Raw genomic sequence first — 57,479 nt, forward strand, 5'->3', positions numbered from 1 at the left:
GCCCAGGCTTGCTGGAAGCGCGCTTGCGCCTGCACGGCGGCTGGCTGCGCGAACATGCCGGATGTCTTCAGGGAAAAGGGCGGGTTGGCTTTCATCGTGGGCCTACTTTAACCGAGGCCACCTGATGCCCTTTCCCTGCGAATCCCCCGGTCTGCGGGTCAGAACTTGCGCACTTCGATGTCGTATTTCTGCAGGGCGTACCCCATCTGTCGAGGGGTGATGTTGAGCAGGCGCGCTGCCTTGGCCTGCACCCAGCCGCACTTCTCCATGGCCCAGATGAGCCGGTCGCGTTCGCCCTCGGGCTTGTCGTCGGTGGCCACGGCGGCACCGCCACCCTGAGGCTGCCCGTATTCCGCCCCCCCATAGCCTGCAGATGCCTCCCTGGGCGGGGCTTCCGTCACGGGGATGGCGATGGGGCGGCCGGGTTTGACCGCGTCTTCACGGTCGATGTAGTGCAGCACCTGGGTCAGGCAGCGGTTGTCATGGCAGGGGAAGCTCAGGTCGGTCAGGTCTTCGTTCAGCGCCATGGTGGCGGTGCGCTCGACGCAGTTCTCCAGCTCGCGCACATTGCCCGGCCAGTAGCAGCTGGTCAGCACCTTCAGGGCGCGTGGCGTGACCTTGACCTTGCGGCTGTTCTCGCGGTTGAAGCGTGCCAGGAAGTGCTCGACCATCAAGGGGATGTCTTCGCGGCGCTCACGCAGCGGTGGCAGGAAGATGCTGACCACGTTGATGCGGTAGTACAGGTCGGCGCGGAACTCGCCGGCCGCCACCATCTTTTCCAGATTGCGGTTGGTGGCCATCACCAGGCGCACGTCCACCTTGATGGGGTGGCTGCCACCGACGCGCTCGAACTCCTTTTCCTGCAGGACGCGCAGCAGCTTGGCCTGGAAAGAGGCCGAGATGTCGCCGATTTCATCGAGGAACAGCGTGCCGCCGTGGGCCATCTCGAAGCGTCCCTTGCGCGAGCCAACCGCCCCGGTGAACGCACCTTTTTCATGGCCGAACAGTTCGGACTCCAGCAGCGATTCGGTCAGCGCCGCACAGTTCACACGCACGAAGGCCGCATCCTTGCGGGGCGACAGGTTGTGCACGGCCCGCGCGATCACTTCCTTGCCGGTGCCGCTTTCGCCCCGCAGCAAGACCGTGGTCTTGGTGGGCGCCACCTGGTGCACCTCGGCAAACACCTCCTGCATGCGCGGCGAGCTGCCAATGGCCATGTCCAGCTGGAACACCGGCTTGAGCGCCTTGGACAGGCGGCGAGCCTCTTCATACAGGCGGCCTTGTTCGGCGCTCACGCCGCGGTGCAGCAGCAGGTTCTGCCCCATGAGGCTGGCCACCATGGACAGCAGGCGCAGGTCTTCGTCGAACACGCCGGAGCGGGTGGTGACGCTACGGTCCATGGTCAGCACGCCCAGCGTGCGGCGGTCGGCCTTGATGGGCGTGGCGATGTAGGCGATGGTCTCATCCGGTGATTGATCGGCCGCGCCCGTGCGGTTGAGGAACATGGGCTCGGCAGAGATGTCAGGCACCACCATGGGCACGCCCGTGCTGAAGACCCGACCGACGATGCCTTCTCCCACTGAAAAGCTCAGCTTCGCAGACTCGTCGCGTGACAAGCCCACCGAGCACATGCCGCACAGCGGGCCCTCTTCGGTCTGCAAGATGACGGCGCCCCGCCGCCAACCCATCATGGACACCAGCACATTGAGCGCTTCACGGAAGGTTTTGTGAATGTCGAGCGAGGCGCCCAGGATCTTGCTGACCTGGTAGACGGTCAACAGTTCAATGCTTGCGCGTTCGTGGTGCATGCTGACCATGGCGGTTCTTCCTCGCAGTGTGATGGTGCAGACCCACCGACGCATTCACCGACATGGGTCGACTTTTGATCGACAAACGGGAACGCAACCCTGCATGGGGCCTGATGCTGGCATGATCTGCAAAAAGCAGGCCTGATAAAGTCGCAGGCATGCCTGCAGCACCGTTTCAACCCATGGTCTTTGTGGACCTGGAGACCACCGGGTCCACCGGCACCGTGGACCGCATCACCGAGATCGGCATCGTCGAACTCAACGAAGAGGGCGAAGCCCGCGAGTGGTCCAGCCTGGTGAACCCCCAGACCACCATCCCCAGCTTCATCCAGTCCCTCACCGGCATCACCAACGACATGGTGGCGGGTGCCCCCACCTTCGCCGAGCTGGCCGACGAGGTGCTGTCGCGCCTGCATGGGCGCTTGTTCGTCGCCCATAACGCACGGTTTGACTATGGCTTTCTGAAAAGCGAGTTCAAGCGCCTGGGCCTGGATTTCAAGGCGCCGGTGCTGTGCACCGTCAAGCTCTCGCGCAAGCTGTTTCCGCAATACAGCAAACACAATCTGGACGCCCTGGTCGAACGCCACGGCCTGCACATGCCGGCGCGCCACCGCGCCCTGGCCGACGCCGACGTGCTGCGCCAGTTCTGGCAGGTGCTGCAAGCCCAGTTGCCCGCCGAGACCTTGCAGGAAGCCGTGGACAGCCTGACGGGCCGCAGCAGCTGGCCCACGCACCTGGACCCGGCCTTGCTCGATGCGCTGCCCGAGCGCCATGGTGTCTACCTTTTTTACGGTGACAACGATCTGCCGCTGTACATCGGCAAGGCCAACAACCTGCGCCAGCGCGTGCTGTCGCACTTCAGTGCGGACCACCGCATCGCCAAGGAGATGAGCCTGTCACAACAGGTGCGTCGCCTGGAGTGGGTCGAGACCACTGGCGAGATGGGCGCTTTGCTCAAGGAGGCGCAGCTCATCAAGCAATGGCAGCCCACGCACAACCGGCGCCTGCGCCGCAACAACGAGCTGTGCACGTGGCGGCTGGTGCCAATGTCTGATGCGGCTGGTGATGAGGGCGACGCCGAAGCCCCCGTCAGGCCCGAGCTGGCCTGGGCGCGCGACCTGGACTGGGGCCGCCAGGACCAGGTGTACGGCCTGTTTGGCAGCCAGAAGGACGCACTCAAGACCCTGCGCGAGATCGCCGAGTCAGCGCAACTCTGCCTGGTGACGCTGGGGCTGGAGAAGGTGGCAGCAGGCCGCCCGTGCTTTGGCTACCAGTTGCACCAGTGCAGCGGCGTGTGCATCGGCGAAGAGAGCCTGTCCGACCACAGCAAGCGCTTGCGCACTGTGATGGCTGACTGGCGTGTGCAGACCTGGCCTTATGGCGGGCCGGTCGCGGTGCAGGAAGGTCAGGGCTGGCACGTGCTGGATGCCTGGTGCTACCTGGGCACAGCCACCAGCGAAGCGGGCGTGAACGAACTGCTGCAACAGGGGCGCCCGACTTTCGACAAGGACACCTACAAGATCCTGGTCAGCTGGTTGCCCAGGCAGCGGGTGGAGCCGCTCAGTGGCAGACGGCGTGATCCGTCGTGAGGAAGGCCGTCTGGTTGCCGTCGCGGGCCTGAGCCGAAGCGCAGCGGATGTTGCGCCCTTCGATGACGTTCTGGTCATTCATGCGGCAGTTGTCCGTCTGCAGGCACTGGCGGTTGGTCTGGGTGTCGTACCAGTCGTTGCGCCAGCTCAGGCGCAGGGATTCGACCGGGCGGCGCGCGCCACCCGTGCTGCTGCACAGGCCATCGGTGATCCAGGCTTCGGTGCGTGAATCGCTGTAGGCGACGTAGAACTCGTTGCTGTAGCGCAGGTGCAGGCAAAAGGGCTTGCCTGTCACGCCCTGCGCCAGATCGGGCGTCAGGGTGACGCTGTCGACCATCATCTCCTCGCTGCTCGCTGGCGGCCGCAAGGTGCACGCGGTGATGGACAGCAAGGCCGGGGCGGCCAGCATACACAGTGCGAGGGCAGGGCGGAGCTTCATGCGCAACATGCTGCCACCTTGTCGACCTGGGCGATAGGCTTTGAAGCACAGGCGCCCAGCCCTTGTTCACGGGATTGGCCAGGGTGGCTCGCCGCGGCGGGATCAGCCTGGCAGCAAAAAGGCGCGCACATGCCGTGCCGCCATCTCGGGCTGCTCCTGCATGAAGCAGTGGCCACCTGGCACCTGCAAAGCCTGCACAGCCTCGTTGACCCCCTGCCAGCGGGCCACGGACTCGGTGACGAAGGGAAAGGTCTTTTCGGCGTGCAGCACCATCGTGGGCGTGCGCACCTTGCCCAGCAGGCCCCACAGGCGATCCGGCGCAGAGCTGAAGATGTCGGCTTCGCGGCTGGGGCGGCATTTGAGTTCCACACCACCATCCTCCGCATCCTTCAGCGCGTGGGTCACGAAGGCCATCAAGGCGTCGTCCGCCCAGCCTTTGTAGACGCCCTTGCTGTGCAGCAGGCGGAAGGCCTCCTCGCGGCTGGGCCAGTGTTTGCGGCGCGCGCGAGCCTGTCGCGCCAGCGGCGTGTGTTTCGTGACCCCGGTCAACTCCCCCACCGACATGCCCATGATCATGGCGGGCGTGAACAGCACCGGGTCCAGCAGCACGGCCCTGGCAAAGCGCTTGCGCTGCTCGCCCAGGATCAAGGCCGTCAGCACGCCACCAAAGCTGTGGCCGGCCGCGTAGTGCGGCGCCTGGGTAAACGCGCTGCCTTGGGCGTCCAGCGCCTCCATGGCCAGCTCGGCATTGCGGTTCCAGCCCAGAAAGCGGCCGCCGTGGTCGCTGTCACCATGGCCTTGCTCGTCGCACAGCCAGAGGTCGAAGTCGTTGGACAAATGGGCCAGCATGGGCTCGTACATGCGCCCGCAAAAGCCATTGCCATGGAGGAAGTGCAGCAGGGGCTTGCCGCTGGGCGGCGTGTGCCAGCCTCGGAGCGTGAAGCCTTCGCGTGTGGTGTGGTGCCAGGGGAACAACTGCATGAGATCGAGGGGCGCCAGAACGCGCGTGGTTTGACTTTAGGGGTGTGCCATCCAAAGCCATTGTGCCAACATCAATTCAATACATGCCGTGACTGAGGAGGAAACCGTCATGCCAAGAAGCCGCAACCCCATCGTGATTGTCCATGGTTGGTCGGACACGTCCGACTCCTTCAAGCCTTTGGCCCAATGGCTGAAAGGGCAAGGGTTCAAGACCCTGAACCTCTTCCTGGGTGACTACATCTCGATGGAGGATGACGTCACCATCGATGACGCCGCCAAGGCCATGGAAGCCGCGGTGGCCGCGCAGATCAAGGCCGGCAAGCTCAAGCTGCCGTTTGACCTGATCGTGCATTCAACCGGTGGCCTGGTGTGCCGGACATGGCTGTCTGCCTACTACACGGGCGTGCAGCCCCAGAGCATGCCGGTGCAACGCCTCGTGATGCTGGCGCCCGCCAACTTTGGCTCGGCACTGGCCACCGTGGGCCAGACCGTGCTGGGTCGTGTGGTCAAGGGCTGGGGGCATGGCTTTCATACCGGCAAGCAGATGCTCAATGGGCTGGAGCTGGGCTCGCCCTTCCAGTGGGATCTGGCCTTGCGTGACCTGTTCCAGTTGGACCACGCCGGCGCAGGCACGATCTACGGGCAGGACCTGGTGTGGCCCTTTGTGCTGGTGGGCTCCATGCCGTACCAGCATGGTTTGCGACAGATGGTCAACGAGCACGGCTGCGACGGCACGGTGCGCGTGGCCGCGGCCAACCTGAACGCCTATGGCGCCACGCTGGACTTCACCAACCCCACCGCACCCACGGTGCTGGGCATGACGGCGTCCAACAACCAGGCAGCAGTGCAGACAGGCGCTTTCACGCCCTGGCCCTATCGGTATGACGAGGCCATGGCCTTCCCGCTGGGGGTGATGAACCGGCGCGATCACGCCAGCATCACCGACCCATCCATCAAGGGTGACGACGAGTCGGACGCCGACCAGAAACTGTTCCAGGACTACCTGCTGCAAGCCCTGAACTGCCCCACCTACGCCGACTACCAGGCCATGGAGCAGGCCTGGCGGGCCCACTCGGACCAAGTCCAGGCCCCTGGAACGGCCGATGACGATCACCACATGCACCTGCAGCTCAATGTGTTCGTGGTGGACGAGTACCAGAAGCCCGTGACCGACTACCTCATCGAGTTCCTGGCGCCGAACTACGAGCAGACCACCGACCTGACGGGCCTCTTCCATGACAAGGTGATCCAGGACGTTCACGCGTGCACGCAGAACGCGGCCCTGAAGACCATCTTCATCAACCGGCAGCACCTGTTTGACCTGTTCTACGACCGGATTCCCGATGGGAAGCCCAAGGAATTACGCTTGAGCCTCAGTGCCTCGGCCCCCGGCGACAACGTGCACTACTTCAGCGAGGCCTACGGTGCGGAGGGCGAGTTCGTCGTGCATTCGGTGGACGAGGCCTCGCGCTGGTTGCGGCGCAATGCCACCCATTTCCTGAAGATCGTCATCCCTCGTCAACCCAGCAGCGAGGTTTTCAAGCTCAAGCCGGCATGAGCGCCTGAGGTGTAAAAACCACCCCCCTCCCTGAAAGTGGTGCGTCGCTTCTGGTAGAAACCTGCAGTGCCTCATCGGGCACCAGGTTGATACACACAGACAGACAGGAGGGGCGTGATGCCCGCACGGATCGTTCGTCAAGGTCGCTGGCTTGCGCTGGCGGTGGTTGCGCTGGCAGGCGCAGGCTGGCTGCATTCCCGGGCTGATGGTGGCAAGAGCAAGCCCGTCATGGTGGCGGCGGCCGAGCCCGTGTCCTCTGCGGCCAAGGCGGCCTTGAGCGTGCAGATCGTGCGCCCGCAGACCGGGCAGTGGCCCATGACCCTGACAGCCAATGGTGCGATCGCGGCCTGGCAGGAGGCGGTCATCGGGGCCGAGTTGTCCGGCTTGCGTCTGTTGACCGTGGCGGCCAATGTGGGTGACAAGGTGTCGCGCGGGCAGGTGCTGGCCACTTTGCAGGCTGATTCGGTTGCCGCGGACGCGAACAACGCTCGCGCCGCCCTGCAAGAGGCCGAGGCCCTGATGACCGAGGCGCGCGCCAATGCCGACCGTGCCCGCACCCTGCATGGCAGCGGCGCTTTGAGCCTGCAGGATTCTCAGCGCGCCCTGACCGCCGAGCAGACGGCCAAGGCTCGTGTGGACTCTGCCAAGGCGATGCTGGCCGCGCAGGAGTTGCGCCTGCGCCAGACGCGCATCCTGGCTTCTGACGATGGCGTGATTTCGGCCAGGCTCGCCACAGTGGGTGCCGTGGTGCAACCGGGGCAGGAGCTGTTTCGCCTGATCCGCCAGAGCCGCCTGGAGTGGCGTGCCGAAGTACCTTCAGCCGACATGCAACGCATCAAGCCGGGCATGGTGGCCGTGGCCACGGTGCCTGGCGGCAGCGCGGTGCAAGGCCGCGTGCGCATGGTGGCGCCCACGGTGGACGCCACCACCCGCAATGGCCTGGTCTATGTGGACTTGCCTGCCTCGGCTCTGGGTGCGGGCGTGCGTGCCGGCATGTTCGCCTCCGGCCGGATCGAGCTGGGGCAATCCCAAGGCTTGACCTTGCCCCAGACCGCCGTGTTGCTGCGCGATGGCTTCAGTTATGTGTTCAAGGTGAGCCCGCAAGGCGTGGTCACGCAAGTGAAGGTGAGCGTGGGCCGTCGTGTGGGTGACCGCGTCGAGATCCTGCAGGGGCTGGACGCTCAAGCTGATGTAGTGGCTTCCGGCGTGGGCTTCCTCACCGATGGCGACAGCGTGCGCATCGTGAAGGGCCAGTCATGAACGTCTCGGCCTGGTCGATCAAGAACCCGATCCCTGCCGTCCTGTTGTTCATCATGCTCACGCTGTGGGGCCTGATGGGCTTCAGCGGCATGAAGATCCAGAACTTTCCGGACATCGATCTGCCCACCGTGACGGTGACGGCCAGCCTGCCGGGTGCCTCACCGGCGCAGCTGGAAACCGAGGTCGCGCGCAAGCTGGAAAACTCGATCGCCACCTTGCAGGGCATCAAGCACATCTACACCAAGGTGCAGGACGGCAGCGTGCTGGTGTCGGTGGAGTTCCGCCTGGAAAAGCCCACGCAGGAAGCGGTGGACGACGTGCGTGATGCGGTGTCGCGCGTGCGGGCCGACCTGCCGGGCGATCTGCGTGACCCGGTCATCTCCAAGATGAACCTGTCGGGTGCGCCCATCCTGACGTACACGGTGGCGTCCAGGCGCATGGACGATGAAGCCTTGTCCTGGTTTGTGGACAACACGGTCACCAAGACCATGCTGGCCGTCAAGGGCGTGGGCGCGGTGGCGCGTGTGGGCGGTGTGAGCCGCGAGGTCCGCATCGAGCTGGACCCGGCGCGCCTGCTGGCGCTCAACGCGTCGGCGGCCGATGTGTCGCGCCAGTTGCGCAGCCTGCAGCAGGAAGCTTCGGGTGGGCGCATGGACCTGGGTGGCGCCGAGCAATCGGTGCGCACGGTGGCCACGGTGCAGTCGGCCGATGAACTCGCCGCCATGGACGTGACCTTGTCGGACGGCCGCCATGTGCGGCTCGACCAGATCGCGCAGGTGAGCGACACCGTGGCCGAGCGCCGCAGCGCCGCCTTGCTCAATGGCAAGCCGGTGGTGGGCTTCGAGATCACGCGATCGCGTGGGGCCGGTGAGGTCGAGGTGGCGCAGGGCGTGCGCGCCAAGCTGGAAGAACTCAAGGCCAGGCACCCGGACATCGAGATCACCGAGGCCTTCAACTTCGTGGACCCGGTGGAAGAGAACTACCACGGCTCCATGTACCTGCTGTACGAGGGCGCCATCCTGGCCGTGATCGTGGTGTTCTTCTTCCTGCGGGACTGGCGTGCCACGCTGGTGTCGGCAGCCGCCTTGCCCTTGTCGGTGATCCCGGCCTTCGGCTTCATGCACCTGCTGGGCTTCACAGTCAACGTGGTGACGCTGCTGTCGCTGTCGCTGGTGGTGGGCATCCTGGTGGACGATGCCATCGTCGAGATCGAGAACATCATGCGCCACCTGGCCATGGGCAAGACGCCCATGCAGGCGGCCATGGAAGCGGCCGACGAGATCGGGCTGGCCGTGATCGCCACGACCTTCACGCTGATCGCGGTGTTCCTGCCCACAGCCTTCATGGGTGGGGTGCCGGGCAAGTTCTTCGTGCAGTTCGGCTGGACGGCCGCCATCGCCGTGTTCTTCTCGCTGGTCGTGGCCCGCATGCTGACGCCCATGATGGCGGCCTACATCCTCAAGCCGCCCAAGGGCGAGCATGGCGAGCCGGGCTGGATGCGCATCTACCTGGGCTGGGCGCGCTGGTGCCTCAAGCACCGGGTCTGGACCTTCCTGATCGTGGTGGGCTTCCTGGGCGGCTCCTTCTTCCTGGCCGGGCGCCTGCCCACGGGCTTCATCCCGCCGGATGACCTGTCGCAAACGCAGGTGTTCCTGTCCCTGCCGCCTGGCAGCACCTTGCAGCAGACCTACAAGGTCGCGGAGCAGGCGCGCGAGCTGGTGCAGCGCAACCCGCATGTCAAGCTGGTCTACACGGCCATTGGCGGCGGTGCCGCGGGCAGCGACCCCTTCATGCCGCAGGGCTCGGCCGAGGTCCGCAAGGCCACGCTGACCATCAACATGACGCACCGCAAGGACCGCCCTGGCATCAGCAAGCAGGCCATCGAAGGCCAGTTGCGCCATGCGCTGGAGGCCTTGCCGGGCGTGCGCGTGAACGTGGGCTTTGGCGGTTCGGCCGAGAAGTACATCCTGGTGCTGTCCGGCGAAGACGGGCAGGCGCTGTCGGCGCATGCGGAGGTGGTGGCGCGTGAGTTGCGGACCATCCCGGGCATCGGCAACGTGATGTCGACGTCCAGCCTGGTGCGGCCTGAGCTGATCATCCGGCCTGACACGGCCCGCGCGGCCGACCTGGGCGTGAACACGGCCACGATTGCCGACACGCTGCGCATTGCCACGGTGGGTGACTACGAGCAAGGCCTGCCCAAGCTGAACCTGTCGCAGCGCCAGGTGCCGGTGGTGGTGCGCCTGCCGGATGCGGCCCGTACCGATCTGGAGCTGCTGGCGCGTTTGCCGGTGCCGGGTGCGCGCGGGCCTGTGTCCTTGGGCAATGTGGCTTCGCTTTCGCTGGACAGCGGCCCGGCGCAGATCGACCGTTATGACCGCCAGCGCAATATCAACTTCGAGATCGAGCTGAACCAGCAGCCGCTGGGCGAGGTGCAGAAGCAGGCCCTGGCCTTGCCGAGCTTGCGCAACCTGCCGCCGGGTATTTCGCAGTCAACGGTGGGGGATGCGGAAGCCATGGCCGAGCTGTTTGCCAGCTTCGGCCTGGCGATGCTGACGGGTGTGCTGTGTATCTACATCGTGCTGGTGCTGCTGTTCAAGGGCTTCGTGCAACCGATGACGATCCTGGTGGCACTGGTGCTGTCGATCCCCGGGGCGTTCGTGGCCTTGTATGTGACGCAGACGGCCTTGTCGATGCCATCGATGATCGGCTTGATCATGCTGATGGGCATTGCGACCAAGAACTCGATCCTGCTGGTGGACTATGTGCTGATCGCGCGCAACGAGCATGGCTTGTCGCGCTGGGAGGCCGTGGTGGACGGCTGCCGCAAGCGGGCACGGCCGATCATCATGACGACGATTGCGATGGGGGCGGGCATGATGCCGATTGCTTTGGGCATTGGCGTGGACCCGAGCTTCCGGGCGCCGATGGCGATCGTGGTGATCGGTGGCTTGATCACGTCGACGTTCCTGAGTTTGCTGGTGATCCCGGTGGTGTTTACTTTTGTGGATGATCTGATCGGGTTCCTGGGTGGGCAGTTCAGGAGGCTGCGGCCGCATCATCAGGTGGCGGTGGTACCTGAGGATGATGAGCCTGTGCGGCCTGTGGCTTGATGGCTCTTGTTGGTTGGGTTGGTTGGGTTGGTTGTGCGCTGAAGGTGGTGCGCTTTGTCGGGGGACCGCGGGGTGGGGGCTGAGTCGGTTGGCGGCTGGGCTCATATGTTGACGGTCCCGCTGCGCGGGACTGCACTGCGGTGCTCGCGGCAAGCTTGCGCTGGAAAACTCCCTGCGCGGCCTGCAGCCGCTACGGTCAAACAGTTCCAGCGAGTCAGTTAACGATGCGTGCTGCGCACGCCAAGCTTGCCGCTGCGCTCCTCGTCGCCAACAAAATCGCCCATCCGCCAACCGACTCAGCCTTGTCCCACCCCGCTCGCCGTACGCCATCGCCCATTTCTGGCGTGCCTCGGGCTTTGCCCATTGGTGGGAGGGGCTGGGACGGCGCGCTATCGAGTGTGCGGGTGCGGGTGCGAGTGCTGGCACCAGCGCCAATGCCAATGCCAATGCCAATGCCAATGCCAATGCCAATGCCAATGCCAGTGCCAGTGCCAGTGCCAGTGCCGCGCTGATTGAACGCGAGCCTTCCTGTGCACGGCGCAATGCCGACGAAGTAAGGCGAGCGAGGCGGATGAGGGATGAGGTTGTGGCCGGCTGGGCGATTTTGGTGGCGTCGCAGGCGCGCAGGGAGGCTCGGGTCTGCCCCTTGTCGCAGACAAGGGGATGGCGAGGATGTTTGAGCTGCCGAAGGCAGCGAGTTCCGCAGCCACCTGAGCTGGACGAGCCCCGGAGAGCAGTCCCGCGCAGCGGGACCGCCAACATATGAGCCCAGCGGCCACCACCTCGTCCCCCGCCTCGCGGTGTACCGGTAAAGCGCTCAAACCATCGACCGCCAAGACCAGTCAAAGAGCGCCCAAAGACAGCAAGCGCCCAAAGACAGCAGCACAGCCCACAAAAAAAAGGGCCCCATCACTGGAGCCCCTCTTCGTTCATCACCGGCCCAAGCCGGCAACGCAAAAGATCAAGCGATCAAACTCACGTGATCAAACGCGCTCGATGATCATGGCAATACCCTGGCCGCCACCGATACACATCGTGATCAGCGCATAACGGCCGCCCGTGCGTTGCAGCTCATAGATGGCCTTGGTCACCAGGATGGCGCCCGTGCCGCCCACAGGGTGGCCCAGCGAAATGCCCGAGCCATTGGGGTTGACCTTCTCGTTGTCCAGGCCAAGTTCCTTGGCCACGGCGCAGGCTTGTGCAGCAAATGCTTCGTTGGCTTCGATCAGGTCCATGTCGGCGACCGTCAGGCCGGCCTTGGCCAGCGCATTGCGCGAGGCAGGCACAGGGCCGATGCCCATGTACTCGGGCTCCACGCCAGCGTGGCCGTAAGACACCAGGCGGGCCAGCGGCTTGAGGCCCAGGGCCTTGGCCTTCTCGGCCGAAGCCATCACCACGGCGCCTGCGCCATCATTCAGCGTCGAAGCATTGCCAGCGGTGACCGTGCCTTCTTCCTTCTTGAAAGCAGGCTTCATCTTGCCCAGGGCATCCACCGTCGTGTCGGCCTTGACGCCTTCGTCGGTGTCAAACAGCACCACGCCCTTGCGGGTCTTGATCTCCACGGGGACGATCTGGTCCTTGAAGATGCCGGCGGCGATGGCCTTGGCAGCGCGCTGTTGCGACTGCACGGCGTAAGCATCTTGCTGCGCGCGGGTGATGTCGTAGCGGTTGGCCACGTTCTCGGCGGTGATGCCCATGTGGATGTTCAGGCGCGGGTCGTGCAGAGCACCCAGCATGAAGTCCAGCATCTTGACGTCACCCATGCGGGCACCCCAGCGGTTGCTGGTGACCAGGTAGGCGCCACGGCTCATGGACTCGGCACCGGCACCCACGGCGACTTCGCAGTCACCCAGCTGGATGGCCTGGGCAGCGGAGACGATGGCCTGCAGACCCGAACCGCACAGGCGGTTCACGTTGAAGGCGGGGGTCTCTTGCGGCACGCCGGCGTTCAGGGCAGCCACGCGGCTGATGTAGGCGTCCTGCGGCACGGAAGGGATCACGTTGCCCAGCACCACATGGCCGACTTCCTTGGGGGCGACACCAGCGCGCTCCAGCGCCGTTTTGATCACAAGGGCGCCCAGATCGGCAGGGGGGATGTCCTTGAGCGAGCCACCGAAGCTGCCAATGGCGGTACGGGCTGCGCCCACGAAGACGACTTCACGAGTCATGTTGTGTCCTTCCAGAAAGGGGATCAAACAAAAGGAATCTGATGGGTTCAATTGTCAGATTATGACGCGTCGCAGCATCGATGTCCGACAGCGGGCAACATTGTGGGCGCTTTGTCAAAAGTTTGGCTAAGTACGTCCGTTCCATTGAGCCGCAGCCAGGCGTGCGGCGCTGCCCAGCATCAGCGTGTCGAAAAGCGCCTTGGCCGTGGCCAGGCGCTCGGCACGCGCTTGTGGTGCCTCGATGTGCTCGAAGCACAGCTTGAAGGTGTGGTCGATGAGGATGGCCAGCACCGGTCGCAAGACCGGTTCGGGCAGAGGTGGCAAGGCCTGGCGAGCCTGGAGTTCGGACAGCATGTCGTCTTGCAGTTGCCTGAGCATGTGTTCCACCGCCTCGCGAATGGGGCCTGGCGGGCCGTAGCGTTCCCGCATGGCGAGCAGGAAGATGTCCTCATGGGCCAGCGCGAAGTCCAGCGTCCAGCCCACCACCGTGGGCGTGATGTCATGCAGCGTGGGCGCCCCCAAACGCGCCTGCTTCAGGCCTTCGCGCAGTTGTGAGCCGAAGTCGCTCACGATTTCCTCCAGCAAGGCTTCCTGCGAGCTGAAGTGCCGGTAGAACGTGTTGTGGTTGAGCCCGGCTTCTCGGGCCAGTTCACGCAGTGAGATCGCTTGCGCGGCGCTGGCGCGGCGTGCCAGGCGCACAGCCGCTTCCATGAGCAGGCGCTTGCCCTGAGCCATGCGGGGCGGGGCGGCGTGGGTCGGTTCAACGGTCATGTTTCAGCGGCGGTGCATGGCCAGCGGTGTGGCATCGGGGAGGTCAAACGCCAGTGTCGCTTGTCGGCGCAGCAGGTCCATCTGAGCGAGTTTCGCCGGCAGACGCGATGAAGGGGCGCCCCATTGTCTGTAAAGCGTGCTGGCACTGGTCACCAGCCGCTCCGGCGAGTCCCATTGTGCCCAGGCTTGCCGCTGGAACGCCGGGCTGAAGATGATCTGGCGCGCCGCACGCGCTGGTGGCATGCCTTGCTGGAAGCAGGCATGCACGGCTTCATGCACGAAGTGCCAGTAGTCCAGCACGCTCTGCACCTGCGCCGCAGTGGCCAAGGGGCCGTGCCCGGGCACGATCACGTCCACATCCAGTTGCTGCAGGAAGTTCAGGCCAGCGACCAGCTTCTCGATGGGCCCCGACCACATCACCGGCGTGACGCCCACGAACAGGATGTCACCCGCATACGCCACGCGCCGATCCGGCAGGTGCACCACCGCATCGCCATCCGTGTGCCCGGGGCCGACTTCCGTGATGACGATGTCCACGCCATGGATGCACAGCGTCTTCTGCACCGAGAAGCCCTCCGTGGGGTCGGTGATGGCAACCTTGCCAAATTCATAGGGGCGAAACATCTCCCGCATGTAATGGCCAAAGCGGTCGATGCCGGCCACCGGCACATGCTGCAGGATGCTGCTGCCGTGGTACAGCGCGCTCAAGGCCCGGGGTTGCAGGTGGTGCATCTGGTGGATGCAGGCATGCGTGGCCAGGATGGACCGGCCTTTGAACAGCTGGTTGCCCCAGCAGTGGTCGCCATCCGCGTGTGTGTTGATCACCTGCTCGATGGGCGAGCGGGACGTGATGCCCCCGCATGCATCCAGCATCTCGCGCGTGCAGCGCAAGTCCCAACCGGTGTCGATCATCACGCTGCTGCCGCCGCAATCGATCAGGCCGAGATTGGTCTCGCCCCAGGAGCCATTGGGCACCAGCCAGGCGTAGGTGTCTCTGGCGATGCGGTAGAGGCCGCCCGGGTATTTGATCGGCTCGCCAAAGCGCGTGCGAGTCGCCGAGGGCCCGCACAACCAGCCTGCCATGGGGTTCATAGGATGGTGTGAACGATTTCGCCAATCGGCTCGATCACCAGGCGCAGCGTGTCGCCTTTCTTCAGCCAGTGGTCGGTCTCCATGCCGCAGCCACCTGGCAAGGTGCCCGATGCGATCAGCTCGCCCGCATGCAACTGCTCGCCGCGCGACAGGTGGGCCAGCACTTCGCCGGGCGTGTAGCGCATGCCTTGCGTGCCCGTGCGGCTGACCACAACGCCATTGAGCTCCACATGGGCTTGCAGACGGTCCACCCGCGGCAGGATCTCGTCGGCGGTCACCAAGGTGGTCGACATGCTGCTGAGGAAGTGCTTGGATTTCTGCGGGCCCAGGCCCGAACGCATTTCCTCGCGCTGCACATCGCGCGCCGAGAAATCGTTGACCACGACAAAAGCGCCAATCGCCGCCTCGGCCTCGGCGGGCGTTGCATTGAACAAGGGCTTGGACAGCACCCAGCCCAGCTCCAGCTCGTAGTCCAGTGCGCGGGTGTAGTCAGGCGGCGCCACTGGGGTGCCGCTGGGCACGATGGTCAGGTGGTTGCCGAAGTAGTAGATGGGCTGCTGGCGCCACAGGCGATGCGGCCTGAACGCGGGGAAGGGCTGATGGGTCAGCTTCTCAACCAAGCGCGTGATCTGGTAGCTGCCCGGCAAGAAGCGCCTGGCGTAGCCACGTGAAGACTGCACCCAGTGCTGCTCGTACAGCATGCAGTCGCGAAAGGACAGGGGTTGAAACGGCAGGCGTGCTGGCCCGTCTTGCCCTGTTGGTGTGTTGGGCCCTGTTTCGCACGGCTGCCAGGCGGCCAGCCTGGTCAACCAGGCCAGGCCCGCGTTGACCAGGTCGGTGTCGCTGCAGTCCACCCAGGTGGTGCCGCTGGGCGTGTCCATGGCGCGTTGCCAGGCAGGCACGCTGGCGGAGGGGACGGTGGGTGTCTTCAGAGGGGCGCGGCGCAGCTTCATGTGATGGTGTGAAGTATCCAATTGGCTGCAATGTATCCATGTGGATACTTTTGTCAAGCGGCGGGGCGTTGAAACTGGGGGGATGCATGGGGTAGCGGCGCGACACCGAGGGTGCCTCGGGGTGCCGTGCCTTACCATTGGCGCCAAGCTCAACAAACAAACGAGGGACGTCGCGGCGAGCGCATGGCGGGCAGGCTGCCGCATGCGCTCGGCGCAGGCCCTTTCCTCTTTTTTCCATCCGATGAAACGCTTTTCTGCCCGGCTCGTGCTGATGGCCGCTTGCGCGCTGTCGCTGGCCAGTGCCTCGCATGCACGTGACCGTGCGGCCACGGTCACCATCCTGGACGGCCAGGCCACGCTCATCCACGCCGCCACCCGATTGGTGGTGCGGGAAGGCGCAGCCGTGGAGCCCGAGGACATCGTCGAGACGGCGCCAGCCAGTGCCTTGACCCGGCTGGAGTTCGACGGCGGTGCCACCCTGGACCTGGGCCCCGCCAGCCGCGTGATGCTCCGCCCATCACTGGCATCAACGGGTGGCAGCGTGCTGGTCTATGTGCTGGAGGGCTGGGCCAAGCTGACGCTGGACAAGGCCCGCGAACAAGGCGCCGTGCTGCTGGCCTCCGCGCCGGTGGACGTCACCGGCCTGTCCCGGGATCTGGTGCTGCACGTCAAGGGCAATGAGGCGGAACTGTTTGCCGAATCCGCCCCGGTGATGACGCAGGTGATGGGTAAAGCCGGCAAGCCCGAGTCGGTCAAGGTCGACAAGGGGGCCTTTCTCTCTCGCCGTGGCGACGGCAGCGTCAGCGTGACGCCCAGGCCGTCGCCCGCCTTCATCCAGGCTGTGCCTCGCGCCTTCATGGACACCTTGCCCTCGCGCCTGTCCCTGTTCAAGGGCAAGGACACCAAGCTGGATGCGGGTCCCAGGCTGGCCTATGACGACACCCAGGCCTGGCTCAACGCCGAGCCCCGCGTGCGCACCCATTTCCTCACCCGCTGGAAGCCGCTGGCGCAGGACGAAGCCTTCCGCCGCGCCCTGGTGGCTCAGATGGCGCTGCACCCCGAATGGCACAAGGTGCTGTTTCCCCCGCCACCTCCGGGCCGCAAGCCGAACCAGAATCCCGTGATCTCTTCCGAGGCCTCCAAACCATGAAGCTCATCCTCAAGTTCAACCTGGCCTTCCTGGTGGTCTTCCTGATCGGCCTGGCGGTGTCGGGTTATGCCGCCCGCGACCTGCTGCAAAGCAATGCCGAACACGAAGTGCTCGATACCGCCGGCTTGCTGATCCAGAAGGCCGAGGCCGTGCGCAACTACACCGCCCAGCAGGTGGCCCCCTTGCTGCAGACGCAGATGAAGTACACCTTCCTGCCTCAGTCGGTGCCATCCTTTGCGGCCATCGAGGTGCTCAAGGGCCTGACGCAGAAGTTCCCCGAGTACACCTACAAGGCGGCCATGCTCAACCCGACCAACCCGCGTGATCGGGCGTCTGACTGGGAGGCCGACCTCATCACCCATTTCAAGCAGGACGCCGAGGCCAAGGAAATCGTGGGCCAACGTGACACGCCTGCGGGCCGCGCCTTGTATATCGCGCGTCCCATCCGTCTGAGCAACCCGGCTTGCCTGCAGTGCCACAGCACGCCCACCGCCGCGCCGGCCACCATGATCGAGAAGTACGGCCCCGCCAACGGCTTTGGCTGGAACCTCAACGAGACCATCGGCATCCAGGTGGTGTCCGTGCCCTTGTCGTTGCCGCTTGCCCGCGCCGACAAGGCCTGGTGGACGGTGATGGCCATGCTCACCGGTGTCTTTGTGGTGATCGGCCTGACGCTCAACCTCATGCTGTGGAAGCTGGTGATCCAGCCGGTGACACGCCTGTCTGCGCTGGCTGACCGCGTGAGCATGGGTGAAATGGAGGCGCCTGAATTCAGCGCACCGTCCAAGGATGAAATCGGGGTGCTGTCCGACTCCTTCTCGCGCATGCGCAAGAGCCTGCAGCACGCCATGAAGCTGCTGGAGGGCTGAGGCCGTGTCCCAACATCCAACCCAGCTAGGGAAGTACGCCATCGACGGTGTGCTGGGTTCCGGTGCCATGGGGGTGGTCTATCTGGCCACCGACCCCATGATCCAGCGCCGCGTGGCGCTCAAGACCATCCAGCGCTCGCTGGTGGATGGCGACGTGTCCGGCTCGTCGATCGCCGCGCGTTTCCGCAACGAGGCCCAGGCGGCGGGGCGGCTTTCACACCCGGGCATCGTCGCCATCTACGAATACGGCGAGGACGGGGACACCGCCTTCATCGCCATGGAGTATGTGGAAGGGCAGGACCTGTCCAAGCTGCTGGCGGCCAACCCCATCATGTCAGAGCCCATGCTGCTGCAGGTGATGGACCAGTTGCTGGCCGCGCTGCAGTACGCCCATGAACGTGGGGTGTGGCACCGCGACATCAAGCCGGCCAACCTGATCCTGACGCAGTCCGGGCAGTTGAAGGTCATGGACTTCGGCATCGCCCGCATCCGCGACGCCGGCATCACGCAGGTGACGTCCACCATCGGCACGCATGGCTACATGGCTCCTGAACAATACCGTGGTCAGGATTTCGACCACCGCGTCGACATCTTTGCGGCCGGTGTGCTGCTCTACCGCTTGTTGACGGGAGAGTCCGCGTTCTCGGGGGCGCCCGAGGCCATCATGTACCGCGTGCTGCACATGACGCCGCCCGCACCCAGCACCGTCGGGCGCATCAAGCGCACCATCGAGCTGGACTCGGTGGTGTCCAAGGCGCTGGCCAAGGATGCCGCCGAGCGTTACCAGACGGCGGCCGCCTTCCGCGAGGCACTGCGCCTGCACGCCACCAAGACATCGCAAGGCAACCCCGTGATCGCTTCCGTGCTCAGTGGCGATGAAACCGTGGTGGACCCACAAGCCGCGCAGTGGCTGCGCAAGGCCGCATCTGCGCCAACGGCCACCTCGCCAGGCAGCAACTGGGATGCCGGCATGCTCACCACCCTGGAGCGCGCGCTGGCCAGCTTTGTGGGCCCATTGGCCAAGGTGCTGGTCAAGCAGGCCGCGGCCAAAAGCGGGGACTACAACACCCTGGTGGGCGCCGTGGCCCAGCATCTCCAGACAGATGAAGAGCGCGCACAGTTCATGGCCAAGCTCATCAAGACGGGCACCATGGGCTCGATGGTGTCGCCGCGAACCGGCACGGGTTCATCGGGTGTGTCGCAGGCCGGTACGTCGCCCAGCATGGGCCAGGCGAGTGGCACAGGGCCAAGCGGTGCATCGGGTGCGGCAGGCACTGGCGGCTCCTTGTCGCAGCAGGCCCTCACGCCCGAGTTCGTGGCCCATGCCACGCGCGTGCTGGCCTCGCACATGGGGCCACTGGCCAAGGTCATCGTCAGGAAGGCCGAGGCGCAGGCTGGCAACGCGCGGCATTTCGTGGAACTGCTGGTGCAGCAAGCGGCCGATGGCGTCGACCGTGATCGCCTGCAGCAGGAGTTGCTCAAAGGGCTGGGTCGCTGAGCGCATCAGGCGGGCGCCTGATCCAGCAGGCCGGGCCGCCTGGTCTGCTCGGCGAGCAGGTCCTCGCCATGCTCCAGCAGCAGGTAACGAAAGGCCTCTGCTGCGGGTGACAAGACCTTGGAGGCTTCGTGCACCAGGTTCCAGGTGCGCACGATGGGCGTGCCCTCGAAGTCCACCTGGTGCAGCTGCCCGCTGCGCAGCTCGGCGGCCACGGCGTGCAGCGACAGAAAGCCGATGCCCAGCCCGGCCATCACCGAAGCCTTGACGGTTTCATTGCTGGGGATCTCCATCGCGATGCGAGGCGCCAGGCGGTGTTCGCGCAGGTAGTGGTCCATCGTGTGGCGCACCTCCGAGCCCAGTTCGCGCGCCAGCAGCGGGTAGTGCACCAGCGCGTCCACCGGCGGGTGGCCCACGCCCAGCAGCGGGTGCCCCGGCGGGCAGACGAACACCATCGGGTGGCCTGCAAAAGGCTCTGCCCGCAAGGCGTATTCCTTGGGCGGGCGCCCCATCACGGCCAGGTCGATCTCGTTGCTGTGCAGCCGGTCGATCAATTTGGTCAGGTCTCTGGTTACATCCAGACGCACTTCAATGCCTTCATGGTCGGCTTGGAAGCGGGCCAGCAACTGAGGCGTGAAATAGCCCGCCGTGCTGATCAGGCCGATGGTCAGCACCCCCGTTTCGACCCGTTTGAAACGGTTCATGACGTTCTCGGCGTCCTTCAGGGTGGACAGCAATCGCTTGGCATAGACGAGGAAGTACTCCCCCGCCATCGTGAGCTGGATCTGGCGCCCCTGCCGTTCAAACAAGGGCATGCCCACATGGCCTTCCAGCTCCTTGACCTGCATGGTCACCGCGGGTGGGGTGAGGTGCATGGCTTCGGCCGCGCGGCTGAAGCTCAACTGCCTCGCCACCTCCGTGAACACCCTTAATTGCCGAAAAGTCACGTTCTTCATTCAGCTATTCCTTAACTGACAGATAACTTTTTTTGAATTTACCTTATTTGTCTGCTTTTCTACATTGAACCCAGTCCTGCGATCCACGCATTGAGCAACAAGGGGTTCAAACATGAACAAGCCGGTCGAAGAAGGCGTCATCACCGACGCGAAGAAGCGCTACAGCGCGGGTGTCCTCAAGTACCGCCAGATGGGTTACTGGGATGCCGACTACGTGCCGAAGGACACCGACATCCTTTGCCTGTTCCGCATCACCCCGCAAGACGGCGTGGACCCGATCGAGGCTGCTGCGGCCGTGGCCGGTGAATCCTCCACCGCCACCTGGACGGTGGTCTGGACCGACCGCCTGACTGCCTGCGACATCTACCGCGCCAAGGCCTACAAGGTCGAGGAAGTGCCCAACAACCCCGGCCAGTACTTCGCCTGGGTGGCCTATGACCTGGTGCTGTTCGAAGAGGGCTCCATCGCCAACATGACGGCTTCGCTGATCGGCAACGTCTTCAGCTTCAAGCCGCTCAAGGCCTGCCGCCTGGAAGACATCCGCATCCCCGTGGCCTATGTGAAGACCTTCAAGGGCCCACCCACCGGCATGGTCGTCGAGCGCGAGCGCCTGGACAAATACGGCCGCCCCTTGCTGGGCGCCACGACCAAGCCCAAGCTGGGCCTGTCTGGCCGCAACTATGGCCGCGTGGTGTACGAAGGCCTCAAGGGCGGCCTGGACTTCATGAAGGACGACGAGAACATCAACTCGCAACCCTTCATGCACTGGCGTGACCGCTTCCTCTTCGTGATGGACGCTGTCAACAAGGCGCAGGCCGTGACCGGCGAGGTCAAGGGCAGCTACCTGAACGTGACCGCCGCCACGATGGAAGACATGTACGAGCGCGCCGAGTTCGCCAAGCAACTGGGCTCGGTCGTCATCATGATCGACCTGGTGGTGGGCTGGACGGCGATCCAGTCCATGGCCAACTGGTGCCGCAAGAACGACATGATCATGCACATGCACCGTGCGGGCCATGGCACCTACACGCGCCAGAAGAACCATGGCGTGAGCTTCCGCGTGATCGCCAAGTGGCTGCGCCTGGCCGGTTGCGATCACCTGCACACCGGCACCGCCGTGGGCAAGCTGGAAGGCGACCCCATGACCGTGCAGGGCTACTACAACGTCTGCCGTGACGCCATCACCAGGCAGGATCTGCCGCGCGGCCTGTTCTTCGAGCAGGACTGGGCCGACCTCAAGAAGGTGATGCCCGTGGCCTCGGGTGGCATCCACGCCGGCCAGATGCACCAGCTGCTGGACCTGTTCGGTGACGACGTCATCCTGCAGTTCGGCGGCGGCACCATCGGCCACCCGCAAGGCATCCAGGCCGGTGCCGTGGCCAACCGCGTGGCGCTTGAAGCCATGGTCAAGGCCCGTAACGAAGGCCGTGACCTGCTCAACGAAGGGCAGGACATCCTGGCCTCGGCCGCACGTTTCTGCTCGCCGCTCAAGCAGGCCCTCGACACCTGGGGCGCCATCACCTTCAACTACGCCTCGACCGACACGAGCGATTACGCCGTGACCCCGTCCGTCGGCATGTAAGCCCAGCAGGAGACCCACACCATGATGACCAACCCGACGGGCCGTTTGACCCAAGGCCAGTTCAGCTTCCTGCCCGACCTGACGGACGCCGAGATCACGATGCAGATCGAGTACGGCCTGAAGAAGGGCTACGCATGGAGCATCGAATACACCGATGACCCACACCCCCGCAATACCTACTGGGACATGTACGGCCACCCCAACTTCGACCTGGAAGATGCGGCCGGCGTGATGATGGAGCTCAAGGCCTGCCGCCAGGCCTTCCCTCAGCACTACATCCGCATGCTGGCGTTCGATTCGACCCGCGGCGTGGAAACCGTGGTCATGAACTTCATCGTGAACCGGCCTGCCAAGGAGCCCGGTTTCTACCTGGAGCGCACCGAGACGGATGGCCGCAACATGCGCTACAGCACGCGCTCGTACGCTGCCGAACGGCCTGAAGGCGAACGCTACAAGGACTGATGACCATGAGCTCGCTCTACCGCATCCCTGGCACCAACGAGGCTGACACGCCAGTCTCCACGTCTTCCGCCAATGCGCCCGGCATGGGGGCTGCTGGCCTGGTGGCTGCTGGTGCGGCGGTAGGGTCGGCCATGGCCAGGCAGCCTGTGCAGGCGAGAGACGCAGGCACCACTGCATCGCCGGCGTCTGCGGCACAGCCCCGCTCGGTGGCCGATGTCCTGGCCCAGAGCCAGGTCGAGGCCGTGCTCGACGAGCTGGACCGTGACCTGGTCGGCCTGGCGCCGGTCAAGGCCCGTATCCGCGACATCGCCGCCTTGCTGGTGATCGACAAGCTGCGCGCCGCACACGGCCTGGCCGCGCAAAGCCCCAGCCTGCACATGTGCTTCACCGGCAATCCCGGTACCGGCAAGACCACGGTGGCCATGCGCATGGCGCAGATCCTGCACCGCCTGGGCTATGTGCGCAAAGGCCATCTGGTGGCCGTCACGCGTGATGACCTGGTGGGGCAGTACATCGGCCACACGGCGCCCAAGACGCGTGAGGTGCTCAAGAAGGCCATGGGCGGCGTGCTCTTCATCGACGAAGCCTACTACCTGTACAAGCCCGAGAACGAGCGCGACTATGGCCAGGAGGCCATCGAGATCCTGCTGCAGGTGATGGAGAACCAGCGCGATGATCTGGTCGTGATCCTGGCCGGTTATGCCGACCGCATGGACACCTTCTTCCAGAGCAACCCAGGCATGTCCTCGCGCATCGCGCACCACCTGGATTTTCCTGATTACTCGGTGCCCGAGCTGCTGCACATTGGCTCGTCCATGCTGGAGCAGCAGCATTACCGCTTCGGCCCCGGCGCGCGCGAAGCCTTTGAGGACTACCTGCAGCGCCGCCTGCAGCAACCCCATTTTGCGAACGCCCGCAGCGTGCGCAATGCGCTGGACCGCGCCCGCCTGCGCCAGGCCAGCCGCCTGTTTGCCGACCGCGACAAAGCATTGAGCGCCGACGAACTCAGCACCATCGAGGTGGCCGACATCCGTGCCAGCCGCCTGTTTGCAGTCCCCTCAACAAACACAACAAACCGCGAGGAGGAAACCCATGCATGAGATGCTCACCCTTGAACAGGCGCTGGCCCAGAACCTGTCGGACGCCGCGCCCGAAGTGGCCACGGCCCTGATCGACACCATCGGTGCGATTGCCCAGGCCTGCGCCCGCATCAGTGACCTGGCCGGGCAGGGCATGCTGGCGGGTGCGCATGGCCTGGCTGACAGCGCCAACTCGCAAGGCGAGGCCCAGAAGAAGCTGGACGTGCTGTCTGACGAGCTGATGTCGCACCACCTGGATGGCTGCCGGCACGTGGCCGGCTGGGCCAGTGAAGAGCACGAATGCCACCTGCTGTCCAAGCAGCATGCGCGCAAGGGCCGTTACCTCGTGGTGTATGACCCGCTGGACGGCTCGTCCAACATCGAAGCCAATATCTCGATCGGCACCATCTTCTCGGTGCTGCCGCACGTCTACAGCGGCATGCTGCCCACCGACTCCAGCTACATGCAGCCCGGCCACGAGCAACTGGTGGCGGGTTATGTGCTCTACGGCCCGGCCACCATCATGGTGTTGAGCTGCCGCCGCGGCGTCCTCATGTTCACCCTCGACAAACGCAGCGGCGCCCATGGCGAACCCATGCGCTGGCTGCTCACGCAAGAAGCCGTGCAGATCCCCGCGCACACCAAGGAGTTTGCGATCAATGCGTCCAACCAGCGCTTCTGGGAAAAGCCCGTGCAGCGCTACATCGCCGAGTGCGTGGCCGGCGAGAACGGCCCGCGCATGAAGGACTTCAACATGCGCTGGGTCGCCTCCATGGTGGCCGAGGTGCACCGCATCATGACGCGCGGCGGCGTCTTCATGTACCCGCGAGACACGCGCGAGCCCCGCAAGCCCGGCCGCCTGCGCCTGATGTACGAAGCCGCGCCCATGGCCATGCTGGTCGAGCAGGCCGGGGGCAGGGCGGTCAACGGTACCAGCGAGCTGCTGGACCTCATCCCCGACACCCTGCACCAGCGCGTGCCCGTGATCCTCGGCTCACGTGAGGAGATCGACCGCATCGTCAGCTACCACGCTGATCCGCACGAGAACGTGTCCTGGCAGCTGTTCAAGACACGCTCGCTGTTCGTGCAACCCCAGGCGTGATCAAGGCTGAACCATGTCCAAGCGCCACCCCATCATCGTCGTGACCGGCTCCAGCGGTGCCGGCACCAGCACGGTCAAGACCACCTTTGACACCATCTTCCGCCGCGAAGGCGTGACGGCCGCCGTGATCGAAGGCGACGCCTTCCACCGCTACACGCGCACCGAGATGAAGCAGGCCATTGCCCTGGCCGAACGCGAGAGCCGCAATTTCAGCCACTTCAGCCCCGATGCCAACGAGTGGGCCGAGCTGGAGCAGCAGTACCGCGCCTATGGTGAAACCGGCCGCTGCAAGACGCGCTTTTACCTGCACAACGAAGCCGAGGCCGCACCGTATGGGCAGGAACCCGGCACCTTCACACCCTGGGTGCAGACGCCGGTGGACACCGACTTGTTGTTCTACGAAGGCCTGCACGGCTGCGTCAAGACCGACAAGGTGGACCTGACGCGCCATGTGGACCTCAAGATCGGTGTGGTGCCCATCATCAACCTGGAGTGGATCCAGAAGATCCACCGCGACACCAAGTCCCGCGGTTACTCCAAAGAGGCCGTGGCCGACACCATCTTGCGCCGTATGCATGACTATGTGCACTACATCTGCCCGCAATTCGCCGAAACGGATATCAACTTCCAGCGCGTGCCTGTGGTGGACACCTCCAACCCCTTCATCGCACGCGACATCCCCACCGCTGGCGAGAGCATGACGGTGATCCGCTTCAAGAACCCGCGTGGCATCGACTTCCCCTACCTGCTGTCGATGATTGGGGACTCGTTCATGTCGCGCGCCAATACCATCGTCGTGCCTGGGGGCAAGATGGACCTGGCCATGCAATTGATCCTGACACCGATGATCCTGCGCCTGATGGAGATCCGCCGCGCGCAGATGCAGTAAGGGTGGCAGGGCAGGCTGGCCGCAGCAGTGAGCGCTCAGCAACATGCCGCGCGCTTTGTCTGCAGGTGATTTCCCCTTGTCATGCGGCCGGGCCTGTGATTCCATCACGGCAAACCCATCTGCCTGTGGTCTCGCCTGCAGTCTCGCGGCCATCAGCCCATGGATGCCGCTCATGGTCCCTTTGGCGCATGCCGGACCTGAGCCCCGCACCCGTCTCACTTGAGTTCTTGTCGTCCCGACCTGACCGAAGCCTGAAAGGAGCGCACCATGGCCGTTAGCACCCCGATCGCCGATATTGGCTGGAAAGCCCCCATGTTCCGCCTCAAGGGCGTGGACAGCCACTACCACTCGCTCAAGCAACTCTCGGGCATGCGGGGCACGGTGGTCGTTTTCATCTGCAACCATTGCCCCTACGTGAAGGCGATCATGCCGCGCCTGATCCGCGACGCCAAGGCGCTGCACGACCTGGGCGTGCACACCATCGCCATCAACGCCAATGACGACCGGGCCTACCCCGAAGACAGCTTCTCCAACATGAAGGCCTTTGCGCGCGAGTGGGACTTGCCCTTCCACTACCTGCATGACGACACCCAGGAGGTGGCGCACGCCTACCAGGCCGTTTGCACGCCCGATTTCTTCGGTTTCGATGCCGACCTGCGCCTGCAGTACCGTGGCCGCCTGGACGCTGGCCGCAAGGACCCGGTGCCCGACGACACCTCGCGCGAGCTGTACGACGCCATGCGCCTGGTCGCGCACTACGGTTATGGCCCCGGCGAGCAGCACGCCAGCATGGGCTGCTCCATCAAGTGGCGCCTGCCGCAAGAAGATGCCGATCTGAACTGGATCCAGCCGGCCGCCTGACCCCGCTTTCGCGGGGCGGGAAAGTCCCCTCGATTGACGTGGCATGCCTCTGGAAGAATACGAGCGACATCAAACATGCTGTAGTCGTCATGGTAGTCGTCATGGATTTCGCCTCGCTGCTCGTTTTCAAATCACCGTATGCCATCGTGTTCTGGGGCGTCATGGCCTGGGCTTACACCATGGAAAGCATCCAGCACCGCAGCAAGATGAAGCGGATGGCCAGCCACGACGGCGCCGACCGCTACTCCGGCCTGGTGATCTCGATCGGTTGCGGCCTGTTGCAGGTCGTGGCTTTCTTGCTGGCAGCCTATCAGCAGTGGGGCGTGGCCGGCTCTGAGGGCGTGGTCATGTTCTACGCCGGCGTTGCCCTGATCGTGGGCGGCATGCTGCTGCGCATGCACTGCTGGCGCGTGCTGGGCGCCTTCTTCACGCCCACCGTCACCATCGCCAATGACCACCGCGTGGTGGACCAGGGCGCCTACAAGTGGCTGCGCCACCCCTCCTACCTGGGCGCCTTGATGACCCTGGCCGGCCTGGGCCTGGCACTGGCCAACTGGGCCAGCCTGCTGCTGCTGGTGATCGGCTCCTGGGCCATCTACATCTACCGCATCGAGGTCGAAGAAACCGCCCTCGAATCGGCCCTGGGTAGCTCCTACACGCAATTCAAGAACTCGCGCAAACGCCTGATCCCCTTCGTGTACTGACACGGCTGACAACAAGGCGAGGGCGGTCTCATGTGGAGCAGGTTCCTGGCCAGCAGGTGGTTCGTGCCTTGTGCCGTCCTGCTGGGTGTGTTGTTGATGGCACCGGCCATCAACATCGGTTTCGTGGCAGACGACTTTCTGCATTGGGCGATGCTCACCGGGCGCTCGCCCAATGCCCAGCCAGGCTCCCATTGGGGCCTTTTCACTTTCTTTGATGGCGTGGTCGCCCACAACCAGGCGCTGAAGGATTCCGGCCGCCTGATCTGGTGGGGCGCGGACCAGCTCAAGCTGTCCTTCTGGCGGCCCTTGTCCGAAGTGAGCCACTGGCTGGACTACCAGCTCTGGCCTGACTCCGTGCTGATGATGCACGTGCACAACCTGCTTTGGTACGGCGCACTGATCTACGCTCTGAGCCGCCTCTACCGCCTGCTCGATGCGAACCTGCAGCAGGCTCACCTGGCCACCTGGCTGTTTGCTGGCAACCTCATGCATGTGTTCGCCGTGGCCTGGCTGGCCGCGCGCAACCAGCTGATTGCCGGTGTGCTGCTGGCCGCTGCGCTGGCAGCGTTCCACCACTGGCGCACCGGGCGGGGTGCTCGCTACGCTTGGGCCGCTGGCGCCTTGCTGGCCGTGGGCTTGCTGAGTGCCGAGGCCGCCATTGCCATCGTGGGCTACATGGTGGCCTACCTGCTGACCATGGAAGCCGGCAAGCCCGTCTGGGGCCGCGTGCGCGCCATCCTGCCCTTTGTGCTGATCGTGCTGGTGTGGAAGGCGGTGCACAGCCACCTGGGTTACGGCAGCGTGGCCTCGCCTGCCTACATCGACCCGGCATCCAACCTGCCGCGCTTTGCGCAAAGCATGGTGCTGCGCCTGCCGGCCTTGATGGCCGCGCAATGGTTCGGCGCCTCCACCGGCGTGTTCGAGCAACTGCCCCGCCAGATGCAGGTGCTGTACGCCGCCGTGTCGATCAGCCTGCTGGCCGGCCTGGGCCTGGTCGTGCACTACCTCAAGGGCTTTGCGTCGCCGCTGGCGCGCTTTTACCTGCTGGGCTCCATCTTCGTGCTGGTGCCGGCCTGCGCCACCCTGACGATGGACCGCCTGGTGCTCAACGCCAACATTGGCATGAGTGGCTTCCTGGCCATCGTCATCTGCCAGGTGGTGGCTCGCCGGCAAACGCTGGTGGGCTGGCCGGCTGCCGCAGCCAAGTGGCTGGTGTACGTGATGGCCGCCATCCATGTGCTGCTGTTCCCGCTGGCATCGGGCGTGTCATCAGCCTTGCTCAAGACCATGTTGTGGCCCACCACTCAGGGTGAGCCCCTGTCTGTGCCGGACGCGCGCCAGATCAAGGCGCAGCACGTGATCCTGGTGAACCCGCCCACGGCCGAGATGGTGTTCTATTACCCCGTGGTGCGCGACTACCTGGGCGTGGCCAACCCGCAGTCCATGCACGCCTTGGGGCCGGGCATCCAGGCCATGAGCCTGAGCCAGCTGGATGAGCGCACGCTCAAGTTGTCGGTGCCCGGCGGCATCAAGGCCACCATGGCGCGCGACGAGGTGTCAAAGCCCTTCAAGGTGGGCGATGTGACCATGATGGGCGGCATTCGCGTCGAGGTGCTGGAGATCACGCCCGAGCGCGTGCCCAAGGTGGTGCTGTTCCGCTTCCCCGCGCCGGTGTCTGATCCACAATGGCAGTTTTACGCCTGGAAGGACACAGGCTATGCGCCGTTTGTGTTGCCGGGCGTGGGCAAGTCGGTGGACCTGCCTGCGGTGGATCTGGCCAAGATGGTGGCGGCGCGCCTGAAGTCCTCCAACTGATTGCTTGATTGGATGGACACCATGTCTGCAGCTGCCGCCCCCGTTCGTTATCTCAACCCTGAAGCCCGCTATTCGGACGCCGCCATTCACGGTGGCGTGGTGTACCTCGCGGGGCAGGTGCCTACTGATACCCGTGCCGACATGGCAGGGCAGACGCAGCAGGTGCTCGATCAGATCGATGCCTTGCTCAAAGAGGCTGGCAGTAGCCGTGGGCGGATCCTGATGGCGCAGGTCATCGTCAAGGACATTAACGATGTGCCGGCGATGAATGCGGTGTGGGAGGCCTGGTTTGCGGGCGTGACGGCGCCGCCAAGGGCGACTTTTCAGGCGCCGCTGGTGAACCCGGATTGGAAGATCGAGGTGATTGTCACTGCTGCGTTGGGCTGACTTTGGTGTGGGACAGGGGCACCGGGTGGCCAACGCCGCTCATGTCCCCCGGCTCCGGCTGCGCCGGCCCCTCCTCCTTTACTTCGCTCTGTTGGCCACCCGGTGCCCCTGTCTGGGAGAGGTTGGGGTGTGCGATCTGAATATTCAGGCGTGTGACTGATCAGCGGCCGGCGCCTGCTTCGACCATGACCGGCCAATCGACCGGTAGCGGCGCGTATGGCCGCAGCACCTCTTAAACCCGCCACTCCGAAAGTGAATAAGGCTGTCGAAATGCACGGCCCTCGTTCGTCGTGTAAGACCAACCGCAATTAGGAGACTTCGATGCCCCGTTACATGATCCAAGTTCGCGCCACCTCCATGAGCGAGGCTGGCGACTTCCCTGATGACCCTACGCTCGTGCCGCGCATGATGGCCTTCCACGACGAGATGGCCAAGGCGGGCGTGCTGCTCGATGGTGCCGGCCTGCAGCCCAGCAGTCAGGGATTTCGCGTGCAGTACGACGCCGCCGGCCAGACGCTCGTCACGGACGGTCCTTTCGCCGAGACCAAGGAACTGATCGCAGGCTACACGTTGATCGAGGTGCGATCGCATGACGAAGCACTGGCCTGGGCGCAGCGCTTTCCCGCGCCGTTTCCTGGCCAACCCTGTTGCATCGAGGTGCGCCCGCTGATGGGCGGCGTCGACCTGCCACCTGAAGATGCCGAGCGCATCATTCGCGAACAGTTGGCTGCCATCAAGCAGGGCCGATGATGCTTATCGGATGTTCACCGGCGCTGACGATGTCGGCATGCAAAGCCAACGGGCTGAACGTGCGTGAGGCGGCGACGCGGCTCAAGGTGAGCAAAACCGCCTTGTACGCCGCTCAACAAGCGGCGCGGGCAGCTCAAAGCTGATCCCGCTCGGGTAGCACGCCCTTACCGTGCTTTATTTTCCGTTTTCTGAGACGACCCCTGGCAAGAAGTCGGTGAGAGGTTCGAACAGCAAGCCCCCGGTGCGGTGATGGCGCACCTGGCGTTGGACAGGGCCCTGCCGGCCAGTTGGATCGATGAGGTGTTCCATGCCCATCTGCGCTGGGCATGACCGGCCTGTCGCTGCTGAACGGCGCGCCCGAGGTCAACATGGTCAACGTGATGACCGGTACTGTGCGCCAGGCCGGCTGAAGCCTTCTTCGCGGCGGGCCCGTCAAGCCGGCCGCCGCGAACCGCCGCCCCATGCACGCGCCACCGCCTGGCCCAGCGCCGCGCATTCGGCCGCCAACGCGACCTGGAAGCGCGCCACCAGCGGGTTGCCCGGCCGATGCGCCGGCCGCACCGCGAACACCCGGAACGGAATGTGGAATGCCAGCGGTCGTACCACGATGCCCGCGCCCTCGCTCGCCAGCGCCAGGGCGGTCAGCGGGTTGACGATGGCCAGCCCCAGGCCGTGGCGCACCATCGCGCAGACGGCCACCGCGTTGTCGGTCTCCACCGCCAGCCGGCGGTCGACGCCGGCCTCGGCGAACACCTTGTCCACCCTTTGTCGGTAGCGGTCGCGCGGGTGGAAGCTGACGAACGCCTGGCCGGCGAAGTCGGAGGCCGCCAGTCGGCGCCGCGCCGCCAGCGGATGGCCGGCAGGCAGCACCGCCACCTCGTCGAGTTCCAGCAGCAGCGAGGCCTGCGCGCCGGCCAGCGCGCCGTCGTGCTCGGCCACGCCCAGGTCATGCGCCTGCGCCGCCAGGCGCTCTTCCAGCAGCGGCGACTCGTACGGATTGACCGACACGCTGACGCCCGCGTGCGCCACCTGGAAACGCGCGCAGGCGCCGGGCAGCAAGGCGTGCGCAAAAGCCGGCAGGCAGGCCAGCGACAACTGCCCCTGCGTGAACTGGCGCAGCCGCAGCGCGGTGTCGGCCACACGCTCCAGCCCGGCGTAGGAGCGCTGCACCTCCTCGAACAACGCATACGCCTGCGCCGTGGGCTGCAGCCGCCCGCGCACGCGGTCGAATAGCGCCAGACGCAGCAGCGACTCCATGCGCGACAGCTCGCGGCTGACGGTGGGCTGCGAGGTGGACAGCGCCGCGGCCGCACCGGTGACGCTGCCGGCGGTCATCACCGCGCGGAAGACCTCGACGTGGCGGTGGGTGAGCGAAGAGCGCATCCGCCAACCATATCAAATTTGTATGAGATTGCGAAATCAAAGCATTGGACGGATATGGTCTCGGAGGGCACCATGGTGCCATGAACACGCTGCAAAACCCCGCCCCCGCCACCTTCACGCCCGAACGCCTGCGTGCGCTGGCCGCCGCGCACGCGACGCCACTGTGGGTCTACGACGCCGGCACCATCCGCGCCCGCGTCGAGCGCCTGCGCCGGTTCGACACCGTGCGCTTCGCGCAGAAGGCCTGCTCCAACACGCACCTGTTGCGGCTGATGCGGGGCCTGGGCGTGCAGGTGGACGCGGTCTCTGGCGGCGAGATCGAGCGCGCGCTGCACGCCGGCTACGATGCCCGCGACGAACACGCCGGCATCGTGTTCACAGCCGACGTGATCGACCGCGCCACGCTGGCGCTGGTGGCCGCGCATGGCATCCCGGTCAACGCCGGCTCGGTGGCGATGCTCGATCAGCTCGGCGCGCATCTGGGCCAGCACGCCGCCGGCCATCGCGTGTGGCTGCGCATCAACCCCGGCTTCGGTCACGGCCATAGCCGCAAGACCAACACCGGCGGCGAGCACAGCAAGCACGGCATCTGGCCGGCCGACATCCCGGCCGCGCTGGAGGCCATCGCCCGCCACGGCCTGCGGCTGGTGGGCCTGCACATGCACATCGGCTCGGGCGTGGACTACGGCCACCTGGCGCAGGTGTGCGACGCGATGGTGCGGCACGTGCGCGAGGTCGTCGCGCGCGGCCACGACGTCAGTGCCATCTCGGCCGGCGGCGGGCTGTCCGTCCCCTACCGCGCCGGCGACGCCGTCGTCGACACCGACCACTACTTCAAGCTGTGGGACGACGCGCGCCGCCGCCTGGCCGACGAGCTGGGCCACCCACTGCGACTGGAAATCGAGCCTGGCCGCTTCCTCGTCGCCGAGGCCGGCGCGCTGCTGGCCGAGGTGCGCGCCGTCAAGGACATGGGCGGCAACCACTTCGTGCTGTGCGACGCCGGCTTCAACGACATGGTGCGCCCCGCGATGTACGGCGGCCACCACGCGATCAGCCTTGTCGCGCGCGCGGACGCGGCCGGGCGGGACGCGCCGCGACCCAGCGTGGTTGCCGGCCCGCTGTGCGAATCGGGCGACGTGTTCACGCAGGACGCCGGCGGGGTGGTGCAAGCCCGCGCGCTGCCGCCGGCCGAAGTCGGCGACCTGCTGGTGTTCCACGACGCCGGGGCCTACGGTGCCTCGATGAGCTCCAACTACAACACGCGGCCGCTGGCGGCCGAGGTGCTGGTCGATGGCGACGTGTCGCGCCTGATCCGGCGGCGGCAGACGGTGGCGGAGCTGATCGCGCTTGAGGATTGAGCCCCACACGCCCAATCGCAACCGTTGGTCTGCTTTGCTTCTTACAGCGGCCGCTCAAGCCAGCACTGGCAGCGTGACCGAATGTCGGGTTGCCGATGCCTACTGTGAATCGGCCTGCAGGCCACGACCGGCTCCTGACGCTGCACAGCCGTCATCCAGCACATTGACGCTAGCGCTCACAACAAGCCTCTACCGTCCCCAACCTCATTCTCTAGCCCCCGCGCATCGGTGGTCCAACGCAGCCCGCAGGCCCAGTTCCCCTCAGTAGAATGAGCCAAAGGCTCTGTCATACAAGGCGGTACACCCGTTGCCTGAGCCAACATCACTGAAAGGGAGCCCTTGTGAAGCGGTCTGCGATTGTTTGCGCCATGCTGGCGGTTTGTGGTTTGACGTCGGTGCACGCGCAAACCTACACGTTCACCGACTTGGGCCATGCCAGTGGGGTGGCCTCGGCGGCCGCGAACATCAACAACTTGGGCCAGGTGGTGGGCTTGTTCTCAGGCAGCAACGGGCTGAACCACGCGGTGACCTGGGTTGATGGTCAGGCCATGGAGTTGGGCGCGGCTTCTTCCAGTTGGGGCTTCGATCGCTTTGCTAATCCATGGGGCATGTCCGGTTCCGCCATCGGTATCAATGACGCTGGCCAGATCGCCTGGACCAACGCCAATACAGGGCACGCGACGGTTTGGGCCAATGGCGTGGCCACGGATCTCGGTACCTTGGGTGGAGCGCAGAGCGACGCGCGCGGCATCAATCAGGCTGGTCAGATAGTTGGGCAGGCACAAGACGCCAATGGCAATTGGCGGGCGGTCGCCTGGAACGGTGGCCAGCCTACCGAGTTGGTGACACCGAACGCGTCGTCCTCGTCCAAGGCCAATGCGGTCAACAACGTCGGACAGATCGTTGGGTATGAAGAGCGGCCATCCCAACCCTACGTCGCGCATCCCGTCATCTGGGACCAGGGCGTGGCAAGCAGCCTGGATGAGTCCGTGGGGCGTATAGATTCATATCTGCCTCGGGCCTACGGCCTCAACGATCTCGGCCAGATCGTGGGCAGCGTGAAGGCGCCCAATGATGTGGACTACTACCGTGCAGTGCTGTGGGACCACGGCGTATCCCGCATGCTGGATACACCATTGGGCGCCGACGCCGCCGAAGCCAAAGACATCAACAATGCGGGCCAGATCGTGGGGTTTATCTATCCTAAAGCCATCAATGCGGAGTCTCGCGCCGCAACCTGGATCAACGGTCAGGTCATCGATCTGAATTCGCTGTTGCCCGCCAGCGTGGTGGATGCAGGCTGGGTGCTGCTGGGTGCGAACGCCATCAACGAGGCTGGCCAGATCGTGGGCCAAGCCCGCAACACCAATACAGGCGTGATCGACGCTTTCGTGCTGACGCCTGTACCGGAATCCGGCACCTTCGCCATGATGCTGCTGGGCCTGGGCGCCGTGGCCGTCCATGCCCGTTGGCGCGCTGTGCGCAAGGGCCAGGTTTAAGGGTTGCAGTGCTCGCAGTGCTGCGGCTCGGCAAACAGCCGGTCCGTGCGGCGTTCAGTGTGCTGGTGTGTGCAACTGACGCATGCCCATTCCTGGCTTGAATAGGTCTTGGTGGGCCGCTTGCAGGCCCGGCAAGGCAGGCCACCGGTACGCTTGGTGATCCAGTAGCCAGGCTTGGCGCAAGCCGGGCAGGTGGATTGCAGGCGCTTGAGCAGATCCTGAGCGGCCTCGCCAATGCGGGCCATGCGCGTGGGGTTGGCGAAGGCGCGCAGGTCCAGCTCGACAAACACCTGGCCGTTGCTGGCCTGTCTCACGCAGGCATCAAAGGCCGTGCGCAGGGCGGGCCAGTCTGTGATGCCTTTGATCAGGCGCGGGTCGTCCTGGTCCTGGGGGCGCATCACCAGATGGTGGCTGGGGAAGCCTTCTTCTTCTGCGAACCGCTCCACCGCCGCCCAGTCGGCTGTTTGCAGGTGGCCGCTTTGTGCCGGGCCTTGGGCCATGCCCACCACTTCGATGCCCAGGCGGTCGTCCAGCCACACGAGCATTTCCACGTTCCAGGGGAACATGCCGGTGAAGGGGTCAGGCCCGAAGCTGCCTTCGCTGGCTAGGCCCATGGGCAAGCCGGACAGGGTCATGCCCATGCGGGCCTTCTGGCGGGCGGCTTCCAGTTGTGAGCCGGGGCGGGGCACATCGCGCGTGAAGGTGCCCAGCTGGTCGGTGTCGAAGTGGTCCACGTGGTGCACGACGCAGCCCAGTGCGGGCTCAAGCACCGGCGCGATCACCCGTTCTTTGCCATGTTGGGTGAGCAAGGCCACCCGCTGATCTGCCCAGTGCTTCATGCCAGCCCTTCCAGCTTTCGCCATTGCCCGTGCACACGGTGCTGCAGGCCGGCATCATCGATGCGCCACAGGTGCAGCCATTCGTTGTCCAGCAACTGCCGCACGATGGTGTGTTTGGCCACGATGGCGTCAATGGCGGCTTGAGGCGCATCGATCACCACAGTCAGGCGCAGGGGTTCGTGCATCCATTGGGCACCATCGTGCACCGACTGCTGCGAAAGGCCAATGCGCAGGTCGCCCCCATTGCCTTCGAACACCCCCAGGTTGCCGCCCACCACGTTGTGCAGCAGCTTGTTGCCACTGCCGAAGCGGGTGGGCTCGCAGGTGGAGGCGTGGTATTGCCAGTTGATCCAGTTGGTGACCAGCATGGGCGCGGTCATCAACAACTCCAGCACGCTGCCGTCCGCATCATGGCGGGCGTCGTAGTCATGCAGGAAGCTGCGGCCACCCAGGTTCAGGCCAAGGGTGCGGGCGCGTGGCGCGATGATGAAGGCGGCATTGCCGGCCAGCCCCCACTCGGGCCGGGTCTGTGCGCCATCGTTGGCGCGGCGGCGGTAGGCCTTGAACAAGCTGGGCGCATCGGCCCGGGCGTCCATGCCCAGGCTGGGTGCGCGCTCGCGCCGCACCTGGTCGCCTGCCTGGCGCAGCGCGGTTTGCAGCCGGGCCCAGCGTGGGCGGGCTGATTCGGGCAGCACATCGGCATCGAACACCTCGACTTCGTCCGTGGTGGTGTTGTGCAGCGCGGCCACGAACACGGTGTCTGGCGCGATCGACAGGCCCGTGGCCTGCAGGCTCGCCCGCACCTCTGGTTCATTGAGCAAGCCAGCCAGCACGCGGGCGTTCACTTCGCCGGTCTGCCCGCCACAGGCGCCGCAGTCAAGCGAGGCGGCATGGGCGTTGTTGGTGCTGTGGCTGCCGTGGCCGACCAGCAGCACCATGGGGGCGAGGTCGTGGTCCAGGCCCATGGCGTGCAGCACGCGCGCGGCCAGGCTCACTTTGGCTTCGGTGCTCAGGCCTGTCAGGGCAGGGCAGCACAGCGGGCGGTAGCGGGCAGGCATGCCAGCCAGATCGTCACGGGGGCGCTCGCTGTCGCCGGGTGCCAGCCAGCGGCCCAACTTGCCCAGATAGCCCACGCCTGCTGCCTCCACGAACGAGAACGCGGCGGCCGGCCAGCGGCTGGCGGTTTGCCAGGCTTCGCTCCAGGCAAAGCGGTTCTGGCGTGCTTGTGCCATGGCTGCGGTATCGGGGCCGGTGTCTTGCACTTCTAGTGCGGGGGCCAGCAGGCCGGGCAACTGAGGCCGGCGGGCGTTGGTGCCCAAGGGGGTGTAAGCCACGGGCAAGCCAAAGAAACCGGCGAAGCCTAATGTCTGCACGGCGGGCCAGGCGGCCTCCAGTGCGCGGCGCAGGGGCTCGCTGCGCACATCAATGCAAAACGCGGCTTGCACTTGTGTGGGCTCGGGCGAGGCGGCTGGCCTGGCTTGCTTCAGCGGGCTGGTCAACTGTTGCGCCAGGTGCCGCTGGTAGCCGGTTTCCAGGGCCACTTGCCACACCTCGTCCACCAGCAGGCGGACCTGGGCGTGGGCCAGCACGGCCTTGGCCTGGCGCCATTCGTTTTGCACGGCTTCAAAGGCCTGGCGTGCGGCCTTGTCGTCCTTGCACTCCAGCAGCAGGGCGCCCCAGGCCAGGCGGATGGCCAGCAGGTCGCGCAGGGGCGCTTGCGCCTTGTCGGTGGCTTCGCCGTTGAGCTGGGCCTGCCAACCGAGGTAGGCACACCACGAAGCCCAGCCATTGATCGACAAGAGCACGGCCTCCAGATAGTCGGCCCACACTTCGGTCGGCAAGCCCAGGCGCTGCATGGCCCAGCGCTCGGCGTCTTCACGGGTGGCGGGCAGGGCACTCAGGCCTTGCTTCAAGTGCGGCAAGCCCATGAGCAGGCCGATGCCGTGGTCGTGCAGCAGGGTCTCGCGCCAGAAGGCGTACAGGCCAGCATCGCGTTGTGGCTGCCAGTCGGCCTGGTGCTCATCAAAGTAGGCGGCACAAGTCTGGCTCACCTGGTGGGTCACGGCCTGGCGCCACGAGAGGCGCTTGTGGCGCGCGGGGTCGTCGTCCAGCACATCGATCAGCAAGGGCAGGCGAGGCAGGTTCTGCGCGCGGCTCAAGGCGTCGATGCACTGTTTGGGCGTGAGGGCCGCGCTGTGGGGCAGCTTCTGTTTGAGCGCCCAGCTCAGGTCCGCATGGCTGATGCGGCCACTCTGCCAGGCTTCATGGATGTAGGCCCGCGTGGGCAAGACCTGGATGCCGGCCAGCACCGCCATGCGGGCAGCCACTTCCAGCACGGGGCGGCCCACGCGCTGCCAGTGGGGGTTGACGGCAATCGAGCGGTCCAGCGGCCAGGTGGGCGCCATCATCTGGCAGGCCTGGGCGCAGGCCTCGGCCACGTGGGCGGGTGTGGGTTTCAGTTCAGCAACGAGGTCATTCATGTGGGGTTCCTCAGTCTTGCGTGGCCATCAGTGAGCTCGACGGCGCCCACTCGTCCTTCTGGTCAGTCTTGCGGGGCGTCCAACGGGCTGGCCATAGGCTCAGGGTGATGCGCGTGTAGACCTCGTCCATATAGAAGCCGGCATAGCTCCACCGGCGCCAGGCCGACAGGCCTTGCGGCCAACGCTGCAGCGCCACCAGGGCGGCGTACATCAGGCCCATGGCCAGTGCGACCAGCCAGCCCGCCGCATGGTGAGGCGCTTCGCTCAGGCCCAGGGGCAGGGCGTGGGCCAGGCTGGCGAGCAAGGCCAGGCCCGCCACCAAGGTGGCACCAACGCCCAGCACCAACGCGCCGGAGCGGCCCGTGTGCGCGTTCGCAGGCACCCACAGCAGAGGGGCCCAGGCCCAAGCCAGCACCGCTGTCCACCACCATGGCCAACTGGGCGTGCTCATCATGGCTTGCGTGCCAGCCACCACCGCCAGGGTCAGCGCGGGGGCGGTCAACAGGCTCCAGGCGCTGGGCGTCATCTGGCCACGCAGTTGCTGCAGGCGGGTCTGTTGCACCGTGCTGGAGGAAGACAGGAAGGCATGCGCCTTGTAGAGCGAGTGGCCAAGCAGGTGCAAGGCCGCCAGGGTGTACAGGCCCAGGCCGCACTCCATCACCATGAAGCCCATCTGTGCCACGGTGGACCAGGCCAGGCGCACCTTGATGCTGATGCGCGTCATCATCACCATGCCAGCCAGCAGGGCGGTGATGGCACCCAGACCCACCAGCAGCCAGCGCGCCACGGGTGAGGCCTCGATCAGGCTGGACTGGCGAATCAGCACCCAGCCGCCCAGGTTCACCACGCCCGCATGCAACAGGGCCGACACCGGCGTGGGCGCCTCCATCACCTGGATGATCCAGCCGTGTACGGGCAGCAAGGCCGTGCGCAACACCACCGCCAGCACCAGCAGCACCGCGCTGGTCTGCAAAGCCAGGCTCACCGTGCCCTGGCTTGTCTGCTGGGCCACATGCTGCGCCAGGTGCGACAGCGAGCCGCTGCCGGCTTCCTGCCATGCCAGGGCGGCGGCGCCCAGCAGCAGGACGTCGGCCAGGCGGTCGGCCAGGCGCTTCTTGTGGGCGGCCAGCAAGGCAAAGGGCCGGTCAGCGTAGAAGCACAGCAGGTGCTGCAGGCACGCGCCTACGGCGGCCCAGGCCGCGATCAGCAGCACCCAGTGGTCGGCCAGCAGCAGCACCTGCACCGAAGCCAGCACTCCGGCGAGCGCGGAGGCGTACCGGCGCTGGCCAGCCAGGCCTTGCGTGTCACCCTGCAGGTAGCGCCCGGAAAACGAGGCAATGACCGCAGCCAGGCCCTGCACCAGCACGGCCAGGGTGGCGCTCAAGGGCTGCATCGCGAGCAACTCGCCCCAGGCTGCTTGCGAAGGGCTGATGGCTTGCAACACCGCCGCCCCTGCCGAGGCGATCAGGCCCGCCCCGATGGCGCCTTGCACGCCGCGCCAGAGCGTGGCTGTTCTGGACGCCTGAGCCGTGTGCGCCCAGCCCGCCACCAGCAAGGCCAGGGCTGGTGCCACCAGGGCCAGACCCACTGCCAAGTTGCTTGCCAGGTTGGGTGAAAAACCTGCCCATTGATCCATGACGTCGTACCTCCAAGACATGCTTGCCATGGTGCCGACTGGGTTTTATTCTGTAAATTACATTGATTGGAACGTTTTGATCTATTAAAAAGAACGAATGAACCTGGACCAGCTCAATTTCCACCATCTGTTCTACTTCTGGCGCGTGGCCAAGATGGGCCACCTGACCCGTGCTGCCCAGGCGCTGCACGTATCCCAATCGGCCTTGTCTGCCCAGATCAAACAGCTGGAAGACCGCCTGGGCGAGCCCTTGTTCGAGCGCGAAAAACGGCGTTTGCTGCTCACCGAGACCGGGCAACTCGTGCTGTCTTACGCCGAAAACATCTTCGGCCTGGGGCAAGAGATGCTGGGCCGGCTGCAGGGCAGCAGCGAGGGCTTGACCCGCCTGCGTGTGGGCAGCGTGGCCACCTTGTCGCGCAACTACCAGGAAAACTGGATTCGGCCGCTGCTGTCCGATCCGTCCGTCACGCTGACCTTGGAGTCCGGCTTGTTGCACGACCTGCTGGATCGCCTTCTGCAACACCAACTCGACGTGGTGCTGGCCAACGAGCCCGTTCCCAGTGACCCCCAGCAACCCCTGCATTGCCGTTTTCTGGGCAGCCAGACCATCTCGTTGGTGGGGCCTGCTTCGCCATGGCGCGGGCAGACCTTGGCGATTCCACAAGGGCTGCATGAGTTGGAGTTGGCCTTGCCTGGCCCACGCAATGCACTGCGCGCACAGTTCGATGCCCTGTGCTTCTCGGCCGGTGTGAAGCCGCGCGTTCGCGCGGAGGTCGATGACATGGCCATGCTGCGTCTGATCGCCCGTGACAGCGGCTGGCTCACCGTGCTGCCCGAGGTGGTGGTGCAGGACGAACTGAGATCGGGCCTGTTGGTGAAGGTGGGCGAGTCAAGCGAGCTGAAGGAAAACTTCTACGCGATCACCACACCCCATCGCTACCGCATCGAGCGGCTTGAGCGCCTGCTCGCGGGTGTGTCATAGCGCCTTGCTGAAGAGGGCATGCAGCATGTGGGTGGTGCCGGTCTGTTGGTGGGGCCGGCCGGCGCGGGCGGCTCAGGCGATGGCAGCCATGTCCTGCATCTGATGGGCCGGTTCCAGCCCTTGCGCTTTCTCTGCGCATCTGCCCCAGGTGTGCGAGTTCGACACCTCGATCCCCACCATGCCCTCGTCCCAATCGGTGGCTTGCACGGTGTGCCAGTCACGGCCCAGTCGCACGGCGCCTTGGGCGTCCATCAGCACCACCATGGAGCCTTCGATCAAGGGCGCCGTGAGGGCCTTGAAGCCTTGAGATCGGATGAGCCTGGCGGCCTGCTCGTCAGCGAGCCCATGCAGCATGTCGCGCAGCAGGCGCGCCAGCTCGGACGTGTCGCTCAAGGCAGGATCTTGCGGGGCGAGGTGCGCGATGCTGCCGTTGTGCATCAACAGCAGGCCCGGCCGGACGATGTAGGGGTGCGCCATGTCGTGGTTGACCTCGCCATACGTGGCGCGGCGCAGGTGCAGGTAGACCTCGGTGTCCAGCGGCAGGCGGGCGTTGTGTTCGATCAGCTCGGCCAGGCACAGGCCGCGTGCCCAGCTCACTTCGCCTTCAGACAGGTGGAAGCAGCCCCAGCCGTGGGAGTTGCGCTGCCAGGCGTTCTCCAGAAAGTCGGCAGCGATGCGGCGTCCGAGAGGCTTCTTGATGATCAGACACATGTCCAGAATGGTAGGGAAAAGGGGTTGACGTCGATATCGGCATGAACCGCTGGAACCCTGAGCTGTTTCTGATTTCACGCAAGAAATATTCCATCAGCTGGATGGGCCGCAGCCTCATGCCCAGCAAGGTTCATCCAAGTCTGCTAACTTCGCGCCTCGACATGCATTGAGGAGAGCGCGTTTGACCAGTTTGATTGACCGCCTGCGTGCCCTGGGCGCGGACCGCCTTCGGGGCATGCGCCGTGGCATCGAGAAGGAAAGCCTGCGCACCAGCCAGAGCGGTCAGCTGGCCATGACACCGCATCCACGGGCACTGGGTTCGGCGCTCACCAACCCGCACATCACCACCGACTTCAGCGAGGCGCAGGTGGAGATCGTCACCGGTGCGCACACCAGCGTGCCCGATTGCCTGGATGAACTGACGCGCCTTCACCAGTTCGTCTACCGCGCCATTGGTGACGAGCAGTTGTGGGTCAGCAGCATGCCCTGCGACCTGCCGCCCGATGACGACATCCCGATCGGCCAATACGGCACATCCAATGTGGGGCGTGCCAAGACCGTTTACCGCAAAGGCCTGGCGCACCGCTACGGGCGCCGCATGCAGACCATCTCGGGCATCCACTACAACTGGTCGCTGCCGGGCTTGTCCAACGATGATTACTTCGGGCTGATCCGCAACTTCAGGCGGCATTCTTTTGTGCTGCTGACGCTGTTTGGTGCGTCGCCTGCGGTGCCGGCCGATTTCGTCAAGGGCCAGGCACATGGGTTGCAGCCCTTGGGCGACCGCACCTTGTACCTGCCGCACGCCACTTCGCTGCGGATGGGGCGCCTGGGTTACCAGAGCGATGCGCAAAGCGCGCTGGCCGTGAGCTACAACAGCTTGAAGGGCTATGCAGCGTCGCTGCAGGATGCCTTGACGCAGGCCTACCCGGCTTATGAAGCGCTGGGTTTGCGTGACGAGCAGGGCAACTACAAGCAGCTCTCCACCTCTTTGCTGCAGATTGAAAACGAGTTCTACAGCAACATCCGGCCCAAGCGCGTGATCTTCTCGGGCGAGCGCCCGCTGCATGCGCTGCGCGAGCGCGGCGTGGAGTATGTGGAGGTGCGCTGCATGGACCTCAATCCCTTCCTGCCCGTGGGCATTGATGACAGCACGGCACGCTTCCTGGATGTCTTCCTGCTGCACTGCCTGCTGTCGGACAGCCCGCTGGACACGCCTCAAGAGATCGCCGCCTTGGCGCGCAACCATCAGGCTGTGGCGGCGCGCGGGCGTGAACCGGGCCTGCGTCTGGAGCGGGGCGGCGAGCAAGTCTTGCTGATGGATTGGGCCCAGGCGCTGGTGGCTGAATGCGTGCCGATTGCCGATGCGCTGGATGCCTTGCATGGCGGCCAAGGCTATCGGCAGGCTTGTGAATCAGCGGCGGCTGCTTTGCGTGACCCTGCCACCTTGCCTTCGGCGCGGGTGGTGGCGGCCATGCAGCAGGATCTGGCTGGTGGCCACGTAGGCTTCACGCTGGCACGTTCGGCGCAGACGCGCCACGCCTTGATGGCCCAGGCCTTGCCGGCCGATGTGCTGGCGCGTTTCGAGCAGCAGGCGCAGGCATCGCTGGTGGAGCAGGCCAGCATCGAGGCCGCGGACACCTTGCCTTTTGAGGCCTTCCGCCAGGACTACATGTCGGCTTCACACCTGGTGGTGTGAGCTGGCTGTCGGGCAGGCTGGCGCCCTTGCGGTTCGTCCTTGCTGTTGGTCCTTACGGCTCACTTGCCCTTGTTGACGTAGCGCATCACGGCCTTGCCGATGTCGTACGAGGCGACGGTCAGTGACTGCCCGGGTGCCGGCGGCGTGACCTGATACAGGCCTTCTTCGCGCCAGGCAAAGAAGCGCCAGTGGGCGTTGTCCAGCGAATCCGGGAAGTGATAGCGCACCGTCCGGGGTAAGCCACCTGCGGTGAGCGCCTCCACCTCGGCCGTCATGCCGCCCATGCGAGCGGTGTCGCCCACCTTGAAGGGTTGCAGGCGCACGTCGCGCGTGATCGTGCCCTTGAAGCCCGTGGGCACGTCCACGCGCAAGGTGGTGTCGTCCACGCGGGTGAGTGTCAGCGCCTGGTTATTGGGCCCCAGGGCGTGCATGGTGGCCGGATTGTGCATGCCATGGTACTCACGGGTCACCGGGAAATAATAGGTGGCCTCCGCGGAGGGCGCATTCAAAAGCAGGTAATGCAGACCGGAGTTTTCGCCGGCGTCAGGCAAGGCCAGTGCGCCCAGTGCTTCGCCCGAGGTGTTGATGGTTTTCATCATGGCGGATGAAACCAGTTTGCCGACCGGAAACACCACCATGTGGATGAGGCCAATCAGCAGAATCAGGTATTTGGCAGAACCCCGTGCCCAGCCTGTCAATTGTTTGCGCTGCTGCCAGACCGGAATCAACACCATGGCCAGCAAACCACTGGCACCAATATCGGAATTCACCGTGAGGCGGTCAAACGGATAACCGGCACAGGCGGGCGCCAGTGCGATGATGGACGCTGCCGCATAAAAACGCACCAGGGTCGATTTGAAGCTACCCAGATAATGAATGGCATAAAACAAACCCAGCAATACCACAGTGGCGCCGCCCGCATACAGATATTGCACGGGCCGGTCGAGTTGCTCGAACATCACCGACGACACGCCATACCATTGCGCCAGCATCAGTGCGGGCAGGCGCAGCATCAGGCTGGTGAGGAAACCTGCGGGGTTGGAGCTCGGGTCCACATAACCAGGCGAGCCAAAACTGCCATAACCCAGGTGGCTGTGGGTGGCCTTCCAGGCCAGCACGATCACGATGAAGGGCAGAAGGGCGCCGAAACGGTTCAACAGCGGCTTGCCTTGCTCGATGAACAGGGCATAGGCCAGCAGGTAGCCCATGGTCTGGATGGCAGCTTCGGCGCTGAACAGGCCCGTGATGAGGCTGGCTGCGGCAAGCACGCCGTACAGGGCTGATTGCCCCTGTCGCCAGCGGTGGTAGGCCAGCACGGTGAGCGCCAGCAATATGCCGCACAGCATCTGGTTGCGGCTGGCCAGCCAGGCCACGGCAAATACGTGCAGCATGTTGCCGGCAAAAAGCCAGGTGGCCGTGCCGGCTTGCCGGCGGTCGGTGTCCAGCTCATGAAAGAGTTTGCCGACCAGCAGAATCATCACCCCGTACAACAGCAGGTTGTGCAGGTGCATCAGCACGGGGGAATCTGGCCACCAGAGGTAATCCAGCTTCTGGCTCAGTTCGGCCAGCGGGCGCCAGAAGGCAATGCGCAAATGGTCGCTGGCCCACCAGACGAGTTTGCCAGAATCCATCAATAACTGATTGGCTTGCTGGCTACCGTCTGCAAAAGTGAAAAGGCCGAAAAAGGAGCCCGGTTGCGCGTTGGTGGCGCGGCCTGTGAGCAGGGACCAGTGCAGATAATCATCGCCCATCAGGCCCATATTCATGGCCGGGGCGGTGAGCAGCATCCCGACCAGGGCGGCAAACCATATATTCCAGCGGCCCGATATCAACTTTTCCAACACGACCCAATTCCTTGGAAAATAATTTGATCTTACTCACGCGTACGTGTTAATCAATTCGAGTTTACCTTGATTCATTCGCGGGTTTGAGTCGATTTCACGCAAACAGGGGGTGGGAAAGTCCTGCTCAGGGAGGCTTGGGGGTTCTGGAAAAATCCGCCCACCCCAGCCCCCATTCATTGACTGTTTTCGTACCCTGCATGGCCAAATCGCGATCCACCCTGGTTCTGGAAAAGCGTGTACACGCCGGTGTGACCGCCTCGCCCCAATATCTGTCGGGGCTGGACATGTTCCATTCCCACGCCAGCTTCCCGCTGGTGCTGGTCTACAAGCGCGGCCTGGATCTGGCGCTGCTTGAGAAAGGCCTGGTCGAGGCGCTCAAGCGCTATCCGCTGGTGGCCGGGCGCTACAAGAAGGATGCCCAGGGACAGGTCTACATCGACTGCAACGACGCGGGGGTGGACTTTCGCCTGCACCGTTGCGAGGGCCAGATGCCTTACGGCGAGGAAAACCCGCTGGGCAAGGACATCCTCAAGCACGTCAAGGTGCTGATGCCCTGGGCCATGGTCGGCAAGGACCGGCCACCGCTGCAGATCAATGTTCACCAGTACGAGGACGGCGGGGTGGTGCTGTGCTGCTATGCCACGCACTCGGTGTTCGATGGCGCCAGTTTCTGGAACTTCATGCTGGATTGGTCCAAGGCATGCCGGGGCATCGTGCTGGCGCCGCATCAGGCTTTGAACCGCCAGGTCATGATCGAGGCAGGGAAGGGTCAGGTCGACCCTGCAGCCTATGACCTGCTGGAAAAGCCCGGCCTGTTCAAGCTGATCGGCACGTTTGCCCGACTGGGCTGGCGCGCGGTGAAGGGCATTGACAGCGGCCTGTTCCGCATCTCAGCCGAGACGATCCAGGCCTGGAAGGCGCAATCGGCGGCGGCCTTGCCGGGCACGAATGTGAGCTCAGGCAACCTGGTGACCGCCTACATCATGAAAGGCATTTCGCCGGCCTTGCAGCCTGGTGTGGACCGCAGCGTGGGCCTGGTGATGGACCTGCGCTACAAGCGCGAGCTGAATCTGCCGCAGGACTATTTCGGCAACGCCCTTTGTTATGCCGAGGCACGCTACACCCCCGAGCAACTGGCCCGCGAGAGCTTGCCCGTGCTGGCCCGGATGTGCCGGGCACCGGCCGAGCAGGTCAACACGGCGAGCGTGCAGCGCATGCTGGTCGACATGGAAACCTACAGGCAGAAGAAGGCGAACTGGCGGCTGCTGTTCAAGCCCACGGTCGAAACCTTGAAGGCGGGGCTGATCCTGAACAATTGCGTGCAGTTCCCGATCTATGACATCGACATGGGCAATGGTGCGCCGGACTGGTACGAGATGTGCCCGGCTACGATCCGCCTCTTGTTGATCGTGCCGACACCGACCAAGGATGGCGGCGTGGACCTGTTGTTGAGCGCGAGCACGGCCGAGCTGAAGTCGCTGCGGGCGCAGTTCGCCGCCGATGGCATCGACACGGCCTTGAGGCCCCGTCAGAAGGCGCCGGCGGACCTGGCCTCAGTGGGCTAGGCTGCCGTCGTTGGGTTTGATCGTGCGGGCGTAGGCCAGCAGGCTGGCGTGGTCCTCGGGCAGCAGGAAGCCCTGGCTCAGCAACTTGTCAGCGGCTTTCTTGTAGGCGTCGAAGTAGGCCTGGTCCGTCGGGTAGAGCTTGCGCACGACCTCGATCGGCAGCGGGTTGCGGCTGCCCCCGGCCATGCAGGCGTAGAACGACCACATGCTCCACTGGCTGCTGGGGAAGTTGCTGTACATGCCGTGCTGTGCCAGCGGCACATCCAGATCGGGCAGGCGCAGGCCGCCCAGGGCATTGCCGTATTCATCGTCCTGCACAAAACCCAGGCGCGTGCGCTGCATGCGGGGTGCGATGGGCGGCGCCTTGCCTTCGGTCACCCAGGTGCGCAGCGCGCGCAGGGCCGCGTGATTGAACAGCCTGGCGGGCAGGGTGTTGGTCGGCTTGCGGCAGTGCGGCATCTGCAGCGCCTTGCCGCTCAGGTCCACGGCCAGTGTCTCTTGCTGCATGTACTTGTCCAGGTGCGATGCGCCGGGGATCTCCCAGTGCCGCAGCGCGTTCGTATCCGGCGTGCGCGACAACTGCCAGCCCACCATCACTTCCATCTCGGTGGACACCTGCATCACCGGCGCTTGTGGCGTGGCGCGGTACTGCGGGCTGAAGTAGCGCGAGCCGGCAGTCGTCAGTGGCATGCCCACCGCAGCCGTGCTCATCAGGTAGAAGCCATCAAACGCGTGCGTCCAGGGCTGGAAGGCATTCAGGTAGGTGATCAGGTAAGAGCCCGATTGCGAATAACCCAGGGCAAGCAGGCGCACGGGGTGCTTGGCATCAGCCTGGCCGGCCAGGCCCCATTGCGGCGCAGTCTGGCGAATGAGCCTGGCCGCCTGCGTGTAGATGTCGAAGGACTGGCCGTTGTTGTCTTCGGCGCGGGCCTGCGCATAGCGGGTGGGGTTCAGGCCTTTGAGAAAGCTCACGCTCTGTGCCTCGGCACTCACGCCGACCCAGGCATACCCTTGGCGCAGGATCTCGTCGCGGTTGAGCAGCCAGCCACCATCCAGGTCGAAGCTCAGCGCCGTGTTCATCCATTCCACCAGCACGATGCCGTTGAAACGGGCCGGGTCCTTGGGTCTGCGCACCAGGATGCGGGTCTCATAAGGTTGCGGCGGGTGGGCGGCCTTGACGCCCCACAGGCCGTCGTCATGCCATTCGCCATCGGCCACATAGCTTTGGGCCTGGCCGCGCAGGCGCCATTCCTCTTCGCTGTAGCCCGTGGCGGCCAGTTGCGACTGGCGGCTGGAGCTGGCCTGGCCTTGGGTGAAGGGCAGCAGGCTGGCCAGGGGCGCTGGTGGCGCGGCTGGCGCAGAAGCCCGCGCCGGTGCCGAGGCCCATTCTGGCGCGGTGGCGGCCGGTGTCGTGGTGCTCACTGGTGGCCCGGCTTGCGCGCAGCCCACACCGATCAGGCTCAGCAGCAGGGCCGCATGGGCGGCACCCCTCGTGCGCCCCGCAAGGCGGTTGAGAAGGGCGCTTGCCCGTCTCATGCCGAGGATCAGGCCTGACGCAAGCATTCGATGATGCTGAGCTGGCCTGCGCGCCAGGCTGGCACGAAGCCACCCAGGAAGCCCATCAGCAGCGCGAACGACATGGTCTCGATGCCGACCACCCAGGTCAGCTTGAAGCGAAACGCCAGCTCCGAGAACGTGGCCATGTTCAAGGTGGAAATGTTGACCGTCTGCATGACCGATGCCCCCGCCAGGCCCAGCAGGCCGCCCACCAGGGCCAAGCCGAGTGCCTCACCCAGGAAGGCGATCAGCACGGCCTCGCGCCGGAAGCCCAGGGCGCGCAGCGTGCCGATCTCGCCAATGCGCGAGGCCACTGCCGCGAACATCGTGATCATGGCGCCCACGATGGCCCCGATCGAGAAGATCACCGACAGGGACAAACCCAGCAGGGTGATGAACTTGGTCATGCCTTCGGACTGCTCGGCGTAGAAACGTTGCTCCAGCTTCACGTCCAGCTGCAGCTGAGGGTCGTCGGCGATGGCCTTGGCGATGGGGGCAAAGGCTTCGGTGTTGGTCAGCTTGAAGACGATGGCCGAGTACACCGTGCGGCGGAAGGACTGCATCACCTGGTCGTTGTCGCCCCAGATCTCGGAGTCAAAGCCGCTGCGCTTGGCGTCGAAGATGCCGACGATGGTCCACTCGCGGCCCGCCATCTGCAGCGTGTTGCCCAGGCTGACGTTGGCAAAGCCCTTGGCCACGGCCTGGCCCACGATGATCTCGGTGGTGCCGGGGCGGAACATGCGGCCCTGTACCAGCTTGACCTGCGGCCGGATGGCCAGCCCGATCAGCGAGGTGCCGCGCATGGTCACGTTGGCCGTGTCTTCGGAATCGCGCTTGGGCAGGTTGTTGAGCACCACGGCTTCACGCGCCACCTGGCGCACGCCCTGGCTGTCGGTCATGATGCCGGGCAGCGCTTCCAGGTTGGACGCCTGTGCGCGCAGGATGGCCGAGTTGATCTCGGTGCCGGAGCCCTTGCGCAGCACGATCACGTTGTCGGGCTGGCCGGTGGCCACCATGGTTTCCTTGATGCCTTCGCTCATCATCAGCACCGTGGCGAACACGAAGACCACCAGGGACATGCCGCCCGCCGTCAGCACCGTGGTGACGCGGCGCACCCAGAGGTTGCGCATGACATAGGACAGGGGGATGGCTCTCATCTGATGTCCCCGTTCAGGCCACGTGGCGCAGGCCCTGGACGATGTCGATGCGCGACATCTTCCAGGCGGGCCACATGGCCGCGATGATGCCCACGATCATCGCCGCGATGGCCTGGTAGATCATGGTGGTCTGCGAGACCTCGAAGACCTTGAACACATTGTTGGTCTGCATGAGGAAGCCTTGCGCCAGAGGGAAGGTCATGCCGATGCCGATGGCGCCCCCGATGAAGGCGATCATCATGCTCTCGCCGAACAGCAGCTTGACCACAAAGCCCGGCGAGAAGCCCAGGGCCTTGAGCGTGGCGTACTCGGCCAGGCGCTCGCGCGCGGTCATGGTCATGGTGTTGGCCATCACGGCCATGATGATGAGGATCACCACGAAGCTCACGGCGCGGATGGCCATCAGAATCGCGCGGCTCATGGACACCACGCCCAGCTGGAAGGCTTTTTCGGTCTCGGTGCGGGTCTCGGCCACGGAGTTCTTGAACAGTTTGTCGATCTCCTGCGAGATGACGGAGGCGCGGGCCGGGTCCTTGATGCCCACCATGAACAGGCCGACCTGGTTGGCCGCGTTCGGGCCCAGGCGCTTGCGCACGCTCTGGTCGATCAGGTTCCAGTGCATGAGCATCAGGGTTTCATCAAAGCGGGCGTCCTTGACGGTGTAGATGCCGCGGATGTTGAAGGTCCAGTTGCCCGGGTAGATGGTGCCGCTCAAGGGGATGGTGTCGCCCACATGCCAGCCAAAGCGCTGCGCGGTCTTGCGGCCCAGGATGACGCCCTGGCGGTCGGCCATGAAGGCGGCCTTTTCCTCTTCGCTGATGTTGAACTCGGGGAACAGCTCGAAGTAGCTGTTGCTGTCGATGGCCATGCGCGCGAAAAAGTTGCGGCGGTCGATGTAGATGCCGCCGAACCAGTTCATCCAGGTCACGCCGGTGACGCCGTCGATCTTCTTGATCTTGTCGGCGTAGTAGACGGGCAGGGGGTAGCCCAGCGAGATCGCGCTGCGGGTGATCAGGCGGGTGTTGGAGGTGCCTTCAACGCCGGCGTACCAGGCGTCCACGATGGTCCTGAGCAGGCCGAACGCGCTGATGGCCACGATCAGCCCGACCATGGTCAGCAAGGTGCGCAGCTTGTGCCTGAAGGCGTTCTTCAGGAGGAGCTTGAAGAGGAACATGTACTACCTGGCCTCGGCTCGCTCAGTGCGCATCGGCGCCCGGGTCGTCCACCAGCACGCCCTTTTCCAGGTGGATCATGCGGCTGGCACGCGAGGCGGCCTTGGGGTCGTGGGTCACCATCACGATGGTCTTGCCCAGATCGCGGTGCAGCTCGTCCATGAGCTTGAGCACTTCTTCACCGGTGGCGCGGTCCAGGTCGCCGGTGGGTTCGTCGGCCACGATGAGGGTGGGGTCGGTCACCAGGGCGCGCGCAATGGCCACGCGCTGTTGCTGGCCGCCAGAGAGCTCGTTGGGGTAGTGGTCCATGCGGTCGCTCAGGCCCACCATGGCCAGGCACGCCTCGACGTGCGCCTTGCGCTGGCGGCGGCTGAGGTTGGTCAGCAGCAGGGGCAGCTCCACGTTCTCGTAGGCCGTGAGCACGGGCATGAGGTTGTAGAACTGGAAGATGAAGCCCACGTTGGCCGCGCGCCAGTCTGCCAGCGCGCTTTCGTCCAGCGTGGCGATGTCCACCCCGTTGATGAGGATGCGGCCGGAGCTGGGGTGGTCGATGCCGGCAATCAGGTTGAGCAGGGTGCTCTTGCCCGAGCCGGAGGGGCCCATCAGCGAGACGAACTCGGCCTTGCCGACTTCCAGGTTGATGTCCATGAGCACGGGGATGGGCTGGCCGCCCCGTGTGTAGGTCTTGCTCAGGTGCTCGATGCGGATGACCGGCTCGCGCACGACGTTGTTGTCACTCATGAGTCGATGCGAAGCTGGTTCAGGAAGTACCGAGGTTGACGCGCGAGCCATTGCGCAAGGTGGCAGGCGGCGTGGCCACGAGCTTGTCGCCAGCCTTGATGTTGCCGCTGACCTCACGCAGGTCGCCCAGCTTGCGCAGGGGCTTCACGGGTACTTCTTCCGCGACATTGCCGCCACCATCGACCGCCTTGATGCGGTAGACCACGGCGCCACCATCGCGGTTGACCAGCGCCGTGTTGGCCACGGCCATCACGGGCTCCTGGTCGGCGGCGGTGATGTCCTGGGACAGGAAGCTGACCTTGGCGCTCATCTCGGGCAGGATGCGCGGGTCGAGCTGGTCAAAGCGGATCTTGGTCATCACGGTGGCCTTGGCGCGGTCCACCGTGGGCACGATGCCGGCCACATGGGCACGGAAGCGGGCCGAGGGCAGGGCGTCAAGCGTGACTTCAACCGGCTGGCCCACCTTGGTCTTGGACAGGTTGCCTTCGGACACGTCGGCTTCGACTTCCAGGGTGCTCATGTCGGCCATGGTGACCACGGCACCTTGCGCGCCTGCGGCGCTCGACATGGGCGTGATGATGTCGCCCACGTTGGCGTTCTTGACCAGCACGACGCCATCAAACGGGGCGCGGATCTCGGTGTAGTCCAGGCCGACCTTCTGGGCCTTCAATTGGGCCTGGGCCTGTTCCATCGCCGCTTGAGCTGCCGCCACAGAGGCGAACGCAGCCTTGTTCTTGGCCAGGGCGTTTTCAACTGTCTGCGGCGAGACGAAGCCTTGGGCTTCCAGGCTGCGGGCACGCGCCAGGTCCGCACGGGCCTGGATCAGCTGCACAGTGGTCTGCCTGACGTTGGCTTCTGCCTGGTGCACGGCGGCTTCGGCGCCCAGGATGGCGGCCTTGATGTCACTGGCGTCCAGGCGTGCGATCAGGTCGTCCTTCTTCAGGTGCGAGCCTTCGCGGGCGTTGAGTTCGATCAGGCGGCCAGAGGCCTTGGAGGCCACCGCGGCGCGGCGCTGGGCCACGACATAACCCGATGCGGTCAGCTGCACGTACTGCTGCGAGGGGGTGCTCATCACCACGGCGGTGCTGCCGACATCGACCGTGCGGGGTACGAAGTAGTAAGCGGCGGCACCTGCGGCCACGACACCAGCCAGCACCCAGGGCAGGATGCTGGTTTTTTTCTTTGCCGAAGCCTGAACGCCTCTGTCGATCTTGAGCTGGGAAAGTGCCGAGGGAGCGGCGGCGGGTACATCAGTCATGGCGTTACTAGGCTAAAGATGGAGATTTTGCACTGCCCTGACACCCTTAACGATAAGCGTTGTGCCGGCCCTTGAACGGATGGCCGGCTGGGGTAGCCCGGGTGGACAATATTGTTACGGTGTGTTAGGTCTCTGGGTTGTCGCCAAGGTAGCTTATGGGTTCGTCTAACTCGAAAGGAAGGGGTGGACGAAGACTAAGGCAGGCGGGATGGGTCAAAGCTAGGGGATTGCATGGGCACCCCTTCATGTGAATGGGGTGGCACCGATGGGGTGCGATTTCGCGAGTCAGCGCGCCCTGGCTGCGCGGTTGCCGATGCCGGCGCGCAGGCGCTGCTTGCGGTATTGGCCTGGCGTCATGCCTGTCCAGCGCTTGAAAGCGTGGTGAAAGCTCGACTGCGTGGCAAAGCCCAGCCTGTGGGCCATGTCGATGAGCGTGATGTCAACGTCCCCCATGTAGAGCAGCACCTGCGCATGGCGCATGCGGTCGAGCAGGCTGCGGAAGTTCAGCCCGTTTTCTTCGAGCCTGGTCTGCAGCGTGCGCACGGACACGCCGGCCTCAGCGGCGATGTCGTCGAGGTTGATCTGGCCGTTCTCCAGTCGGGGTTTGATGATGCGCTCGATCTTGTGCACGAAGCTGGTCGAGGTGTCTTGCAGCGCGGCCATCTCGGCCATGAGCTGGGCTCGCAGCGTTTCCTGCACGCCGTGGTCCCCGCGCGAAACGGGCAGGGTTTCGTATTCGGCCGGGCCACGCAGGCATGAGCGTGGCGCGTTGAAGCTCAGCGTGCCGCCAAAGGTCTTTTGCAGCGCGGCCAGCAGCGGAGGGGCGGGCGTTTCGAAGGCGAAGTCGGCGTCGAATTGCAGGTCCGCGCGGCGCGACAGCCAGCGTGCATGCCAGCACATGGTGGCCAGGGTGAGGCGCTCCAGTGCGGGCGAGCTGTGGGCGCTCAAGGGGCGCATGGCGATTTCGAAGCGCTCACCCACGAGTTCGGCGTCCAGTGAATAGACGTCGTTGAGCAGGTTGTAGAACTGCGCCAGTGATTCAGCGGCCTCGCGCAGGTTGTGGCTGGCCATGGTGATGAAGCCGATGGGGCCGGTGTCCCAGGGTTTCACGAACTCGGCCATGCGCAGGGCCACGTCGCGTTCACTGGGGCGCTGGGCTTGCTCGACCAGGCCTTCCCACTCTTCGATGGGGCGGCGGGTATTGGGGTCCAGTGCGGTCAGCGCTTGCAGGTAGTCGCTGCCGAAGAGGATGTCTACGTCGATGCCGTCCTGCTTGAGGCAGTCAATCAGCATCAACAGGTAGCCCAGGTGCACGGTGCACAGGCTGGCTTCGGACATGGGTCAGTGGGTCGATGTGGCGCCTGAGGGGTCCAGCAGGCTGCGGCGCGGGGTATCGGCACGCGCCTCCAGCTGCAGGGTGTTGGTCGCCTCAGTCGTTTCGGGCTCATGGGCGGCCTGGCTGGGCTTTTGTTGCTGCTGGAATGATTGCGCGGCAGATTGCGCCGTCAGTTCGCTCTGATCGATGATGGGCGCCTGCTTCTCCAGTTCGGTGCGGGCCTCGGCCAGGCGAGAGCGTTGCAATCGAGGGTTGGGCTCCAGATCCTGGACGAGTGCCTTGGCCATCATCAGGGCCTGGCGGCCCAGCAGTTCACCGCGGCTGTAGTGATCGGGTAGCACCTTCAGCAAGTGCTGGCCCAAGGTGGCACGCTCACTGTTCATCGGCCCGTTCTGCAACTCGTTCCACAGCGCAACGCGCTTCTGGAACCGGCTGTGGTCTACCAGGCGGTTGAGTTCGCCATCTTTGTCCGGGTGATCGACAAGGGTCGACTCGATCGCCTGAATTTCTTGTTCGCTGGGCTCGGTGGCCAGTACCCACTTGGGCTGGTCAGAAGCGGGCAGCGTGGCTTCGCGCCCGGCAGGGCCAAAGTTGCCGCGGCCAGGCTGGACCCAGCCTGCAAACAGGGGGCGGTTGATCGTGGCCTCTTCTTCTGCCTGAGGCGCTTGTTGTTCGTCACCGGGCCACGCAAGGCCGATGACTGCCAGGAGCGCCGCCGTGACCACGCCTGCCGCTGCCATCCTGACTGGCCGAGACAGCCTCGGCGCAGAGGTGGTACTGCCGGTCGTGGATGAAATGTTCATGTGCTGCGGTCCTCTCTTGCGGCGGGACTGTGCAGCCTTGTCCTGCCGGTGTCATGTCGTGTTTTCCCGGGGCCAGGAAAAAAGCGTTTCCAGGTGTTTCCCATGGTCTGCGTTCAGGCGCAAAACATTTGCATGTGCAGACAAGACAGCTTACCTCGACTTCGACAAGATGCGCGCTGGCCTTCTACGTGGTGCGACACGGTGAAGGAGGCCATTGAATGAATGGCAAACAGTACATGAGCATGTTGAACGAGACGATCCTGACCCGAGATGGTTTGAAGTTGATGCGGCGGCACTGGCGCGTGGCCCGGCCCAGAGGCACCGTGGTGCTGGTGCACGGCATCGCCGAGCACAGTGGGCGCTACCACCATGTGGCGGCGCAACTCAATGAGTGGGGCTGGTCCGTCGAGAGCTATGACCAGCGCGGGCATGGCCAATCGGCGGGGCCGAGAGGCCGTCTGCAGCGCGATGATGATCTGGTGCGGGACCTGGCTGCTGTGGTGGCGCAGGTCCGCGCCGAGCAGCCCTGCGGACCGCTGTTGTTGATGGGGCACAGCATGGGCGGTTTGATCGTGGGGTGTTATGCCGCCGATTTGCTGGAACCTCGTTCCCCTGATGCGCCAACCGACGTTGATGCCGTGATCATGATTTCGCCAGCTCTGGCTGTGCCCATGAACTGGTTTCGGCGCTTGCTCATGGCCACGATGGGGCGCCTGACGCCGGACTTGTGCGCGAGAACCGGCTTCAACCCCAAGGCAATTTGTCGCGATGAGGCGGTTGTGAACGCCTACCGCGGCGACCCGTTGGTGCACGACCGCATCAGCCCGCGTCTGGCTCGTTTCATCCTGGAGGGCGGCGGTTATGTGCGTGCGCTGGCCGATCAGTGGGACAAGCCTACCGCCTTGCTCTACGCTGGCGCCGATGACATCGTGGACCCTCTTGGTGCCAGGCAGTTCGCGGACGCCGCACCAGCCCTGGTTCACACCCGGTGCTTTCCTCACATGGCGCACGAGATCCTCAACGAACCGGATCAGGTCATGGTGTTCCATGCCCTGCACGCCTGGCTGGAGGCACGCTTTGCGCGTTCGCCGACGCGTGCAGGAGATCGCCTGAACGCCGCTTGATGCTTGTTGGCCAGGGGCCTCGCCATACGGCGCCGCGCTCAGGTGGCCGTATCATGGCTTCACCGCGCCTTGCGCTTGCTTGCGGCCACCCGATCAGATGCTTCCTTCGATCCACTTTCATCATGTCGAGTCGGCCGAGGTGCTGGCGCAGGATCTTGCTGAGTTTGTGGCCCAGCGGCTGCGAGAGGGGTTGGCCACCCGTGGGCAGGCTTTGCTTGTGGTGTCGGGCGGCAGCACCCCCATGCCGTTCTTCAAGGCCTTGTCCGGCATGGCCCTGGACTGGTCTGGCGTGTGGGTGACCCTGGCTGACGAGCGCTGGCTGCCGCCTGATCATGCCTACAGCAACGAGCGCCTGGTGCGCCAGGGGCTGCTGCAGGGGCAGGCTGCTCAAGCCCGCCTTCTGCCTCTCTTCAACGGCGCGGCCTCGCCCGAGGCGGCTCAGGTGGCCGTGGAGGGCGCCCTGGCCAGCCTGCCCTGGCCGGCCGATGTGGTGGTGCTGGGCATGGGCGGCGACGGGCACACGGCCTCCTTGTTTCCGCATGCGCCCGAGCTGGCCGCGGCACTGGCCGAGGGTGAGGGCCCGCGCTGTCTGCCGGTGGCGGTGCCTGCCGCGCCCAATGTGCCCGTGCCACGTTTGAGCCTGACGCGCCGCGCCTTGCTGGACACGCGGCAGCTTGTCGTCCACATCACCGGCGCATCCAAGCTGGCCTTGGTCGAACAAGCCATGCAGGAAGGGCCTGTGGCGCCATGGCCGATCCGACTGGCCTTGCATCAAAGTCGTGTGCCGTGCGAGGTGTTCCATGCTGCATGACTACCCCAAGCTGCTGGGCGACATCGGCGGCACCAATGTGAGGCTGGCCCTGAAGCTGTCGCCAGAGGGCGAGATTGGCCACATCGTCAACATGAAGCTGCGTGACCACGCGGATGCTGCTTCCGCCATCGAGCACTATCTGGCGCAAGTGGGCGCAGCCAGCGGCCCCATGCGGCCGCGTACGGGCTGTCTGGGTGTGGCGGGGCCGGTGCAGGGCGATCACCTGAAGCTGTTCAATGCGCCGTGGGGCTTTTCCATCGAGGGCTTGCGGCAGGCTTTGGGCCTGGCGCGGCTGCGGGTGCTCAATGACTTCACCGTGCTGGCCCTGGCCTTGCCGCATCTGCCCAAGGCCGAGTTGCGTCAGATCGGTGGTGGCGAGCCCGTGGCCGGTATGACCATGGGCCTGATCGGCGCGGGAACCGGCCTGGGTGTATCCGGCCTGGTGCCCAATCTGCAAGGTGAGATGTCACCGATCGCGGGTGAGGGCGGGCATGTGACGCTGGCCCCTTCCGATGACGATGAGGAGCGCCTGATCGCGCTGTTGCGGCATCGGTTCGGCCATGTGTCTGCCGAGCGTGTGTTGTCCGGCTCCGGGCTGGTGGTGCTGTATGAAGCGCATGCGCAACTGGCGGGCAAGCCCGTCGAGCCGCTGGCACCTGCGGATGTGACGCAGCGTGGCCTGGCGGGCCAATGCGCACTGTGCGAGGCGGCGCTGAACAGCTTCTGCCTGTTCATGGGCACGGTGGCGTCCAACCTGGCCGTGTCGCTGGGGGCCCAGGGCGGCCTGTTCATTGGCGGCGGCATCGTGCCGCTGTTGGGTGATTTCTTCGAGCGCTCCGGTTTTCGGGCGCGTTTTGATGCCAAGGGGCGCTACACCGATTACATGCGGCGCATCCCCGTGTTCGTGATCCACACGGCGTACCCGGGCTTGATCGGGGCGGCGCAGGCTTGATCGCGGTGCGCGCCCGCAGATCATCCTCGGCTTATTCGGCCTGCAAACTGGGCTGCAGCTTGGCCGGCGTGCTGGGGAACGAGTGGCGCACGATGCGCCAGATCACCTGGCTGAACTGCTTGACCATCGAACCCGTGTTGTAGCGCACGCCATAACGGGCGCAGATCTCGCGCACATGCGGCGCCATTTCAGCGTAGCGGTTGGCGGGCACATCGGGGAACAGGTGGTGCTCGATCTGGTGGCTGAGGTTGCCCGTCATGATGTGCAGCAGCTTGCTGCCCGACAGGTTGGACGAACCCAGGACCTGGCGCAGGTACCACTGCCCGCGGGTCTCGTTCTTGACGATGCTCTTGGGGAAGGTCTGGGCGTCCGTGGTGAAGTGGCCGCAGAAGATCACGGTGTAGGTCCAGACATTGCGGATGCCGTTGGCCACCAGGTTGCCCAGGAACACGGACCAGAAGGCGGGCCAGGCCAGCAAGGGGAAGACGAGGTAATCGCGGATGAGCTGGCGGCGGCTCTTGCGCAGCACCGGTGCGGACTCCTTGAGCAACTGGCGCCAGGTGATGCGGCCGATGAAGACGCGGCCCAGGCGCAGGTCCTGCACGGCCACGCCCCACTGGAACAGCAGCGCGAAGATCACGGCGTACAGCGGTTGCAGCAAGGCGGCGGGGTACCACTTCTGCTCGGGGAACAGGCGCAGCACGTCGTAGCCGATGTCGTCGTCCATGCCGTGCACATT

General features: G+C 65.0%; 49 protein-coding genes and 1 pseudogene (2 of these 50 only partly in view). 27 read left to right on the top strand and 23 right to left on the bottom strand.

From position 1 onward, the window contains the following. A protein-coding gene (locus JY96_RS18765) for a tetratricopeptide repeat protein (RefSeq protein ID WP_161784363.1) crosses the window boundary here: on the bottom strand, positions 1–56 show its start. Its footprint begins 1,423 nt before the window's first position; 56 of the gene's 1,479 nt are visible here — the first part of the coding sequence; the start codon lies at positions 54–56; the stop codon falls past the left edge of the window. 102 nt (positions 57–158) lie between these two features. Beyond that, complete coding sequence (gene nifA / locus JY96_RS18770) at positions 159–1,817, bottom strand: nif-specific transcriptional activator NifA (protein ID WP_035039767.1); 1,659 nt, start codon at positions 1,815–1,817, stop codon at positions 159–161. Between the two features lie 149 nt (positions 1,818–1,966). Between nifA and JY96_RS18775 the strand changes: the two genes are divergently transcribed. Next, positions 1,967–3,397 carry a 3'-5' exonuclease family protein gene (locus JY96_RS18775; protein ID WP_035039769.1) on the top strand — a complete coding sequence of 477 codons (1,431 nt, stop codon included), beginning with the start codon at positions 1,967–1,969 and terminating at the stop codon, positions 3,395–3,397. On the opposite strand, the gene JY96_RS18780 is transcribed toward JY96_RS18775, so the two are convergent. Further along, positions 3,369–3,836 carry a hypothetical protein gene (locus JY96_RS18780; RefSeq protein WP_152606574.1) on the bottom strand — a complete coding sequence of 156 codons (468 nt, stop codon included), beginning with the start codon at positions 3,834–3,836 and terminating at the stop codon, positions 3,369–3,371. The genes JY96_RS18775 and JY96_RS18780 overlap by 29 nt on opposite strands. 102 nt (positions 3,837–3,938) lie before the next feature. Then, positions 3,939–4,817, bottom strand: a complete 879-nt coding sequence (locus JY96_RS18785) for an alpha/beta fold hydrolase (RefSeq protein ID WP_035039772.1) — start codon at positions 4,815–4,817, stop codon at positions 3,939–3,941. A 109-nt stretch (positions 4,818–4,926) separates the two neighbouring features. Between JY96_RS18785 and JY96_RS22515 the strand changes: the two genes are divergently transcribed. The 3 genes from JY96_RS22515 to JY96_RS18800 all read left to right on the top strand — a co-directional run bounded on the left by JY96_RS22515 (position 4,927) and on the right by JY96_RS18800 (position 10,748). Next, complete coding sequence (locus JY96_RS22515; protein WP_052162723.1) at positions 4,927–6,375, top strand: triacylglycerol lipase; 1,449 nt, start codon at positions 4,927–4,929, stop codon at positions 6,373–6,375. Positions 6,376–6,492: 117 nt separating this feature from the next. Then, positions 6,493–7,635, top strand: a complete 1,143-nt coding sequence (locus JY96_RS18795) for an efflux RND transporter periplasmic adaptor subunit (RefSeq protein ID WP_035039774.1) — start codon at positions 6,493–6,495, stop codon at positions 7,633–7,635. Beyond that, positions 7,632–10,748 carry an efflux RND transporter permease subunit gene (locus tag JY96_RS18800; protein WP_035039776.1) on the top strand — a complete coding sequence of 1,039 codons (3,117 nt, stop codon included), beginning with the start codon at positions 7,632–7,634 and terminating at the stop codon, positions 10,746–10,748. The genes JY96_RS18795 and JY96_RS18800 overlap by 4 nt, the downstream gene beginning before the upstream one ends. Positions 10,749–11,731: 983 nt before the next feature. Here JY96_RS18800 and JY96_RS18805 read toward each other — a convergent pair. The 4 genes from JY96_RS18805 to JY96_RS18820 all read right to left on the bottom strand — a co-directional run bounded on the left by JY96_RS18805 (position 11,732) and on the right by JY96_RS18820 (position 15,732). After that, positions 11,732–12,916 (bottom strand): acetyl-CoA C-acyltransferase family protein, encoded by a 1,185-nt coding sequence (locus JY96_RS18805; protein ID WP_035039778.1) that lies wholly within the window; start codon positions 12,914–12,916, stop codon positions 11,732–11,734. A gap of 126 nt (positions 12,917–13,042) precedes the next feature. Continuing rightward, positions 13,043–13,687: a TetR/AcrR family transcriptional regulator gene (locus JY96_RS22520; protein WP_081961422.1), complete on the bottom strand. Its 645-nt coding sequence runs from the start codon at positions 13,685–13,687 to the stop codon at positions 13,043–13,045. A 3-nt stretch (positions 13,688–13,690) separates the two neighbouring features. Continuing rightward, on the bottom strand, positions 13,691–14,779 hold the full coding sequence (locus JY96_RS18815) for an MBL fold metallo-hydrolase (RefSeq protein WP_052162725.1): 1,089 nt from the start codon (positions 14,777–14,779) through the stop codon (positions 13,691–13,693). Beyond that, positions 14,776–15,732, bottom strand: coding sequence for a fumarylacetoacetate hydrolase family protein (locus JY96_RS18820; RefSeq protein ID WP_052162726.1), 957 nt, complete (start codon positions 15,730–15,732; stop codon positions 14,776–14,778). The genes JY96_RS18815 and JY96_RS18820 overlap by 4 nt, the downstream gene beginning before the upstream one ends. Before the next feature lie 241 nt (positions 15,733–15,973). Between JY96_RS18820 and JY96_RS18825 the strand changes: the two genes are divergently transcribed. Genes JY96_RS18825 through JY96_RS22525 form a run of 3 tightly spaced genes read left to right on the top strand, consistent with a single transcriptional unit; the run spans position 15,974 to position 19,249 of the window. After that, a complete protein-coding gene (locus JY96_RS18825) occupies positions 15,974–16,882 on the top strand; it encodes a hypothetical protein (protein ID WP_035039780.1) in 909 nt (302 codons plus the stop codon). Further along, the gene (locus JY96_RS18830) at positions 16,879–17,751 is read left to right on the top strand and encodes a DUF3365 domain-containing protein (protein WP_035039782.1); all 873 of its coding nucleotides are present in this window, start codon (positions 16,879–16,881) and stop codon (positions 17,749–17,751) included. The genes JY96_RS18825 and JY96_RS18830 overlap by 4 nt, the downstream gene beginning before the upstream one ends. 4 nt (positions 17,752–17,755) lie before the next feature. Next, complete coding sequence (locus JY96_RS22525) at positions 17,756–19,249, top strand: serine/threonine-protein kinase (RefSeq protein WP_152606575.1); 1,494 nt, start codon at positions 17,756–17,758, stop codon at positions 19,247–19,249. Between the two features lie 5 nt (positions 19,250–19,254). Here JY96_RS22525 and JY96_RS18840 read toward each other — a convergent pair whose 3' ends face one another. Beyond that, a complete protein-coding gene (locus JY96_RS18840) occupies positions 19,255–20,202 on the bottom strand; it encodes a LysR family transcriptional regulator (RefSeq protein WP_052162728.1) in 948 nt (315 codons plus the stop codon). Positions 20,203–20,314: 112 nt separating this feature from the next. Between JY96_RS18840 and JY96_RS18845 the strand changes: the two genes are divergently transcribed. The 11 genes and pseudogenes from JY96_RS18845 to JY96_RS24075 all read left to right on the top strand — a co-directional run. Beyond that, complete coding sequence (locus JY96_RS18845) at positions 20,315–21,784, top strand: form I ribulose bisphosphate carboxylase large subunit (protein WP_035039784.1); 1,470 nt, start codon at positions 20,315–20,317, stop codon at positions 21,782–21,784. A gap of 21 nt (positions 21,785–21,805) precedes the next feature. Next, positions 21,806–22,246: a ribulose bisphosphate carboxylase small subunit gene (locus JY96_RS18850; protein ID WP_035039785.1), complete on the top strand. Its 441-nt coding sequence runs from the start codon at positions 21,806–21,808 to the stop codon at positions 22,244–22,246. Positions 22,247–22,377: 131 nt separating this feature from the next. Next, the gene (cbbX, locus tag JY96_RS18855; protein ID WP_052162987.1) at positions 22,378–23,346 is read left to right on the top strand and encodes a CbbX protein; all 969 of its coding nucleotides are present in this window, start codon (positions 22,378–22,380) and stop codon (positions 23,344–23,346) included. After that, positions 23,339–24,427, top strand: coding sequence for a class 1 fructose-bisphosphatase (locus tag JY96_RS18860; protein WP_052162729.1), 1,089 nt, complete (start codon positions 23,339–23,341; stop codon positions 24,425–24,427). Before cbbX ends, JY96_RS18860 begins: the two co-directional genes overlap by 8 nt. A gap of 13 nt (positions 24,428–24,440) precedes the next feature. Next, a complete protein-coding gene (locus JY96_RS18865) occupies positions 24,441–25,316 on the top strand; it encodes a phosphoribulokinase (protein WP_035039787.1) in 876 nt (291 codons plus the stop codon). Positions 25,317–25,583: 267 nt separating this feature from the next. Beyond that, a complete protein-coding gene (locus tag JY96_RS18870) occupies positions 25,584–26,177 on the top strand; it encodes a thioredoxin family protein (protein WP_052162730.1) in 594 nt (197 codons plus the stop codon). 101 nt (positions 26,178–26,278) lie between these two features. After that, positions 26,279–26,881: an isoprenylcysteine carboxylmethyltransferase family protein gene (locus tag JY96_RS22530; RefSeq protein ID WP_052162731.1), complete on the top strand. Its 603-nt coding sequence runs from the start codon at positions 26,279–26,281 to the stop codon at positions 26,879–26,881. A gap of 63 nt (positions 26,882–26,944) precedes the next feature. Continuing rightward, positions 26,945–28,696: a hypothetical protein gene (locus tag JY96_RS18880; RefSeq protein ID WP_152606576.1), complete on the top strand. Its 1,752-nt coding sequence runs from the start codon at positions 26,945–26,947 to the stop codon at positions 28,694–28,696. Positions 28,697–28,717: 21 nt separating this feature from the next. Continuing rightward, positions 28,718–29,083, top strand: a complete 366-nt coding sequence (locus JY96_RS18885; protein WP_035043658.1) for a RidA family protein — start codon at positions 28,718–28,720, stop codon at positions 29,081–29,083. Between the two features lie 321 nt (positions 29,084–29,404). Further along, on the top strand, positions 29,405–29,833 hold the full coding sequence (locus JY96_RS18890; RefSeq protein WP_035039791.1) for a YciI family protein: 429 nt from the start codon (positions 29,405–29,407) through the stop codon (positions 29,831–29,833). Positions 29,834–29,877: 44 nt separating this feature from the next. Further along, a pseudogene (locus JY96_RS24075) lies at positions 29,878–29,976 on the top strand (recombinase family protein); the annotation flags it as partial. A gap of 289 nt (positions 29,977–30,265) precedes the next feature. Here the strand turns inward: JY96_RS24075 and JY96_RS18895 are convergent. Further along, positions 30,266–31,216 (bottom strand): LysR family transcriptional regulator, encoded by a 951-nt coding sequence (locus JY96_RS18895; protein WP_035039793.1) that lies wholly within the window; start codon positions 31,214–31,216, stop codon positions 30,266–30,268. An 89-nt stretch (positions 31,217–31,305) separates the two neighbouring features. Between JY96_RS18895 and lysA the strand changes: the two genes are divergently transcribed. Both lysA and JY96_RS18905 read left to right on the top strand, forming a co-directional pair. Beyond that, a complete protein-coding gene (lysA, locus tag JY96_RS18900) occupies positions 31,306–32,574 on the top strand; it encodes a diaminopimelate decarboxylase (RefSeq protein ID WP_035043660.1) in 1,269 nt (422 codons plus the stop codon). 368 nt (positions 32,575–32,942) lie between these two features. Beyond that, positions 32,943–34,073 carry a PEP-CTERM sorting domain-containing protein gene (locus tag JY96_RS18905; protein ID WP_035039795.1) on the top strand — a complete coding sequence of 377 codons (1,131 nt, stop codon included), beginning with the start codon at positions 32,943–32,945 and terminating at the stop codon, positions 34,071–34,073. Here JY96_RS18905 and JY96_RS18910 read toward each other — a convergent pair. The 3 genes from JY96_RS18910 to JY96_RS18920 are packed head-to-tail and all read right to left on the bottom strand — an operon-like array spanning position 34,070 to position 39,028. Then, entirely contained in the window at positions 34,070–34,912 is an 843-nt protein-coding gene (locus JY96_RS18910; protein ID WP_152606577.1) for a DUF6671 family protein, read from the bottom strand. The two genes, JY96_RS18905 and JY96_RS18910, sit on opposite strands and share 4 nt — an antisense overlap. Further along, complete coding sequence (locus JY96_RS18915) at positions 34,909–37,392, bottom strand: YbcC family protein (protein ID WP_052162733.1); 2,484 nt, start codon at positions 37,390–37,392, stop codon at positions 34,909–34,911. The genes JY96_RS18910 and JY96_RS18915 overlap by 4 nt, the downstream gene beginning before the upstream one ends. A 10-nt stretch (positions 37,393–37,402) precedes the next feature. Beyond that, entirely contained in the window at positions 37,403–39,028 is a 1,626-nt protein-coding gene (locus JY96_RS18920) for an NADH-quinone oxidoreductase subunit L (protein ID WP_052162734.1), read from the bottom strand. Positions 39,029–39,125: 97 nt separating this feature from the next. Here JY96_RS18920 and JY96_RS18925 point away from each other — a divergent pair, with 97 nt between their 5' ends. Further along, complete coding sequence (locus JY96_RS18925) at positions 39,126–40,010, top strand: LysR family transcriptional regulator (RefSeq protein ID WP_035039799.1); 885 nt, start codon at positions 39,126–39,128, stop codon at positions 40,008–40,010. 72 nt (positions 40,011–40,082) lie between these two features. Here the strand turns inward: JY96_RS18925 and JY96_RS18930 are convergent, their stop codons facing one another. Beyond that, entirely contained in the window at positions 40,083–40,721 is a 639-nt protein-coding gene (locus JY96_RS18930; RefSeq protein ID WP_035039801.1) for a hypothetical protein, read from the bottom strand. 181 nt (positions 40,722–40,902) lie between these two features. Here JY96_RS18930 and gshA point away from each other — a divergent pair, with 181 nt between their 5' ends. Further along, the gene (gene gshA, locus JY96_RS18935; RefSeq protein ID WP_035039802.1) at positions 40,903–42,420 is read left to right on the top strand and encodes a glutamate--cysteine ligase; all 1,518 of its coding nucleotides are present in this window, start codon (positions 40,903–40,905) and stop codon (positions 42,418–42,420) included. A gap of 59 nt (positions 42,421–42,479) precedes the next feature. Here the strand turns inward: gshA and JY96_RS18940 are convergent, their stop codons facing one another. Continuing rightward, positions 42,480–44,051, bottom strand: coding sequence for a hypothetical protein (locus tag JY96_RS18940; RefSeq protein WP_152606578.1), 1,572 nt, complete (start codon positions 44,049–44,051; stop codon positions 42,480–42,482). Positions 44,052–44,066: 15 nt separating this feature from the next. On the opposite strand from JY96_RS18940, the gene JY96_RS23360 reads away from it, so the two are divergent. Beyond that, entirely contained in the window at positions 44,067–44,291 is a 225-nt protein-coding gene (locus tag JY96_RS23360; RefSeq protein WP_152606579.1) for a hypothetical protein, read from the top strand. Between the two features lie 170 nt (positions 44,292–44,461). Continuing rightward, the gene (locus JY96_RS18945) at positions 44,462–45,829 is read left to right on the top strand and encodes an acyltransferase (protein WP_035039806.1); all 1,368 of its coding nucleotides are present in this window, start codon (positions 44,462–44,464) and stop codon (positions 45,827–45,829) included. Here JY96_RS18945 and JY96_RS18950 read toward each other — a convergent pair. From JY96_RS18950 to JY96_RS18980, 7 genes are all read right to left on the bottom strand, one after another. Next, positions 45,818–47,365 carry an alpha/beta hydrolase domain-containing protein gene (locus tag JY96_RS18950; RefSeq protein ID WP_152606580.1) on the bottom strand — a complete coding sequence of 516 codons (1,548 nt, stop codon included), beginning with the start codon at positions 47,363–47,365 and terminating at the stop codon, positions 45,818–45,820. The genes JY96_RS18945 and JY96_RS18950 overlap by 12 nt on opposite strands. An 8-nt stretch (positions 47,366–47,373) precedes the next feature. Further along, the gene (locus JY96_RS18955) at positions 47,374–48,543 is read right to left on the bottom strand and encodes an ABC transporter permease (protein ID WP_035039817.1); all 1,170 of its coding nucleotides are present in this window, start codon (positions 48,541–48,543) and stop codon (positions 47,374–47,376) included. 13 nt (positions 48,544–48,556) lie between these two features. Beyond that, positions 48,557–49,717 (bottom strand): FtsX-like permease family protein, encoded by a 1,161-nt coding sequence (locus JY96_RS18960; RefSeq protein WP_035039819.1) that lies wholly within the window; start codon positions 49,715–49,717, stop codon positions 48,557–48,559. Between the two features lie 22 nt (positions 49,718–49,739). Then, a complete protein-coding gene (locus JY96_RS18965) occupies positions 49,740–50,456 on the bottom strand; it encodes an ABC transporter ATP-binding protein (RefSeq protein ID WP_035039821.1) in 717 nt (238 codons plus the stop codon). A 19-nt stretch (positions 50,457–50,475) separates the two neighbouring features. Next, on the bottom strand, positions 50,476–51,714 hold the full coding sequence (locus JY96_RS18970) for an efflux RND transporter periplasmic adaptor subunit (RefSeq protein WP_035039823.1): 1,239 nt from the start codon (positions 51,712–51,714) through the stop codon (positions 50,476–50,478). 285 nt (positions 51,715–51,999) lie between these two features. Continuing rightward, on the bottom strand, positions 52,000–53,052 hold the full coding sequence (locus JY96_RS18975) for an AraC family transcriptional regulator (RefSeq protein WP_035039825.1): 1,053 nt from the start codon (positions 53,050–53,052) through the stop codon (positions 52,000–52,002). Between the two features lie 3 nt (positions 53,053–53,055). Beyond that, complete coding sequence (locus tag JY96_RS18980; protein ID WP_152606581.1) at positions 53,056–53,853, bottom strand: hypothetical protein; 798 nt, start codon at positions 53,851–53,853, stop codon at positions 53,056–53,058. A gap of 218 nt (positions 53,854–54,071) precedes the next feature. On the opposite strand from JY96_RS18980, the gene JY96_RS18985 reads away from it, so the two are divergent. The 3 genes from JY96_RS18985 (at position 54,072) to glk (ending at position 56,740) form a co-directional block, all read left to right on the top strand. Further along, positions 54,072–54,977 (top strand): alpha/beta hydrolase, encoded by a 906-nt coding sequence (locus JY96_RS18985; protein ID WP_052162735.1) that lies wholly within the window; start codon positions 54,072–54,074, stop codon positions 54,975–54,977. Between the two features lie 97 nt (positions 54,978–55,074). Further along, the gene (pgl, locus tag JY96_RS18990; RefSeq protein WP_035039829.1) at positions 55,075–55,788 is read left to right on the top strand and encodes a 6-phosphogluconolactonase; all 714 of its coding nucleotides are present in this window, start codon (positions 55,075–55,077) and stop codon (positions 55,786–55,788) included. Continuing rightward, positions 55,778–56,740 carry a glucokinase gene (glk, locus tag JY96_RS18995; protein WP_035039831.1) on the top strand — a complete coding sequence of 321 codons (963 nt, stop codon included), beginning with the start codon at positions 55,778–55,780 and terminating at the stop codon, positions 56,738–56,740. The genes pgl and glk overlap by 11 nt, the downstream gene beginning before the upstream one ends. Positions 56,741–56,771: 31 nt before the next feature. On the opposite strand, the gene JY96_RS19000 is transcribed toward glk, so the two are convergent. Continuing rightward, positions 56,772–57,479 carry the 3' portion of an acyl-CoA desaturase gene (locus tag JY96_RS19000; protein WP_035039833.1) on the bottom strand. Its footprint extends 408 nt past the window's final position, so the window shows 708 of its 1,116 coding nt (coding positions 409–1,116); its start codon lies off the right edge, out of view; it ends in the stop codon at positions 56,772–56,774.

Source organism: Aquabacterium sp. NJ1, assembly GCF_000768065.1.
GTDB lineage: Bacteria > Pseudomonadota > Gammaproteobacteria > Burkholderiales > Burkholderiaceae_C > Aquabacterium.

Bases quoted from the DNA above. Each gene is read 5' to 3' on its own strand.
- JY96_RS18970 (WP_035039823.1), bottom strand. From the start codon at position 51,714: ATGACTGATGTACCCGCCGCCGCTCCCTCGGCACTTTCCCAGCTCAAG.
- JY96_RS18975 (WP_035039825.1), bottom strand. From the start codon at position 53,052: ATGTCCGAAGCCAGCCTGTGCACCGTGCACCTGGGCTACCTGTTGATG.
- JY96_RS18860 (WP_052162729.1), top strand. From the start codon at position 23,339: ATGCATGAGATGCTCACCCTTGAACAGGCGCTGGCCCAGAACCTGTCG.
- JY96_RS18910 (WP_152606577.1), bottom strand. From the start codon at position 34,912: ATGAAGCACTGGGCAGATCAGCGGGTGGCCTTGCTCACCCAACATGGC.
- JY96_RS18965 (WP_035039821.1), bottom strand. From the start codon at position 50,456: ATGAGTGACAACAACGTCGTGCGCGAGCCGGTCATCCGCATCGAGCAC.
- JY96_RS18980 (WP_152606581.1), bottom strand. From the start codon at position 53,853: ATGAACATTTCATCCACGACCGGCAGTACCACCTCTGCGCCGAGGCTG.
- JY96_RS18960 (WP_035039819.1), bottom strand. From the start codon at position 49,717: ATGTTCCTCTTCAAGCTCCTCCTGAAGAACGCCTTCAGGCACAAGCTG.
- JY96_RS18920 (WP_052162734.1), bottom strand. From the start codon at position 39,028: ATGGATCAATGGGCAGGTTTTTCACCCAACCTGGCAAGCAACTTGGCA.
- JY96_RS18905 (WP_035039795.1), top strand. From the start codon at position 32,943: ATGCTGGCGGTTTGTGGTTTGACGTCGGTGCACGCGCAAACCTACACG.
- glk (WP_035039831.1), top strand. From the start codon at position 55,778: ATGCTGCATGACTACCCCAAGCTGCTGGGCGACATCGGCGGCACCAAT.
- JY96_RS18940 (WP_152606578.1), bottom strand. From the start codon at position 44,051: ATGGATTCTGGCAAACTCGTCTGGTGGGCCAGCGACCATTTGCGCATT.
- JY96_RS18895 (WP_035039793.1), bottom strand. From the start codon at position 31,216: ATGCGCTCTTCGCTCACCCACCGCCACGTCGAGGTCTTCCGCGCGGTG.
- JY96_RS18785 (WP_035039772.1), bottom strand. From the start codon at position 4,817: ATGCAGTTGTTCCCCTGGCACCACACCACACGCGAAGGCTTCACGCTC.
- JY96_RS18950 (WP_152606580.1), bottom strand. From the start codon at position 47,365: ATGAGACGGGCAAGCGCCCTTCTCAACCGCCTTGCGGGGCGCACGAGG.
- JY96_RS22515 (WP_052162723.1), top strand. From the start codon at position 4,927: ATGCCAAGAAGCCGCAACCCCATCGTGATTGTCCATGGTTGGTCGGAC.
- JY96_RS18780 (WP_152606574.1), bottom strand. From the start codon at position 3,836: ATGAAGCTCCGCCCTGCCCTCGCACTGTGTATGCTGGCCGCCCCGGCC.
- JY96_RS18805 (WP_035039778.1), bottom strand. From the start codon at position 12,916: ATGACTCGTGAAGTCGTCTTCGTGGGCGCAGCCCGTACCGCCATTGGC.
- JY96_RS18985 (WP_052162735.1), top strand. From the start codon at position 54,072: ATGAATGGCAAACAGTACATGAGCATGTTGAACGAGACGATCCTGACC.
- cbbX (WP_052162987.1), top strand. From the start codon at position 22,378: ATGGCCAGGCAGCCTGTGCAGGCGAGAGACGCAGGCACCACTGCATCG.
- JY96_RS18830 (WP_035039782.1), top strand. From the start codon at position 16,879: ATGAAGCTCATCCTCAAGTTCAACCTGGCCTTCCTGGTGGTCTTCCTG.
- JY96_RS18930 (WP_035039801.1), bottom strand. From the start codon at position 40,721: ATGTGTCTGATCATCAAGAAGCCTCTCGGACGCCGCATCGCTGCCGAC.
- JY96_RS18795 (WP_035039774.1), top strand. From the start codon at position 6,493: ATGCCCGCACGGATCGTTCGTCAAGGTCGCTGGCTTGCGCTGGCGGTG.
- JY96_RS18800 (WP_035039776.1), top strand. From the start codon at position 7,632: ATGAACGTCTCGGCCTGGTCGATCAAGAACCCGATCCCTGCCGTCCTG.
- JY96_RS18890 (WP_035039791.1), top strand. From the start codon at position 29,405: ATGCCCCGTTACATGATCCAAGTTCGCGCCACCTCCATGAGCGAGGCT.
- JY96_RS18955 (WP_035039817.1), bottom strand. From the start codon at position 48,543: ATGAGAGCCATCCCCCTGTCCTATGTCATGCGCAACCTCTGGGTGCGC.
- nifA (WP_035039767.1), bottom strand. From the start codon at position 1,817: ATGGTCAGCATGCACCACGAACGCGCAAGCATTGAACTGTTGACCGTC.
- JY96_RS18825 (WP_035039780.1), top strand. From the start codon at position 15,974: ATGAAACGCTTTTCTGCCCGGCTCGTGCTGATGGCCGCTTGCGCGCTG.
- JY96_RS18840 (WP_052162728.1), bottom strand. From the start codon at position 20,202: ATGAAGAACGTGACTTTTCGGCAATTAAGGGTGTTCACGGAGGTGGCG.
- JY96_RS18850 (WP_035039785.1), top strand. From the start codon at position 21,806: ATGATGACCAACCCGACGGGCCGTTTGACCCAAGGCCAGTTCAGCTTC.
- JY96_RS18865 (WP_035039787.1), top strand. From the start codon at position 24,441: ATGTCCAAGCGCCACCCCATCATCGTCGTGACCGGCTCCAGCGGTGCC.
- JY96_RS18925 (WP_035039799.1), top strand. From the start codon at position 39,126: ATGAACCTGGACCAGCTCAATTTCCACCATCTGTTCTACTTCTGGCGC.
- JY96_RS18945 (WP_035039806.1), top strand. From the start codon at position 44,462: ATGGCCAAATCGCGATCCACCCTGGTTCTGGAAAAGCGTGTACACGCC.
- JY96_RS18775 (WP_035039769.1), top strand. From the start codon at position 1,967: ATGCCTGCAGCACCGTTTCAACCCATGGTCTTTGTGGACCTGGAGACC.
- JY96_RS22520 (WP_081961422.1), bottom strand. From the start codon at position 13,687: ATGACCGTTGAACCGACCCACGCCGCCCCGCCCCGCATGGCTCAGGGC.
- JY96_RS18870 (WP_052162730.1), top strand. From the start codon at position 25,584: ATGGCCGTTAGCACCCCGATCGCCGATATTGGCTGGAAAGCCCCCATG.
- JY96_RS18815 (WP_052162725.1), bottom strand. From the start codon at position 14,779: ATGAACCCCATGGCAGGCTGGTTGTGCGGGCCCTCGGCGACTCGCACG.
- JY96_RS22530 (WP_052162731.1), top strand. From the start codon at position 26,279: ATGGATTTCGCCTCGCTGCTCGTTTTCAAATCACCGTATGCCATCGTG.
- JY96_RS18885 (WP_035043658.1), top strand. From the start codon at position 28,718: ATGTCTGCAGCTGCCGCCCCCGTTCGTTATCTCAACCCTGAAGCCCGC.
- JY96_RS18845 (WP_035039784.1), top strand. From the start codon at position 20,315: ATGAACAAGCCGGTCGAAGAAGGCGTCATCACCGACGCGAAGAAGCGC.
- pgl (WP_035039829.1), top strand. From the start codon at position 55,075: ATGCTTCCTTCGATCCACTTTCATCATGTCGAGTCGGCCGAGGTGCTG.
- JY96_RS18820 (WP_052162726.1), bottom strand. From the start codon at position 15,732: ATGAAGCTGCGCCGCGCCCCTCTGAAGACACCCACCGTCCCCTCCGCC.
- JY96_RS18915 (WP_052162733.1), bottom strand. From the start codon at position 37,392: ATGAATGACCTCGTTGCTGAACTGAAACCCACACCCGCCCACGTGGCC.